Source organism: Candidatus Amarolinea aalborgensis (genome assembly GCF_900491745.1).
Classification (GTDB): domain Bacteria; phylum Chloroflexota; class Anaerolineae; order SSC4; family Amarolineaceae; genus Amarolinea; species Amarolinea aalborgensis.
Map to the genome: position 1 here is coordinate 576,407 of NZ_UETR01000001.1, position 57,671 is coordinate 634,077.

Consider the following 57,671-nt stretch of genomic DNA (forward strand, 5'->3'; position numbering starts at 1 on the left):
CAGCCATTCCAGCGGCAAGGGCGCATGCAGCCGATGCCAGAGAATGGCCTGCTGTCGTGAGGAAAGCGGAAGCCGCTGCTGCGGAAATGGCAGCGGCGCCTTTGGGCTGCCCGGCTGCCCCTTGCCAACCTCGGCAGCTACCAGCAGCGTAACATCTGGCCTGACGTCTAGCGCCGCGAGTCCAGCCACCAGTCCTTGCGTGTAGCGACCGATGCCGGCGCCCTGGCGCAAGGCTGGCGTGTAGTCAATGGCGATGCGCATGGCGGCGGCTCGTGTGTCTGCTCAGATGTCTCGGTAAGTCCATAACCGGTTGATGCCGAAGTTCCAAAAGAGCACGACGCCGATGGCAAAGGCCTTGGCGAAGTTGTAGTCCCAGGGATGCGGAATGTGAGGTTCAACCAGGTGCAGCACGACGCCGAGCACCAGTTGGTTGATGCCGAGGCCCACCAGGTTGACCAGGACGAACTTGGGCAATTGGGTGCGCTTTTTGAATTTACGGCTTTCTGGATAAGTCCACAGCCGATTCCAGGTGAAATTGCTGATGACCGCTGCGCTGAAACTAAATGGATTCGCTTGGAGCGGGCTTAAGCCGCCCACAAGCACCAGGAGATTGAGAACGCCAAAATCAACGACAGAGCCGATGATGCCCACGATGGCGAACTTGAAAAAGCGAGTCATTTCTTTGCGGTTGGCGCGTGCCATCAATGTCGTCACAGGAACCATGCACATCCTCAAATGGCGATAAATGCAGATCAGCAGAAACCCTTGCTGCCAAATGGGTTTCTGTCCATGTAGGCGCTAGTATAGGGTTTCTGGATAGCTTGTCAAACAGGCCGCGCGCCGTGCGCGGGTAGATGTTGGTGGAGACAGCAGGGCCAGCAGGAGGGCCATGTGCAGATAGAGGCGCTGCACGAACAGGTCATCGAACAGGTTGTGAATGGTCAGATGGACGATCACGCCGAGAACGCCCAGCGCCACGGCGCGTTCGAATGCGCTGGCCTGGCGATCGCGCGCCAGACGGATGGCCCGCCAGGCTGCCAGCAGCCACAGCAGGAGGTAGGTCAGCAGACCAGGCAGTCCAGCCTCGGCCCAGGTGTTGAGATAGATGTTGTGCGCGTGGCCGAGCGGATCTGCCCAGCGCGGCAGCGCAACCTGCGGATAGACAATGGGGTAGTTGCCCACGCCCACGCCGAACCAGGGCGTCCGTTCGATCATGCGCTGCGCGGCGACCCAATGCGCCACGCGCTCAACGACGGCGAAGTTGTCATCGTTGACCTCCACTGTGGTCACATCAAATCCGCCCAGGTACTCGCCGATCTGCGCCAGGCGTCCACCAAGCGCGCCGCCGATCAAACCGCCGCGGGCCATGAAGAGCAGGGCGACCAACACCGCGGCCGTCAGCGTGAGGCCAAACGCGCGCCGGCTGCGCAGCGCGGTGACCACCACGGCCCCGGCGCCAATGCCGATCCAGGCGCCGCGCGACCAACTGGCGATCGCGCCGGCCGCGATGACGGCTGTCATGCCGCCTGTGAGCGCCGCCCACATCAGGCGACGGCGGCGCCCGCACACGGGCGAGCCTCGCCTGGGAGCGCGCAATCGCGCCACGGCCCACCAGAACAAGGACAACGCCAGGGGCAAGACCATCCCCAGGTAGCCGGCATAGGGATTCGGCTGGCGGAAGGCGCCGAATGCGCGCAAAAAGCGCCCCAAAATTTGAAAGGCTGGAGGGCCGGTTTGCGTGACGAATTGATACAATCCCAGGGCCGCTTGCAGCGCGCCGGCCACGATCAACGCCGCAACCAGACCTACATAGATTCGAGATTGGAGATTGGAGATTGAGGATTGAAGATTGAAGATTGAAGATTGGAGATTAGGCTTCTGCGCACGACTTTCGTTGAGCAAGTCAACGGCGACCAGGTAGAGGATCAGCGTCTCGATCCATTTCAGTAATTCGGGTACAGCCTCCCGCAGTGAGATGGCCGGCAGGAGCGAGAAGGCGAGCGCGCCGCAGAAGAGAAGCAGCGGCAGCAGCAGCGGCGCGGCCGGCGCATCCACGGTTGACAAGGCGCTCGGATCGCGGCGGCGCCACGGCCGCGGCAGAATCAGTCGGCCGCCTGCCAGGCGCTGCGCCAACCACGCGGCCAGGGTCAGCGCCAGCAGGCCCTCGGTGGGACCAACCGCCGCGCCGGCGACGGTGGTTTCGCCCACGGTGCTGAAAGGAATGCTGACGGCCAATAGGAGCAGCCCCAGGCCGGGCCGGATCAAGATCATCAGGCAGAGGCCAAGACCCAGGAGCGCCGCGCTGAGCCACGGCAAAGGCGCTTGCGCCAGCAGCAGGGCCAGCAGGGCCAGCAGGGCCAGGAGACCAGCGGTCGAAGCGTGACGCACGGTGACATTGGACATCATGAGTATCCGAACTGCATCCCTTCCAGTACAGCACCCATTCTACACCGGCCATGCGCTTCTCGTCAAAAGGCATGCCAGATCGGGAGGCATTTCGATTTCAGAGCGCAGCTCACGAAGGCAGGCGTCGCACCAGTTGCTCGATCGGCCTCCAGATTGAAACAGTCCTGTCAGATCGCGCCTTAAGGTATTCTCATCTTATGGGCGCCCGTCTCCGTTGACGAAGCCGCTTTTTAACGGTATACTTGTGCCCTACCGGTCAATACCAAAACTGGCCTTGACTGCACATACGACAGAAACAGGATGGGAGTGAGAATCGAATGGCAAAGAAGTCAACCATTGGTAAGCAGAGCAGCGGCCCGGCGGCAGCCGCTGGCCGCGGCGCGGGCGGACTGTCGCGCAATGCCCTTGTGCTGATTGGGGCCGGCGTCGTCGTGGTCGCGGCCTTGGTCATTATTCTCCAGCAGACGGCGGTGCGTGGAAATACTGCATCCATCACCGGCGCGCCGTCTGCAACTCAAAAATCGGAGCGCGGCCCGGCCGACGCGAAAGTGACGGTTGCGGTCTATTCTGATTTCCAGTGCCCGCACTGCAAGACGTATGAGCAGAGCGTGGAGAAGCAGCTTCTGGCGGAGTATGTGGACACGGGCAAGGTGCACTACGATTATCGTCATTACATTGTCATCAGCCGCGAATCGGCGGATGCGGCCAATGCGTCTGAATGTGCGGCAGAACAAGGCTACTTCTGGCCTTACCATGATCTGCTGTTCGATCAGCAGGGCGTGCAAGGCCGCGATACGGTCAGCAAGTCCAACCTCAAGGCTTTTGGCAAGCGCATGGAAGGGATGAACCTGGGTCAGTTCGACGCGTGTGTGGATTCCGGCAAGTATATTGAGCAAGTCTACCGCGAAATGCAGGTGGGCACCGACAAGGGCGTGACCGGCACGCCGGCCGTGTTCGTCAACGACAAGAAGCTTGACAACGGACAGGACTATCAACTGGTCAAGGCGGCGATCGAAGCCGCATTGGCGCAGTAAGGCCAAAGGAGTTGTCTATGAGCCACGGCTCACCGCTGCGGATGAAAATGGCTCACTGACGACAAATCATTTTCAAGGGAGTATCATGTCAAACAAAACGATGACGGCGGCCGCGCCAGCCACGCGCGGCCTCAGCCTTCTGACTCCTATTCTGGCCCTACTCGGCGTCGGCATCTCTGGCTATTTGACCTACGTCAAGCTCAGCGCCACGCAGGCCGTCTGCCTGGGCCTGGGTGAGTGCGAGACGGTGCAGAACAGCCCCTATTCGGTCATCCTGGGCATTCCGATCGCGATCCTGGGCCTGCTGACCTACCTGGCGATCATCGCCCTTTGGTGGTGGAGTCAGGATGAGGAGCGACCGTACGCGGCCCTGGCGCCATTGATTCTTTTCGGTATCACGTTGTTCGGCTTTCTCTACTCAGCTTACCTGACCTACCTGGAATTATTCGTTCTTAAAGCGATCTGCCCCTGGTGCGTCGCCTCGGCCATCCTCATGACCGTGCTGATGATCATCAATGCACGGCAGGCGTTGACCAGCGCGAGCTGAAGGAGTAGGATTTATGGCCAAAGCCCCCGATATTGGGAGTAAGCGACTCATCAGTTTGGCGCCCAGCGCCTGGGCGCGCTGGCTGACAGACGATGCCACGATTGACGCAGTTGAGATTGTTTCTGGTGAGTTCCAGTGGATTAGCCGGATGAACGATGTCCTGCTCAAGGTACATTCACAGGCTCATGGTGCGTTTTTGGTTTTGTGTGAAATCCAGGTCCGTCCTGACCGTCGCATTGGATTGCGCACGCGAGCGTATGCGGCGCTGGCTGAAGAGAAACATGGGTTCCCAGTTTTCGCAGTTGTCGTTAACATCTTACCGCCATCGTCTGGCGTGGCCATTGTTGATTGCTTTCACGCTGAGTTCTTCGGTCAGGTGGCTCACCAGGATTTCAAAGTCGTAAACCTATGGGAAATTGACGCCAACCTGGTGTTTGAGCACAATTTGACAAGCCTCCTGCCCTTTGTTCCCATTATGCGTGGCGGTCAGGATGAGAAACTGGTGAGCAAGGCGGTAGTTAGTCTGCGCGCAGATGAAACCTTGTCTGAATTGGAGTCACTGCTGGCGTTTTTTAGCAGATTTGTCTTCAGCCCAGATCTGGTGCAAAAGATCATGAGGTGGGATATGCAAATTCTACGTGAGTCACCCTGGTTCAATGAGTTGATTCAAGAGGGGATCCAACAAGGCCGTCAAGAAGGACGACAAGAAGGCGCGGAACGTGAGCGCGAAGCGCTGGCGCTCCACATCCTCGAACATCGCTTCGGCCCGCTGCCGGATGTCATTGTGAATCGTGTCAGCACCGTACCCACAGACGATCTACGCCGCTTGGTGGATGTGGTGCTGGATGCGTCTGATCTAACAACGGTGATCAACTTCATGGCGGAACTGCCCGTCAAACCAACCAATGGGCAGGAAGAACCGTTGCCAACGCAAATGCCTCTGCCGGACTGAACAGAACTGTTATTCGTTGCGGGAAAGGATGGCCAGCTGATGATCAGCGTGGACACCATTGTACACGGCGGCATCGTGGTCACGATGAACGCCAAAGAGGAGATCGTGGCCGATGGCGCCGTGGCGGTGCGCGAGGGCCAGGTGGTCGCGGTGGGACCCGCGGCGACGATCTTGAGCCGCTACGAAGCGCCCGAGATGGTTGATTGCGCGGGGCAGGCCATCATCCCAGGGCTGATCAATGCGCACACGCACGTGCCCATGAGTCTTCTGCGCGGCCTGGCCGATGACCTGCGCCTGGATGTCTGGCTGCTCGGCTACATGATGCCGGTGGAGCGAGAATATGTCGGCGAGGATTTTTGCCACTGGGGCGCCTTGCTCTCGTGCGCCGAAATGATTCACTCCGGCGTCACCTGCTTCAACGACATGTATTACTACGAGGATGCGGTGGCCCGCGCGGTAGACACGGTCGGTCTGCGCGCTATCCTGGGGCAGACGATTTTACGCTTCCCATCGCCGGACGCGGCCAGCTACGATGAAAGCCTGGCCTACTGCCGCCAGTTCATCGAACGTTGGCGCCAGCACCCGCGCATCGTGCCGTCAGTGGCGCCGCACGCGCCGTATACATCCACGCCGGAAATGCTCGAAGCCTGCGTCAACTTGGCGCTGGAGTTCAATGTGCCGCTGCACATCCACCTGTGTGAAACGTCGCTGGAGGTGATGAACAGCCGCCGCGAGCATGGCGATCCGCCGATCGCCTATGTCAATCGCCTGGGCCTCTTCCAGGCCAAAGTCATCGCCGCGCACTGCGTTCACCTGGACGACGGCGAAATGCGCATCCTGGCGAATACCCGCACCGGCGTTTCCCACAACCCATCGAGCAACATGAAGCTTGCCAGTGGAGTGGCGCCGGTGGTGCGCCTGCGCAGCCTGGGCGTCCATGTCGGCTTGGGCACCGACGGGCAGGCCAGTAACAACGATCAAGACATGTTCGAAGAGATGCGCCTGGCGGCCTTCCTGCCCAAAGGCACAATGGGCGACCCGACGCTGCTGCCCGCGCAAGACGTTTTTGCCATGGCCACGATCGAAGGCGCGCGCGCGGTTCATCTCGATCACCTGATCGGTTCCATCGAGGTAGGTAAGCGCGCGGATTTGGCCGTGGTGGACATGAAGTCGCCGCACCTGACCCCGCGCTATCAACTCAGCCCGTCCAACATCTATTCGCACCTGGTTTACGCGGCCAAGGCCAGCGATGTGTGCCAGGTGATGGTAGATGGTCAATGGCTGATGCGTGACGGTGAGCTGCTCACGATTGATGTGCCGCTTGTGATCGAGAAGGCGACGGAGTTCGCGGCCCGCATCAACACCTTCATCGGTCATCGTGAGCAAAGCCTGCTCGACAAGCTGCTGGCGGTCAGCGACCTGGACACCCAGCAGTCGCTGCAGGAGTCGTTCGAAGTGCAGGTGAAAGTGGAAGTGGAAGACCTGCGCCCGATCGAGGACCTGCTGCATCAGGCGCCGTTCGAGATCATTCGGCGCAGCGTACGCCAGCAGTTTGACACCTATTTCTTGTTCGACCAGGGCAAGATGGGCGGCTATGTGCGTTACCGCGAGGATAACAAGATCATGGAGCCGGAAGATGGACGGCAAGGCGTAGGGCCTGGGCCATCCATTCAGCCGCGCTACTACCTGACCGTGATCGGCGAAACCAAAGAGCGCGAATACGCCGATTCGGTCATCCTGTCGCGCTCCCATTACCTGGCGACGGCCGTGCACTCGCTGCGTTTCTACCAGGAGTATTTCCAGCCTGACCGAGTGCGCGAGATCATCAAGTGGCGCACGCGCTACTGGGTGCGCTACAAGGGCGAGGAGTTTGCCCTGAACTGCGACCGCCTGAGCAAGCCGATGGTCAGCACGCCGTTCCTTGAGATCAAGAGCCGCACCTGGTCGCGCGCGGACGCGGAAAAGAAGGCCGACCTGATCGGCGAGATCTTGCGTCTGCTGAAGATCAACCTGCGCAGCCGACGCCTGGGCGAGTACACCTCCCTGGCCGGGTGACGGGTGAGCGTATTGTGATTCATATCCGCAAACTGGCGCCCTTTGTGCGACCCTACTGGCTGCCCGCGCTCTTGAGCTTGATTCTGCTGACCCTGGTCGTGTTCTTGGATCTGAGCATACCGCGCCTGGTTCAGCACATAATTGACCAGGGCATTGCGCAGCAGAATCGCACGGTGGTGATGCAAACATCCCTGCTCATGCTAGGCATCTCCGTTCTCAGCACAGTCCTGGCGATCGGCAATAACATCTACTCGGTGCGCGTGGGCGAGAGCGTGGCGCGTGATCTGCGCGAGGCCATGTTTCTCAAGATCCAGGCCTTTTCGTTCACCAACCTCGATCAGTTTTCAACCGGCAAGCTAATGGTGCGCCTGACCGCAGACACGGCCGCGGCGCAGCGCCTGGTACAGATCACGCTGCGCATCGGTACACGTGCGCCTCTCTTGATGATCGGCAGTCTCATCCTGATGCTCAACACCGACCAGCGTCTGACGTTGAACCTGCTGCCGCTCCTGCTGGTGACGTCCGTCGTGATCGTCTTCTTCAGCGTCAAGATGGAGCCTCTATTTCGCGTCGCGCAGCAGAAACTGGATTGGCTCAACACCGTGCTGCAGGAAAACATCGCGGGCGCGCGCCTGGTCAAAGCCTTCGTGCGCGCCGAGTATGAGGACCAACGCTTCGAAGCGCCCAACGAAGAGTTCACGAACCGCAGTATCCACGTCATGCAGTGGATGGCTACCATGTCGCCAGTGCTGAGCGTGTTGGTCAGTTTCGGGATCGTCGCTGTGATCTACATCGGAGGCATGCAAGCCATCCGTGGCGACCTCACCCTGGGGCAAATCGTCGCTTTCACCAACTATCTGCTCACCACCATGGGCCCGTTGACGATGATGGCGATGCTGTCTAACGTGTGGGCCAATGGCATCGCCTCCATGCAGCGTATGGACGAAGTGCTGGATACGGTTTCCGATGTGCAAGAAGCCGCCGACGCACGGCCGCTGCCCAATCCGGCCAGCGGTCGTGTGGTTTTCGAGCATGTGTCATTCCATTATGGCAGCAGCAGCGACGGCCTGGTGCTTGAAGATGTCAACCTGACCGCCGAGCCGGGGCAGATGGTGGCCATTTTGGGCGCCACCGGCGCGGGCAAGACCTCGCTCGTCAACCTCATCCCGCGCTTCTACGATGTCTCTGCCGGCCGCGTCCTGGTTGACGGCGTTGACGTGCGCGACCTCCAGCAGGATTCCCTGGTTGGACAGATTGGCGTGGCGCCCCAGGAGACCACCCTGTTCTCAGGCACGGTGCGCGACAACCTCTGCTATGGGCGACCTGGCGCCAGCGAGGCCGAAGTGATCGCCGCAGCCAAAGCGGCCCAGGCGCATGACTTCATCCTCAAACTGCCGTTGGGGTACGACACGCATGTGGAAGAGCGCGGGGTCAATCTGTCCGGCGGACAGAAGCAGCGCCTGGCGATCGCCCGCGCCTTGATCGTACGACCCAAGATCCTCATCCTGGATGACAGCACGAGCGCGGTTGACGTCGAGACCGAAACCCGGATTCAGACTGAGATCGAAGAGTTGGCGGCCGGCAGCACCAGTTTCGTCGTGGCGCAGCGGATCAGCACCGTGCTCAATGCCGACAAGATCATCGTCATTGACAAAGGCCAGATCGCAGCGCAGGGCACGCACAGCGAGCTGCTGCAATCCAGTCCCATCTATCGCGAAATCTACGCGTCACAACTGGGCAACGGGCTGCGCGAGCTGGGAAACGGCCATGAGCCGCGGCCGCGCGCGGCGCTGGCGCGTGAGCCGGAGAAAGCCTAGGCTATGGCGGTTCAACCTGCAACCCCTGCCAGCGACTTTCGCGCCCGTATGCAGCCCCGCGGGCCGATGAGCGCGGCCAGGATTGAAAAAGCGGCCAAGCCGCGCGAGGCGTTGGCGCGTCTGGCTCTCTACCTGCGGCCGTTCAAACTGACGATGATCCTCGTGCTTGTACTAGTTTTGCTCTACACCGGGTTGGGTTTGCTAGGTCCTTACCTGATGGGCGTGGCTATTGACCGCTTCATTGCCAACAAGGATGTCGCCGGGTTGGGGCGCATCGCGCTGTGGATGGTGGTGGTTTACCTGGCGAACAACGTCGCGCAAGCGGTCGCTAACTGGGTCATGGCCGATGTCTCCCAACGGACGCTCAAGAACCTGCGGCGCGATCTGTTCCGGCACATCCAGGAGCTTTCCCTCGCTTACTTTGACCGCCATCCCGCGGGTGAGATGATGAGCCGCCTGACGAACGACATTGACGTCATCAACCAGGCGGTCTCGCAAAATGTCACCGCGCTCGTTGCCAGCGTGCTGTCGCTTGTGGGCATCGTCATCGCCATGTTTGTGCTGAACCACTGGCTGGCCCTGGCGACCCTGCTCGTGGTGCCGATCATGCTGGCGTTCACGGAGTTCGTGGCCCGGTATACGCGCCGCGGTTTCCGGCGTCTGCAACGGGAACTGGGAAGCATGAACGGGATCATGGAGGAAGCGATCAGCGGGCAGAAGGTGATCAAGGCTTTCCGTCGCAATGACTCGGTGATTGACACCTTTCGCAGCCACAACCAGGCCGTCTTCAAGGCCGGGGTGTATGCCAACACCTACGCCTTGCTCTTGATGCCGCTGACCAATGTCCTGGGCAACTTTTTCGTCATCGTGCTGGCCGGACTGGGCGGCTGGCTGGCGCTGCAGGATCTGGTGACGGTAGGCACGATCGCGACGTTCATATATTACGGCCAAAACTACATCCAGCCGCTGCGCCAGCTCGCCAACATGTATAACTCGATCCAGGCTGCGCTGGCCGGCGCGGAGCGCGTCTTCGACATGATTGACACCCCGCCCGAAATCGCGGACCCTCCGACAGCCGTGGAGCTGGAGACGATCAAGGGCGATGTGCAGTTCGACCAGGTGCAGTTTGGCTATCTGCCTGATGTGCCCGTGATCAAGCACATGACGCTGGCGGCCGCGGCCGGCCAGACCGTGGCGCTCGTCGGGCCAACCGGCGCCGGTAAGACGACCCTGATCAATCTGCTGTCGCGATTTTATGAGATCCAGGGCGGCGCGATTACGATTGACGGCGCCGATATCCGCGATCTGCGCAAAGCCGATTTGCGGCGCCGGCTGGGAATTGTGCTGCAGGACACGTTCCTGTTTGCGGACACGGTGCAGCAAAACATCCGCTATGGCCGCCTGGAAGCCACGGATGCCGAGGTGGTGCACGCCGCGGAAATGGCCGACGCCGACCACTTCATCCGCCAATTGCCATTGGGCTACCAGACCGTCCTCTCCGAACGGGCAAGCAATCTCAGCCAGGGTCAGCGCCAGATGCTGGCGATTGCCCGCGCCATGCTGGCCGACCCCGCGATCCTGATTCTCGATGAAGCCACCAGCAGTGTGGACACGCGCACCGAGGTGCGCATCCAGCAGGCGCTCTTGCGACTAATGCAGGGCCGCACCAGCTTCGTGATTGCCCACCGGCTGAGCACCATTCGTGACGCCGACAACGTGGTGGTCATCAACAACGGCGAGATCGTGGAGCAGGGTACGCACGAGCAACTGCTGGCCCGGCGCGGCTTCTACTATCAATTGTACATGAGCCAATTCAAAGGCCAGGCGATCTAGCTTGAAAATAGGCCGCGGATGAACACGGATCGCCACGGATTGCCTGTTTTCATCCTCGGTTGTGCGTCCGGCGCATGGATAACTAACCTGAAAACAGGCCGCGGATGAACACGGATCGTCACGGATCGCCTGTTTTCATTCACGGCTGTGCGCGGGGCGCCTGGGTAACTTTGCAGTGGTCGCAGCGATTTTGATCGCCCGCTCGCCCCCCATGGTGAAATGCGCCACGGGCCGACAAATGACATTAACTCGCTGTGCGGTTGGGTTTACAATCCAGTCTGCCTGGCTAATGAGGAATGACCATCATGAGCATTGCTAAAACTGCCAATCCACCAACCGCACAGCCAACGCACGGACTGCCTGTGGGCGTTAGCGCGCCCCGCAAAGCATCCAAAGCCGAAATCTACTATCCCGAATCGGACGGCAAACCTATGGGCGAGACCGACTGGCACATTACCGTGATAATGTACCTGTAGGCGTCAAAGAGTATTTTCTTTTTGATCCACTGGGAGAGTACCTCGACCCGCGCTTGCAGGGATTCCGCCTGAGCGATCGCTTCTATACGCCGCTTCCGTTGGCAGCCGATGGTACGCTGCTGAGCGATGAGTTGGGATTGATTCTGCGCCCTGAGAATGAGATGCTGCGCCTGGTAGACCCTGCGACAGGGCAAAGCATTCCCACGATCAACGAAGCGTTGGCCCAGGCGCAGGTCGAGGCGCGACGTGCTGATCAAGCAGAGGCTGAGCTGGCTCGCCTCCGGGCGGAATTGGCTCTCCTGCGGAGCCAGACACCGAAGGAATGATTCTGCCGCTGGCTGCGTCCACCAGGCGTAGGCTACCCACCCCTGGCTCATCACGCGCGTCCAGCAACCACAATCGGCTGCCTTGGTGGGTGACGGCAGCATCTATCCAACCTCCAAGGGTCGCCGTCAGCACGAACCTCTGCTCGTTGCGATCAGCATCCAGCACCTGAACGCTGGCGCTGTGCCCTTCACTCTTCCGATCTACCAGGTACAGTCACTCGTGCGAGCGGGCGGCGTCAGGCTCGACTACAAGCGGCGCAGGCGCAATCACCAGCCTGGACCACGCACTGCCCGTTTCGGACAATGTGCGCAGCTTTTGGCCGGTCGCCAGATCGTAAATCACGATCTGCTGGCCGTATGGATCGCTGGTAACCAGCACATGGTCGTTGCTGCGCACAAGCGCGCTGGACAGCGGGTTTACAGAATCCCACCGATCGGGACTGACAGCCAGGTTGGCAAACGGAGGATCAACCAGCCATTGATTCTCCAGCGCCTGCGTCTCCAGGTTATAGAACCAGATTTCGCTCGCCAGACCGGCATCGCCTTCGCTGCCGTGGCTCAGGCCCAAAACCAGGGTGGGCGGGGTTTCGATTTGTGTCACCTGGAACGGCATCACGCGATGCCCGGCCTGCAGCGGCAGGTGCACTTCGCTCGCCACGCGACCGACCGCCAAATCTACTTCGCTGAGGATGCCGTCCTCGCTGACCGCGATCAAGAATTGACCATCGGCCGACATCACGGCGCCGGCTACGGTGGGTGACGCAGACGCCTGGCTCCGCCCCAACGGCAGCCTCAGACGGCGGTTGACGGTGTGCAGCCGCAAGTCGTTGAAGTGCATCAGGCCGTTACGACAGAGGTCATACAACCAACGGCCATCGGGGGCAGCGAAGACAAAGCGCGCGCCCGTGCAGCCCGCCTCGTTGGTCAGCGGGCCGACAACGCTGGAAATGACCTGCTCGCCGGTAGCCGGATCGAACTGGTCAATCGCGAAGGTCTGACTTACCAAACGTTGTGCGTAGAGGGCCGCGCCATCTGGCGCCATGATCAACGCGGGAGGACCGGCGTTGCGCGGCAAACGTACGCGATTGAGAAGTTCAGTCTGGCGCAGCATGGTCCACGAGCGGGTGTCGAACAAGCGTAGACGGCCCTGCGCACCGTCCGCGGTGGTGAAGTCGGCCACGTACAGCCTGGACCCATCGGGCGACAGCGTGAACTGCGCCGCGTTGCCGACCGGTAGTCGGCGGATCACATTGCCCACCAGCGAACTGGACACCACCAGGCTGTTTGTGCTTTTTTCGGTTTGCTGAATCCGATACAATCGGCTGGAGGCGGGCCTGGCTGGCGGAGGATTTGAAATGACTGGCGGCGCGGGCGTAATGCCTATCACGGCCGCAGCCACGGTGGGCGTTGGGGAGGTCTGCTGATCATCGGCGGGACGAATGACGCGCCACCAGCTCCAGAGCAGAATCAATCCCAGCGCGATCAGCAGCCAGGGCGGTCGAGACAACGCGCGCCGCGGTGGTGGGTCTGTCTCATGCTGTTCCCAGGTGTCTTCGCCAATTTGCCAGTCCAGGTGTTTGGGTGTTGGCACCGGTTTGACCCCCGCTGATATCCGAAGTCTCATGACTTCGGAAGTCCATTTTCCCAGACATCCGAAGTCTACGAGACTTCGGATGTCTTTCACGCAAGATACTTCCCGATCAGCATCTCCAGCCGTTTTTTGGTCTGCGCCGGAATCTGGCTGCGGTCGGTGAGGATCGCATCCTTGAGCGCGTCGGCCTGCGGGCTGGGGCCGGCCGTGGCCAACAAACGCACGGCGTTGCGCACGGCCGACTTCGCTACCTCGGCGTTGCGGAGCAGCACGCGGATGACTGCGTCCACCGTCACCGGGTCTTCGGTTTCGTGCCAGACATCATAATCGGTCACATGCGCCATGGTGGCGTAGCTTATGCCAGCCTCGCGCGCCAGCTGCGCTTCGGGCACGGCGGTCATGCCGATGATGCTGCAGCCCCACTGGCGGAAGATGCGGCTTTCGCCTTTGGTGCTGAAACGCGGGCCTTCGATGGTGATAAACACGCCGCCCTGGTGCACCGGGTTGCCGGTCTCCTGTACGGCCGCCAGGCACACGGCGCTCAAGAAGGGGCAGAAGGGGTCCGCGAGTGAGACGTGGACCACCAGGCCGCCCGTGCCGGCCGCCGGATCATCGAAAAACGAAAGCGGGCGCAGGTGCGTGCGGTCGAAGAGCTGATCGGGAATGACGATGTGACCGGGCGCGATATGCTCCTGCAACGAGCCGCAGGCTGAAATGGAGATCAGGTATTCGACGCCCAGCGTCTTGAAGCCCCAGATGTTGGCGCGCGTGTTGAGCTGCGTCGGGGAGATGCGGTGCCCGCGGCCGTGACGGGCCAGAAAGACCACGGGTGTGCCGTCCAGCACCCCGGTGATGTAGGCGTCCGACGGTGGGCCGAACGGCGTATCCAGGGTGATTTCGCGCACTTCTTGCAGCGCTTCCATCTGGTAGACGCCGCTGCCGCCAATCACGCCGATGCGAAGTGGGTCAGTCATGGATTTGGATTCCCTTTTGAGAGTTGGCTACCGGCCTCACTTCGTAAGGCCGAGATACTTGCGTGAAAAACGTCGCACGGCTTTGGCGACCGTTAGCGCGTCACGTGCTTCCTCGGTGTTTGGCGCATCACCGGGATAGCGGGCGGCAATCGCGTATTCTGACAGCGTGTTCAGGTTCTTAAGATCTACCGCGACCAGGATTCCAACGCTGGCGCACAACTCGCTCAATCGAATCAAGTCGTGTGTCCTGGGGACAACAACACCTCTGAACACCAGCATGGCTTTGAGGTACTTCTCGGCGCATTGTTGACTGCAATAACAGGCATGGTTGTTTAATGGTCGGCGCCGACGCAGCATGGTGCAAGCTGCGTCGTAATCTGCCTCAGCATATTCAGCCCAGGCGCGAAAGTCAGTTTCGGTGCTCATAAAGAACTTTGCCTTGCGACAGGATCTCTTGCACAAAAAAGTCGTGCTTGAGGAGCGATTGTTCGATCTCTGCAGGCGTACGAACCAAAATGTCCACTGGAAAGGGGCGCGGAATGAGCAAGCGAGACACACTCCAGCTACGCTCGCTACGCGACGCTGTTGTGTCAAGGATCACGAGCAGATCAACATCGCTGTCTGGTGTCGGCTTTCCGTAGGCATACGAGCCAAAGAGGATGATCTTTTCCGGCTGCAAACTTTCCGCGATCCGGCGTACTGCCAGAGGTAAGGCGCGTGCTACGGGCAGTGCGCAGCCGATCGGTGTCATCTGTAGATCGGTCACGTCCGCCAGTTCAACCGGCATCTCTTCTATTTCGGTTGTTGTTGTGTTCATGGGTCAAGAAACACGACATGGGAAATTCGCTCATGCGTTACGTCGGGCCACATTCATTCCTGTGAGCCACGATTATAACCGCGTCGCCAGTTCCGCCAAAATCTCTTGTGTGTGCTCGCCCAGGCGTGGGGTCGGACGTAGGGCCACGGCCGGCGTGTCGGACAGCAGGACGGGAAAGCCGATCTGGGGCAGCCCGCTGGCCGGTTCGATGCAGATCAACCCGCTGGCCTGCACGGCAGGCAACGCCTGCATCTCATCCAGGGTCAGCACCGGCGCGCAGCAGACATCATCGCCCAGGCGGGCCAGCCAGTGGGCCAGCGGCTGGCTGCGGATGAACGTGCAGAACGCGGCCATCCGTTCCTCCGCGCCCGGCTGCGGGTTGAACCCGAGCGGCTTGAGATCAGGGCGCGCCAGCCGCTCGCATACCTCGAACCAGAACTTGGGCTCCAGCGCGCTGATGGCCAGGTGGCGACCATCGGCGCATTCATAGACGTTGTAGCACAGACTGCGGCCGGTCAACATGCCGGTGCCGCTCGGCTCGTCCGCGCCGGGCGTTGCGGCCTGCACCGGCAGCAGAAAGGCCAGCCAGGCCAGCGTGCCGCCGAGCATGGAAACATCCAAGAACTGCCCGCGGCCGCTGCGCGTGCGCGCCAGCAGCGCGGCCAGGATGGCGGTGAGCGCGGGCATCGCGCCGCCGCCAATGTCGGCGATCTGCACCGGCAGCGGCGCCGGCGTCTGCTGCATCGCGCCGACGCTCAACATGCCGCTTTCCGCCACGTAGTCCAAATCGTGCCCAGGGCGGTGACTGGCCGGGCCGGTCTGGCCGTAACCGCTGATGGCGCAGTAGATCAGGCGCGGGTTGACAGCCGATAGCTTGTCATAATCAAGAGACAGGCGCGCCATGACGCCGGGGCGAAAAGACTCGATCAAGACATCGGCCGTTTGCACCAGCTTGAGGAAAATCTCGACATCGCCGGCCGCCTTGAGGTCCAGGCAGAGGCTGCGCTTGCCCCGGTTGAGCGCGGCGAAGTAGGGGCCGAGGCCGCTTCCGTTGGGGTCGCCCAGCCAGCGGCCCAGGTCGCCAACGCCAGGCGCTTCGATTTTGATCACATCAACGCCCAGGTCGGCCAGCCAGAGGGTGGCAAAGCCGCCGGGCAGATAACGGGTCAGGTCAAGAACGCGAATGCCTTCGAGTGCGAGCATAAAGGGCCTTTCATCGAGCGGATGCGTGCATTTTAGCATGATTGCGGTCAAAGCCAAAGGGGCGCGTGGGGAGAGGCGCGTTTCGATGTCGGGGCCAGCCACGCGTGTTGAGTGTGCGACCGTACCCGGCGCGTGGCGTGGACGGCTCTGCGCCAGGCTCAAAGCCTGTTCGTCAGCTGTGGTGGGCTTTGTACTCGTTGCGGCGACTTGCAGCCCCCCGATCTGCCCCCAGTTTGAAATGCACCCCTGCCAGACAGCTGTTCCAAATGTGGCCAGGTTTTTGATCACAGAGATCACAAAGAACGCAAAGAAGCTACCAATTTGCGCCTGATTTTCCGTTTCTTTGTGTTCACCCACCCCCGCATGTGTTCTTTGCGGTTGAATGTGTGCTACATTTGGAATTTCTGCCTGCCAGAAAAGAGACTTGATATTTCTCTCGCGGTGGTGTAAAATCGTGCCAGGCGTCTTTGCCGCTACCTTGCGCTTCGGGTAGGCGCGCAAGGCCGCTCTCAAGTTCCATATCCCACGTTTTCCGTAGGCTCACTTCAAGCGGCGCCAGGGTAGCGCTGGCGCCTAAACATAAATCCGTGCCAATATCGCATGATATGTTTGATGTTACCAACACTGAACGATGAAAGAGAGGAAGAATCATGAGTGGAAAACCGATTCACATTACCCAGTTTGATCTTGAGCGTTTGCGGAAACTGCTTCTTGACGCACAATCTACCAGTTACCGCAAAAGTGACTATCTGGAAAGACTTCAAATGGAAATTGATCGCGCAGAAGTAGTTCCGCCAAAGGATATACCAAGTGATGTTGTCACCATGAATTCCACGGTTTGTATCGAAGATCTTGACACAAATGAAGAAGAAATCTATACGCTGGTTTTTCCAGAAAATGCCGACCTGAGTCAAGGGAAAATCTCGATACTGGCGCCTGTTGGAACAGCCATGTTAGGTTATGAGGTGGGAGACTCGTTTGAATGGGAAGTTCCAGCCGGAAAAAGAAGGTTGAGAGTCAAGAGAATCCTGTATCAACCTGAAGCATCCGGTGATTATCACCTTTAGGCATCCTACACCATAGGAAAACGAGACAGCATCAACTCAACATTGAGGATTGTGTTATCTCCAAAACGCGCCCAACAAAGCGTGCACCAGACGCTGTGGATTCTGCCGCATTAACGAACCATCCGCGGCAATGCATCAACCCATGAACTCCATCAAGTCCAAACAACGCGTCGCCGACCACGGGGAGGTCTTTACCCCGGCGTGGATGGTCGAAGCCATGCTCGACCTGGTCAAAAGCGAAACGGAGCGCATTGACGCCCGCTTCCTGGAGCCGGCCTGCGGCAGCGGCAACTTCCTCGTGCAGATCCTGCGGCGCAAGCTGGCCGCCGTGGAACTCAAGTACGGCAAGTCGGACTTCGAGCGGCGGCATTATGCGCTGCTGGCGCTGATGTGCATCTACGGCATCGAGCTGCTGGCGGACAACATCGCCGAGTGCCGCGCTAATTTGCTGGAAATCCTGGCGGCCTACTTGAATCTGGAGGAGGCGGATGAACTCTATCGCGCCGCGTCCTACGTGCTGTCGCAGAACCTGGTGCACGGCGACGCGCTGGCCATGCGCACCCACGAAGGCCGGCCAATCACCTTTGCCGAATGGGGCTACCTGGGCAGGGGCAAATTCCAGCGCCGCGACTTCCGCTTCGACACCCTCACCCTGTCGTCGTCCTTCAGCGCCGAGGGCTCGCTCTTCGCCCACCTGGCGAAGCACGAGATCTTCACGCCGATCAGAACCTACCCGCCGCTGACCGTGAGCGACCTGGCGGCGTTGAGAGGAGCTAACCACGAATGAACGCGAATGAACACGAATTGATGATGAACGCGAATGAACACGAATTGATTTTGAAAGAAGAGGTTTATGGGATTGTTGGGGCCGCGATGGAGGTGTCGAATGTGTTGGGGGCCGGTTTTCTGGAAGCGGTTTATCAGGAAGCGCTGGGGATCGAGTTAAGAAGCCGCGCCCTGCCCTTTGTCGCCCAGCCCACCATCAGAATTGCCTACAAAGGCCATATCCTTGCCCAGGAATATGTCCCTGATTTTATTTGCTATGACCAGGTCATTGTGGAAATCAAGGCGATCAAGGCGTTGACCCCTATCGAACAAGCGCAGTTGCTCAACTACCTGAAAGCGACGGGGAAACCCGTCGGGCTTCTGCTCAACTTCGGCGCGCCCAAACTGGAATGGAAACGCATGGTTTTCAGCCAGTCCGATATTCGCGTCCATTCGCGTTCATTCGCGGTTAAGAAAGAAGGCGACAACCCATGACCCCCCAAGCCAGCTTCGCGCTGCGCGGCCGCAACCCGGATGTACTGACGTGCATCGCCAACCTCTCCAACGACGAGGTCTTCACGCCGCCGGAGTTGGCGAACCGCATGCTGGACATGCTGGCCGCGGCATGGGCAGCGGATCATGGCGGCGCGAACCTCTGGGCGGACAAGTCGGCGCGCTTCCTCGACCCTTGCACGAAGTCGGGCGTCTTCTTGCGCGAGATCACCAGCCGCCTGACCAGGGGCCTGGCGGACGAGATGCCAGACCTTGAGGCGCGGGTCAACCACATCCTGACGCAGCAGGTGTACGGCATCGCCATCACCCACCTCACCAGCCTGCTGGCGCGGCGCAGCCTCTACTGCTCGAAGCACGCCAACGGCAAGCACTCCATTGCCAGGGGATTCAGAAGTGACGCGGGCAATATCTGGTTCGAGCGGATGGAGCACACGTGGGTAGATGGCAGGTGCGCGTACTGCGGCGCAAGTCAGAAAACTTTGGACCGGGGCGAGGGGCTTGAAACGCACGCCTATGCGTTCATCCACACCGACGACATCAAGACTCGGGTGGCCGAGTTGTTTGGAGGCCAAATGCAGTTTGACGTGATCATTGGCAACCCACCGTATCAACTGAGCGATGATGGCTTTGGAACGAGTGCAGCGCCCATTTATCAGCACTTCGTTGAGCAAGCAAAGGCGTTAGAGCCACGTTACCTGTCGCTGGTCATTCCTGCCCGTTGGTTCGCTGGTGGCAAGGGTCTGGATGAATTCAGAGAATCGATGCTTGCAGACAATCGTCTGCGGTCAATTGACGACTTTCTCAGCGCGTCGGATGTCTTTCCTGGGGTGGGCCTCAAGGGTGGCGTCTGTTACTTCCTGTGGAACCGGGATCACCCAGGTCCCTGCCAGGTCACCACCCATTTCAAGGACTGGCCTGTGTCAACAGACAGCCGCCAGCTCCTCGAAGAGGGCGTGGACGTGTTCATCCGATTCAATCAAGGACTGTCTATCCTCAAAAAGGTCATGGCTCTGGAGAGTGGGGAAACCCAATCGCTCTCACTGCCTGAAAGCAAGCGTTTCGACCGAATAGTGAGTGCGAGAAAGCCATTCGGGCTAGAGACAACGTTCAAGGGCACAGTCGCCAGGGGTGCGGGTGACGTATTGGTCTACCAAAACGGCGGTACGGGATACATGCCCAGAAGTTCAATCTCGATTGGCGCTCACCTGATCGATAAATGGAAGGTATTCACCGGCCGGGCTGCTCCTGGTACTGGCAACAGAGACACCTACCCGCACAGGATCATTAGCACGCCATTCATTGGGGAGCCGGGCAGCATCTCTTCAGAAACCTATCTTTGCATCGGGCCGTTCGACTCCAGGAGCGAGGCGGAAAGTGCCCTGTCATACCTCTCCTGTCGGCTAACTCGACTGCTGATCCTTCTACACAAGCCATCCCAAGACACCACGCGCAAGGTCTACACCTTTGTGCCGCTCCAGGACTGGACGAGGCGGTGGACGGACGAGGACCTCTACGCCAAATACGGCATCTCCGCTGACGAGATTGCGTTCATTGAGAAGGTCGTCCGCCCGATGGATCTCAGCGGAGATGACTCTGATGAGTAAAACCATGGAGGATATTCTCGCGCCTAAGCCGGAGGCCTGCCCATGACGCCGCTGGAGAAGTTCTACACGGACGATCCCCGCTGGCACGAAAAGATTGGCGACATCCACGCCCTGCTGGAGCGCGTCAAGATCAGCGAGGAACAGTCCGGCGATGTGCTGCACCTGCGCAAGCTGAGCCGCATCCTCTCGATTCATGCCTCCACCGCCATCGAAGGCAACCGGCTCACCCTGGGCCAGGTCGCCGATGTCATCAACGGCAAATACATTGACATCGCGACTGAAACGAGGGCGGATGTCCCTGTAAATGTCCCTGTAAATGCTGTTTCGGACAAGATCTTGATCTTGTTGCGAGCTAACCCGAAGGCCACGGCGCAAAAGCTGGCACAGGTCGTTGGCGTAAACGACAAAACCATCAAACGCCATCTCAAAACGCTGCGCGAACAGGGTCGGCTGGAACGTGTCGGTTCCGACAAGACCGGCCATTGGGAAGTCATCGAGGGGCCGCCATGAGCAAACCCACCATCGAAGAGATCCTCGCCCCCAAGCCTGCCGCCCGGCCGCGCATCTACGCCTACGCGATTGATGACGCGGCGCACCAGGGTCTCCTCAAGGTGGGCCAGACCACGCGCGATGTGAAGCAGCGCGTGGCCGAGCAGCTCAAGACCGCGGCGATCAAGAACTGCCGGATCGAACTGGACGAAGCCGCTGCGCGCGACGACGGGACCCTCTTCAGCGACCACGAGGTGCGCGCGGCCCTGGCCCACAAGGGTTTCGAGCGGGTGGCGCTGGAGTGGATGCGCTGCGCGGTCGCCGACGTACAAACCGTGCTCGCCGAACTGCGCACCGGCCAGCGCTTCACCGGCGCGCATCACGAAACCTTTGCTATGCGCCGCGAGCAGGCCGAGGCCGTCCACAAGACGCACGCCTACTTCCACTCGATCTGGCAGGAGGACATGCACGCGGTCCCGCGCTTCCTGTGGAACGCCAAGATGCGCTTTGGCAAGACCTTTGCTGCCTACCAGCTCGCCAAACGGCTGGGCGCCAAACGTGTGCTCGTCGTCACCTTCAAGCCCGCCGTCGAAGATGCGTGGCAGACAGACCTGGAGTCGCACGTGGACTTCGACGGCTGGCAGTACCTCTCGCGCAACTCCGGCAGCGACCCGATGCAGATTGACCGCCGCAAGCCGTTGGTCTATTTCGGCTCTTTTCAGGACCTGCTCGGCCGCGATGCCGCGGGGAACATCAAGCCCCGGCACGAATGGCTCCGCAACGTGAGTTGGGACCTCGTGGTCTTCGACGAATACCATTTTGGCGCGTGGCGCGACACCGCCAAGGAACTGTTCGAGGGCGAAGAGGCGGTGGTCGCGCTCAAGGAAACCAGACTGGAGTACGCTGCCGGCCTGGAGGATGTGAACGAAGACCTCAGCGAGCTCTCGGAGAAAGAGATCGAGTTCCTGCCCATCACGACCAAGGCGTACCTCTACCTCTCTGGCACGCCGTTCCGCGCGCTGGCCACAGGCGAGTTCATCGAGGAGCAGATCTTCAACTGGACCTACACCGATGAGCAGCGGGCCAAGGAAGTGTTTGCCGCCAACCACCCCGGTCAATGGAACCCCTACGCCGCGCTGCCGCAGATGCGCCTGCTCACCTACCAGATGCCGGACGAACTGCTGGCGATCGCGAGCGCCGGCGAGTTCGACGAGTTCGATCTCAACGCGTTTTTCGAGGCAACGGGCACAGGCAAGGCGGCGCACTTCAGGCACAAGGACGACGTGCAGAAATGGCTGGATATCATCCGCGGCGGGTACACGCCCAAGTCGGTGGAGTACCTGAAGACGGGCACGCGGCCGCCGTTTCCCTATTCGGACGTGCGCCTGCTGCCCTACCTGCAGCACTCGTTCTGGTTCCTGCCCAATGTGGCGGCTTGCCACGCCATGTCGAACCTGCTGGCTGAGAAGCACAACACCTTCTGGCGTGACTACCAGGTGATCGTCGCTGCCGGCGCCTCGGCGGGCATCGGGCTGGAGGCGCTGCCGCCGGTGCGCCAGGCCATCGGCAGCGGCTTCGAGACCAAGACCATCACGCTCTCCTGCGGCAAGCTGACCACGGGCGTCACCGTGCCGCAGTGGTCCTCCATCCTCATGCTGCGCAACCTCAAGTCGCCGGAGACCTACTTTCAGGCCGCGTTCCGCGTGCAGTCGCCGTGGGCCATCAAGAATCCCAACGGCGACAACCCGAACGAGGAGGAGATCCTCAAGCCTCTCTGCCTCGTGTTCGACTTTGCGCCCACGCGCGCGCTGCGCCAGCTCTCCGAGTACGGGATCGGTCTGTCGCCCAACGAGCCAAACCCGGAGAATGCGGTCAAGGATCTCGTGTCCTTCTTACCCGTGCTGGCCTACGACGGCGCGAACATGACGCAGATCGACGCGGGCGGCATCCTCGACATCGCCATGGCGGGCACGTCGGCCACCCTGCTGGCGCGCAAGTGGGAGAGTGCGCTGCTCGTCAATGTGGACAACGACACCTTGCGCCGCATTCTGGACAACCCGGAGGCCATGGCGGCGGTTGAGCGCATCGAAGGCTGGCGCGCGCTGGGCGACAACATCATCGAGACGATCATCAACAAGAGCGAGCAGGTCAAGGATCTCAAGAAGAAGGCCAAGGACAAGGATCTGACGGCCAGGGAAAAGCAGGAGCTCAGCGACGAGGAAAAGGAGTACAAGTCCAAGCGCAAACTCGTGCAGGAGAAGCTGATCAAGTTTGCGACGCGGATTCCCGCGTTCATGTACCTGACCGACTTCCGGGAGAACACCCTGCAGGATGTCATCACCAAGCTGGAACCGGACCTCTTCCTCACTGTCACCGGCTTGACGGTGAAGGACTTTCACCTGCTCGTGCAGCTCAAGGTGTTCAACACCGAGCAGATGAACCAGGCCGTCTTCGCCTTCCGTCGCTACGAAGATGCGTCCCTCCGCTACACCGGCATCGAGAGCCATCCGGGACTGACCCATTACGGGCTGTACGACACGGTGGTGGCAAGAGAGTGACGCGCGGTCACACGAACCTGCCGGCTACTAACCCAGTAAGGCGGACGGCGGGCTGGGCAGCGTGCAGACGAGGGGATGACATGATTCCACAGAGAGACATTACTCCAACGGCGGCTTTGCGGCTTGGCCTGTGCTGCCAGTTCGTGAGCCAGCCGATCAAGTTCCGCGTGACGACGGCCACCGCCATCCTGCGCTTGCCCAGGCCCGCGCAGTTGGCGCGGCTGGCCGAGCTGTGCCGCGCCAATGCCGAGGCGCTGCTGGCCGCGCTGCAATTCTGCGCGGGCCATGGCATCGGCGCCTTCCGCATCCTCAGCCAGATTCTGCCCGTGAAGACGCATCCGGAGGCGGGGTACGAGATGAGCGAACTGCCAGACGGAGCGGACATCATGGCGCGCTTTCGGGCGTGCGGTCAGTTTGCTCGCGCCAACCATCTGCGGCTCTCGTTTCATCCCGATCAGTACGTCGTGCTCAATTCCCCCAACCCCATCACCCTGGCGAATTCGCTCGCCGAACTGGACTACCAGGCCGAGGTCGCGGAATGGGTCGGCGCCGATACGATCAACCTCCACGGCGGCGGCGCGTATGGCGACAAGGCCGCTGCGCTGAACGCGTTGCGCCGGAACATCGAACGCCTGCCCGCGTCGGCGCGGGCACGCCTCACGCTGGAGAATGACGACAAGGTGTACACGCCATCCGATCTGCTGCCTGTCTGCGCTGACACGGGCGTGCCGTTGGTTTACGACGTGCATCACCACCGCTGCCTGCCCGACGGCCTCAGCGTGGCTGAGATCACCGCGCGTGCGCAGAAGACATGGCCGGCCGAACCCCTCTTCCATATCTCCAGTCCCCTCGACGGGTGGGACGGACCGAAGCCGCAGCGGCATCACGATTACATTGACGCCGGGGATTTCCCCGTAGAATGGCTGGGGTGGCCGCTCACGGTGGATGTCGAGGCCAAAGCAAAGGAACTGGCCGTAGCCAGACTAATGGCTGATCTGAATAGGGAAGATGCACCCAGCGGCCGCTGACAAGCGCGTTCCCGTCACTGGAGCGCCGATGCCGCTCTCAGTCAGCCGTCAACAAGAAAAGAGAAAGGTCCAATGGCGCTCATTCATTGCCAGTTCTATTCGCAGGTTTTGGGGCTGATGTCCACCATGAGCGTGATTCTCCCGGATCCTCCGCCGCCTGAGGCCGCAGGAATTCAAACCAACGAAAGACCGCGCTATCCGACGCTCTACCTTCTGCATGGTATGTCTGACGATCATACGGCCTGGCAACGCCAAACGGCCATCGAGCGCTATGTGGCCGGGCTAAACCTGGCCGTCGTGATGCCCGCCGTGCAGCGGAGCTATTACGCCAACATGGCGACAGGACTGCGCTATTGGACCTTCATCAGCGAGGAAGTCCCGGCCGTAGCGCATCACTTCTTTCCCCTGTCCACGCGGCGCGACGAGACCTATGTGGCCGGACTGTCCATGGGCGGCTATGGAGCGTTCAAGCTGGCCCTGACTTTCCCGGATCGCTTTGCGGCCGCAGCCAGTCTGTCCGGCGCGCTCGATGTGGTTGCCAGAGCGCAAACCGATGCCGAAGCCGGAATTGACGAACTGGGCCATATTTTTGGCCCCGTAGACTCGTTGGTTGGCAGCTCAGATGACTTGTTTGCGTTGGCGCAGCGCCTGAGCAAGGCGCGCGAGCCGCGACCGCTGCTTTACCAATGGTGTGGGACGGAGGATTCTCTTTATGCCGATAATGTGCGCTTTCATGCGCACGCCAAAGCGCTAGGCCTGGACATTCGCTACGAAGAAGGCCCGGGCGGGCATACGTGGGCCTGTTGGGATGCGCAGATCCAGCGCGTGCTGGCCTGGCTGCCAGGGGTTGGTCAGCTCTAGACAGGGGTGTATTTTAGTTTGAGGGCAATCGCTGAGCCTTTGGCGCGAGCTCAGGGCGCGTTTCGCCTCAGATCGAAATGCAATTGTCCCGTAGGGACGCCTTGACTTGAGACTGACGACGTCCCCGCGCCCGTCGTCCCGTAGGGACGATTGAATGAGGGCGCCCGGCGTATCTGCGAGAGTGGAGTTCAACCGTCCCTACGGGACGGACGCGAATGGTGCGATCATGGATGGCCGGCTCAGGTCAGATGTCCCTCCGGGACACATTCCCCATGCTATTTTCCTGGCTGACGAAGCATGGCCCCTCAGAAGGCAATAAAAAACGGCGCCAGTGCTGAGTCTTGTTCAGACCCGATGTGGTGCGCTGGCGCCGGAGACAGGATAGGATTTAGACGCGTTCGATGATCGTAGCCGTCGCCATGCCGTGGCCGATGCACATAGTCTGCAAACCATAGCGACCGCCGGTGCGCTCCAGCCGGTGCAGCATCGTGGTCATCAGTTTCGCGCCCGTGGCGCCCAACGGATGGCCGAGCGCGATGGCGCCGCCGGTCGGGTTGACGCGCGCCGGGTCTGGTTGCAGTTCATGCATCCAGGCCAGCACCACGGACGCAAACGCCTCGTTGATTTCGATCGTGTCAATGTCATGCATCGTCAGGCCAGCCTGCGCCAGGATCTTGTGCGTCGCGGGGATCGGGCCATCCAGCATGATCACCGGATCGCTGCCCACCACCACGCGGGCGACAATGCGCGCCCGCGGCGTCAGGTTGTGGCGCTTCAGCCCCTCTTCGCTGGCCAGCAGGACGGCCGCGGCGCCGTCGCTGATTTGGCTGCTGCTGCCGGCTGTGATGCGTCCGTTGGCGCGAAAAGCCGGCCGCAGCAGGCCCATCTTCGCCAGCTCCACGTTGGCGCGGAAGCCTTCGTCGTAATCCAGGAGCACATCAGCGCCGTTTTGGTTTACCGTGATGGGAACAATCTCGGCTTTGAAGTAACCGGCCGCTGTGGCCGCGGCTGCCTTCTGGTGGCTTTCGTAGCTGTAACGGTCGAGGGCCTCGCGGCTGATACTCCATTTGTCACAGATCAACTCGGCCGAGATGCCTTGAGGAATGAGATCGTAGGGGATTCCCGCATAGAACTGCTCTGGGTAATCAGAACCCATGGTCACATGGCTCATGCACTCGACGCCTGCGCCGATGGCAATGTCCATGTCGCCCGCGGCAATGGCTTGCGCCGCGAAATGGATCGCCTGTTGGCTGGAGCCGCACATGCGGTTGAGCGTCACCGAGGGCACGGTCACCGGCCAGCCGGCGTTGAGCACGGCCAGGCGTCCGATATTGGCGCCCTGGTCGCCGATGGGCGTGACACAGCCCATGACCACATCTTCGACCGCGGCCGGGTCGAGATCAACCCGGCCCACCACTTCCCGCAGTGGAATCGAGGCTACGGCCACCGGGTGCATATTGCTCAGACTGCCGTTTTTGCGGCCGACCGGCGTGCGCACGGCGGAGACAATGAAAACGTCGCGCATGTGTGTCCCTCCCGCGAATAACGAACGACGAAGGCTTGACCCTTCGTCGTTCGCGACAGATTTTTTGGTGTTTTTACTTGAACAGTTCGCGGACGATGATCGTGCGCTGAATCTGTGACGTGCCTTCGTAGATCTGGTAAATCTTGGCGTCGCGCATCAGCTTCTCAACCGGATACTCGGCGCTGTAGCCATAGCCGCCAAACACCTGCACGGCATCGGTGGTCGTCTTCATCGCCATGTCCGCGCAGAAGGCCTTGGCCATAGCCGCTTCCTTGGCATTGGGCAGATGTTGATCGGCCAACCAGGCGGACTGCCAGGTCAACATGCGGCCAGCGTGGATATTCATCGCCATGTCCGCGATCATGAAGTTGACGCCCTGGAAGGCAGCAATGGGCTGACCAAAGGCCTTGCGCTCTTTGGCATACTTGATCGCCTCTTCCATCGCCCGGCGCGCGACGCCCACGGCGCCGGCCGCCACGGGCGGGCGCGAATTGTTGAAGACTTCCATGGCCACCTTGAAACCGGCGCCCTCAGGCCCGATCCGGTTGGCGGCCGGCACTTCGACATCTTCCATGATGACTTCGCTCGTCCAACTGGCGTGCTGCCCCATCTTCTCGATTGGCTTGCTCGTCTTGACGCCCCAGCCGCGCTCGACAACAAAGAAATTCAGCCCGCGGTGGCCGCCGTTCGGATCTACTTTGGCCAGGACAACGAACAGGTCGGCTACCGGACCGTTGGTGATCCAGGTCTTGGTGCCGTTGAGGACGTACTTGTCCCCGCGGCGCTCGGCCACGGTCTTGATCCCCGCCACGTCGGAGCCTGCGCCTGGCTCAGTCACGCAGTAGGCCGGCATCTTGCGGTTGTCCATGACCCAGCCGCCCAGGTACTGCTTCTTCTGTTCCTCACTGCCGCCAATGATGATCGGCAGGCAGGCGAGTTGGTTGAGCATGGTGGCGGTCTGAATGCCAGAGCAGCCCCAGGCCAATTCCTCGGCCACCAGGCATTCCTCCAGGACGCCCACGCCCGGCCCGCCGTAGGCTTCGGGAATGTTCAGGTTCATCAGGCCGATCTCCTGGGCCTTGTTGATGATCGGCCAGGGGTACTCGCCGCTTTTGTCATAGTGTTCGACAACCGGCAGGATCTCTTTGACAGCAAAATCGTGCGCCAGATCGCGCAGCATGCGCTGTTCATCGTTGAGGGTAAAGTCGAGCATAGTGAAGCCTCCACAATTGTGTGACAGATCGCCGTTGATCGTGTGATCGCACGGTGGACAAGAAACCAAGAGAAGTGCGGAGGTATTTGATGACGCCCCGCGTCATCAGTTTACCACACAACCCGCGCACTTGGCAACTTCTATCGCTTGTGCCTAATACCACTATTGCGCGTGCGCGCTTGTAACCTTTGGCGACGACGTGACTCTAATCTTCAGACGTAGTGTCTGATCTCGGCAGTCTGTCCGCGCCCGCCTCTGCTGTCTGTCTTTTGGGCGCCGTCTGCGCAGACACATCACGCTCTGTCAGCCGTTACCCTCGCCGCCTCGCTCACGAAAGGAGTTGGATGCATGAAACGTCGCTTATGGCCCTACTTGCGGTTACGCGTCTTCCTCGTGGTCCTGGTCTCGCTCGCTGTGGTTATGGGCGCCTACACCTTGTTGGGGCGTCCGCGTCCAGTTCAGGCCACCAGCAACTATCTAGCCGCCGCACGCCTTCAATACCCCACGATCATTGGCACCGCCCTGGATAGCTGCAACCTGTGCCATTTGTCCGGTTCGAATGATAAGAATCAATATGGCGATGCCTACGAGTCGCATGGCCACAATTTCAGCGCGATTGAGCTGCTTGATTCTGATCACGATGGCTACAACAACCTGACCGAGATCAACGCGCACACCTTCCCCGGAGATGCTGCCAGTCACCCAAACGGCGCGACGGCCACGCCTACCGCGACCGGCGCCCTCACCGCCACGCCGACGCCTGTGGTGGGGACACCCACACCTACGCCTACGGTTGGCCCGGTTCCACCCGGTGTGTATAAGATCATCGGCTGGAACGACCTGGGCATGCACTGCATGAACGAAAGCTTCGCCAACCTGGCTGTTTTGCCGCCGTTCAATACGTTGTGGGCGCAGGTGGTGCGCCAGGGGCCGCAGCCAACGATTGTGACCAGCGGCGTCACGGTGGAATACAGCATCCTCGACAACACCTACTCCGCGGGCAAGACCGATTTCTGGCAATATGCACAGGCGCTGTTTGGCGTCAACTTGCCGCCCAATGTTGGGTTGACCGGCTCCACCCTCGCTGGCGTCATGCACGCAGCCGGCGATCACTTTAAGGTTGAAGGCATCCCGCTGACGCCCTACCGTGACAGCGCGCCTACCACCTGGTATCCCTATCAATTGGCGCATCTGGTTGCCCGTGACAGCGCCACCGGGCAGGTATTGGCGCAGACGATCACCGTGGCGCCGGTCTCGACTGAGATGCGCTGCGATACCTGCCACGCCGACGGCATGCAGGGCGGCATTGCTACGGGCAATGTGGAGACAAACATCTTGACCCTGCACGATCACGAGGAAGGTACGTCGTTGATGACCCATCGGCCGGTGCTGTGCGCCAACTGCCACGGCTCCAATGCACTGGGCTTACCCGGCAACCCCAACCTGCCGAACCTGTCGCGTGCCATGCATCACAGACATGCGCCAGGCAACGCGCCCATTGGAGCCGACACGTCCCTGGACACGGGAGCGGTTCAGACGCTGGCGCGCTTCGCACGCGGCGAGCCGGCGGCCGTAGACGCAGCGGCGCTCAATCCCAACGACGGTACAAACAACTGCTATTTGTGCCATCCGGGCCAGCAGACACAGTGCCTGCGCGATGTGATGTACAGCGCCGGCATGCGCTGCATGGATTGTCACGGCGGCACGGCGCAGGTGGCAGACCCGACGCGCCGGCCCTGGATAGACGAACCGAAATGCGGCGCCTGCCACGGCTCCACGTATGCCGAAAACGCCAACACGCTTTACCGCAATTCGACGGGACACGGCGGCCTCTACTGCGAATCGTGCCACGGCAGCCCCCATGCCATCTTGCCTAGCACACAAGCCAACGACAACATTCAGAACATTGCCTTGCAAGGTCATGCTGGCGCCCTGAGCGATTGCCGGGTGTGCCACGCGCAAACTCCGCCAGGTCGCGGCCCGCATGGGATCATCCAACGGCCGGCCGTCTGCGCACCCGTTGACCTGATCCGCGACCCTGGTTTTGAGATTAGTCCCCCCAACCCGTACTGGCAAACCAGCAGTAACGTGGGCAGCGCCATTTTGACCGGGGGCAGCCAGCCGGCCCCGCATCGCGGCTCTTGGATGGCCCGCCTGGGCGGCGCGGACAATGTGCAGGAAAGCCTCTGGCACACCATGACGGTCCCCAGCGGGATCTCCGGTTTGCGTGTGAGCTACTGGTGGCGCGTGGACTCGACTGACCCGGCGCCTGCGGCCGATACGCTGGCGGTGCAGGTGCGCGCAGCCAATGGCGTGGTTCTGCAGACGCTGGAAACGCTGAATAATCAAAGCGCCAGCGCTGTCTGGGCCAAGAGCACGGTCACGCTGACGCAGCCCTACGCCGGGCAGACTATTCAACTGGCTTTCGTGGCGCAAACGAACGGCAGCAACCCAACCACCTTCTACGTGGATGATGCGGACATTATGAAGGTCTGTTTGAGCGGCCTGAGCGGCGACGTCACCGGTGATTGCCAGGTCACCGTGACGGATGTGCAGGATACCGCCGCGCATTGGACGGTGACGCAGGATGGCGCGTGCTTTGCTAACCCGTATGATCTGGAGCCAGACGGTCAGATTGATGTGATTGACATCGTGCGCGTTGCGGCGCAGTGGCAATAGAGTAAACGCCCGTGGCGTCATCGGCAAGATGGGGCCACGGGCGCGCGCACGATCTCAGGTCAGCTCGCGGCCGCCGGTCACGTTGTAGGCCTGGCCGGTGATGAAGCTGGCCTCGTCGGACGCCAGCCACGCGACCAGGTTCGCGACGTCGGCTGGCACACCCAGGCGGGCCAGGGGAATGCGGGCCACGTTGGTCTTGACTACCTCGTCGTAGGGGCGTCCCATGACCTGCGCCTCCAACTGAAAACCCCACTGCTTGAGCGCGGTGTCAATATCGCCGGGCAGCACCGCGTTGACCGTGATGCCGAAGGCCGCGACCTCCTGCGCCAACGATTCGCTTAGCGCCACCACGGCTGCCTTGCTGGCTGCGTAGGCGCTCATATAGATTTTGGGCCGCCGCGCGGCCAACGACGACATGTTGATGATGCGGCCGCCTCGGCCGCCACGGATCATCGCCGGCAGTGCGGCTTTGCAGCACAAAAATGTGCCGGTGGCGTTGATCTCCAACGTGCGGCGCCAGGCTTCTTCAGCCATCTGCGCCACCGGCGCCGGGCCAATGGTAGCCCCTGCGTTATTGACCAGGATGTCCACGCGGTCAAAGGCTTGCATCGCCGCGGTCATCATCTCAGCCACGGACGCCGCCTGCGTGACATCGACGCGCAACGGCAGGCAGCGTACGCCCGTCGTCTCGATTTCCTGCGCCACGGCCTGCATCTCCTCCCACTGCCCGGAACCGCCGTGCAGCAGCGTGGACGGCGGCGCGGCCAGGTCGGCGATGACGAGATGCGCCCCGGCCGCGGCCAGGCGCTGCGCCACCGCCACGCCGATGCCGCCCCGACGACCGGCGCCAGTGACAATGGCAACTCTGTCTTGCAGATTCATGGTGATTCCCTCGCGCTCAGACTAATCCGTGGCCCGGTAGACCAGCGAACCAAACTCCAGCAGACCGGGCGGCGCCATGTTGACCTCCGGGTCCACCATGACCTGGATCAGCGCGGGTCGGCCGGCGGCCGCGGCGCGGGCCAGGGCCGGCTGCAGTTCATCCAGGTTGGCGACCAGCTCGCCATGACAGCCGAACGCGGCGGCAACCTGGTCGTAGCGGATGTCAGGCGACAGCTCCGTCTCTACGAACGTTGGCAGTTGCGCCATCAGTTGGGAAGAGCGTTCCATGCCCCAGCCGCGATCCACGGCGACGACTACGATGATCGCGGCGCCATGACGGCGCGCAGTTTCCAGTTCCTGGATGTTGAAGCCGATCGCGCCGTCGCCCGAAATCAGGTAGACCGCGCGGTCAGGCGCGGCCAGCTTGGCGCCGATGGCGTACGGCAAGCCGGTGCCCAGGTGACCGAACTTGGCGGTGTAGAGATAGCTGCGCGGCCCGTAGATCGGGTGATAGCTGGCGCACCACAGGCTGGTGTTGCCGCCGTCCTGCACCATGATGCCGTCGCGTGGGAAGAACTCGCGTACGGTTTTGACCATCTGCCCGGAGTTGACGCCATGCCGACCGGCCTGCAGCGCGCGCGCCAGCTGCGCCTGCAGCGGCGCTGTGGCCTGGCGATAGCGCGCAAAGCCGTCGTGCAGCGGCCGCGGAGCAGCCTGGGCTTGCACCTGCGTCAACAGCGCGGCCAGCGCGGCCTGTGCATCGCCCACAATGCCGACATCCACTGGCCGGTTGAGACCGATGGCCGTGGGATCGGCGTCCACGTGAATGAGCGCCGCGCCTTCCACCGGGCCCCACAGCGGCGGTTTTCCCCACGCGTCCAGCTCGCCCAGGCGCGCGCCCACGACGAGCGTCACATCGGCCTCGCCGCGCGCGGCGGCCAGCGCGTCCTGGTTGAGGATATGGATGTACTGGGGATGATCTTCGGGCACGACGCCGCGCGCGGCCAGGGTGGTGGTCATCACTGCGCCGAGATGTTCACCCAGGGCGACGAACGCGGGCGCCGCGCCCGCCCAGGTGACGCCGCTGCCGGCGTGAAGCAGGGGACGTTTGGCGTTGGCAAGCAGCGCGGCGGCCTTGGCCAGCAGCATGGGATCGCCCGGACCCAGGCGCGGGACGCGATAGGTCTCCGGCGCAAACACCGGCGCGTCGGCCTCGTCGCCTACGCCGCGCAGCAGGTCTTCGGGGATCTCGATGTAGACCGGGCCAGGGCGGCCGCTCGTCGCGATCCGATAGGCCTTACGCAGCAGCTCCGGCAGGCGGCGCCAGTCGCGCAGGCCCGCCGCGAATTTGGTCACGGGACGGTAGAAATCCACCAGGTCGAGCACCTGGAATGCGCCGCCGCGGTCGGGGTCAATGATGGTGCGCCGCCGCTGGCCGGTGATCGCAATCACCGGACTGCCCTCGGCGTAGGCGGTGGCGATGCCAGAGACCATGTTGGCCGCGCCAGGGCCGATGCCGCCAATCACAACGCCTGGCTCGCCGCGGATACGCGCCCAGGCTTCGGCCATGTGCGCCGCGGCCGCCTCATGCCTGGCCGACACGAAGCGCATGTCATACGTTTGCAGCTTGGCGAGGAACGCATTGTGACTGCCATCGAGCAGTCCGAAGATCGTGCTGACGCCCTCAGCCTTGAGGCATTTCAGCAGCAATTCTCCGCCGGTCATTTGAGTCATGAAAAACAAACCTCCATTTGTCAGGTCAATCCTCACACAAAGCCACAAAGCCACCACGGTGTCGAGAGCTCCTTCGTGACTTGGTGTCTTTGTGTGAGCCATCAAGCTATTTTTTGGCTAAGCGCCGTGCGCCGCCGCGGTGGCGCGGCCGCGCTCTTCGTTGACAAAACGCAGGACAAAGAGGCCGGCGGCCAGGAAAACCGCGATGGACAGAATGGCAATGCGCTGACCCATCTGTTCCGCGCTGGTCACGGCAACGCCCTGCCGCTCATACCAGAGCGCGGCTTCGGCCGCCAGCCAGCCGTAGACGGCCGGCCCGATGAAGGACGAGGTGCGGCCGACAATCGAAAAGAAGCCGTAGAACTCGCCGCTCTGGGCCGGGGGCGTCAGCACGCCAACCATCGTGCGGCTGACCGACTGCACGCCAGCCATGGCGATGCCGGCAAATGCGCCGATGACCAGGAAGCCCGTCTGCGTCTGGTTGAAATAAAGCCAGATGACGATCAGAATCATCATGATGATGGACAGGGTCAGCGTGCGCTTACAGCCGTAGCGGTCAGCCAGGATGCCGAAGATGTACGCGCCGATGACGTTGGTGATTTGCACGATGATGACAAAGACGATGAGCATGGTTTGGTTCATGCCGAAGAGAACCGCGCCAATGATGGCGGCAAAGTCGAGCGCCATGATGATGCCGTCATCGTACAGCAGCACCGCCAGCATGAACTTGAGGAACTCGCGAAACTGGCGCGCGGTGCGGATGGTGCGCTGCAACTGGTGCAGGGCCATGCTGAAGTAAGTTTCGCCGGCGGGGAGCGGCTGCGCCGTGCCGCGCTCGCGCAGCCACAGGAAAATGGGCACGGCGAAGAGCGCGAAGAAAAGCCCAGTGATGACCAGGGAGACGCGCACGATGAAAGCGCCTTTGATGAACACGATCAGGGGTAGGATGATGAGCAGGATGACGACGCCGCCTGCGGAGCCGATCGCCCAGCCGGTGCCAGAGATGCGGCCAATTTCGGCCGGCGCTGCGATTTCGGTCAACAGCGCGTTGTAGAAGACCTGCGCGCTGCGGTAGCCGATTTCCGCCAGGATGAAGAAAACCATGCCCATGAGGATGTCGCCCTTCTGCACGAAGAAGAGCAGACTGGTGAACGCGCACGCGATGGAGGTGAAGATGAACAAGAAGCGCTTCTTGCTGGCGGAGAAATCGGCGATTGCGCCGAAAATGGGCGAGAGCACGGCGACGACGATCATGGCGACGGAGATGGAAAGACCCCACAGTCGCGACCCCTCGGCGCCGCCCACGACTTCGTTCTTGAAGTAGGCGGAGTAGACGGCCAACAGAACCACGGCGGCGTACGACGAGTTGGCGAAGTCGTACAGGTACCAGGCCCAGCGTTCGCGGCTGGTGGACAACGGTTTGCTCACAGCACTCATCAGCAAAGCTCCTTTCTACTCGACGGCTCTTGTTGCACAGACAATCCAGCGCATTGCGTTATGGCGCGGCCGTTGCCAGCTCCTCGAACGCAACCTTGATCGAACGCGCCTGGCGTTTATCCACGGCCGTGGCAAATGCCTGGCGGAAGGCGTGGAGGGGGAAGCGGTGCGTCAACAGGGGATCGGTGCGCAGGCGGCCGCTCTGCATCCAGCGCAGCGCCAGCTCAAAGGTGGAGATCTCTTCGCCCTGCCAGACGACGATGTCATGCCCCACCGCGCCCAGGAGATTCACTTCCTGGTGCCAGACCGGGGTCAGGTCCACCCGCATGCGGTGCAGATTGACGCCAACCAACACCACCGTGCCGCGGGCCTGGGTCCAACGCAGGGCATTCGTGAGCGTGGCGGGAATGCCGACGACATCGAAGACCGTGTCGAAACCGCCCATCAGCATGCGGTTGCCGCCGCGGCCGTGATACAGACGCGCGCCGGTGAGGGCTGCGGCCTCAGCGTAACCATCGGCATGCGCCAGGAAAACGTGATCCACGCCGCATGCGCGCGCCAGGTCAGCCTGCCAGGGAAACTCGGCCACGGCGCTGATCTTGGCTTGCGCTTGCACGGCGCGTAAGACCTGGATGAGCAGGAAGCCAATCGTGCCGACGCCGAGCACCAGCACATGCTGACCAGGTTGGGGCAGGCAGCGCCAGGCCGCGTGGATGGCCACGGCGGCCGGCTCGGTGAAGATGGCTTGCTCATCGCGCACTGCGTCTGGGACGCGGACCAGGGTGCTGGCTGGGGTGATGAAGGTGTCGCCGAAGCCGCCGCCGATAGGATGATGGCTGCGCGGCTCGGACGCTCGCATACACAGCACGCGGTGCCCCCGCGCGCACGCTGGACAGCGATCAGCCAGGCCGCGGGCCGCGCAATCATCCGCGCGTCCCCAGCGCACCACGCGGTCGCCCGGACGCCATGCGGTCTGGGCTGGACCGGCTTCGATGACATCGCCGACCATTTCGTGGCCCAGGTAAATGCGGCGGTGCGAGGGCAGCGCCACGGGCGCGACGTCGAGGCTGGCGTCGAGGAAAATCTGGTGCAGGTCGCTGCCGCAAATGCCGCACAAGCGATTGCGCACACGCACCCAGTCGGGCTGGGGCAAGGGAGGATCAGGTAGGGTGAGCAGGCGTAGGGGAGCGGTGGGGGCAAAGTAGGCGGCAGGCGTCAGGCGGCTCAGCACACGCGTGAGCGCGATCTTCGAGACATCCATGTCTACCACCATTGTTTGCATGGCTGCGCCTTCGCCTTAAACGCTGTTGCAAGGGAGTGATCGAAATCGCGCCTGAGGGGCGCACCGCCGGGGGGTCAACCTGCTTGGACGCGAGGCCGGTCAGCGCAGGCTGACGGCTCGACTGAGCTCGCCGAAGTCCTGGCGGCGGAACGCCCTTGCGCCCCGAATTCATTCGGCGGCGGCTGCAGTCGGCGCAGGATGCCTGAGCAGCCACACAAGATGAACGACACGCAAGCTCGATCTGATGGGCTACATCAGTTTACCATGAAATCGGGCAGACCGCTACTTTGTGCGGCCAGACGCATTGACAAAAGCGTTTGTAGGGCGTATCATGTTCTCTGCACGTGTCATTCTTCACACAGGTTGGGTCTTATGATTGATATTCTACTTGCCAATCCTCTACTCTTGCTTTTCCTGGTTGGCGCCATTGGTTATGCCCTGGGCAGCATCAAGATCGGCGGCAGCAGCCTGGGCGTGGCCGCGGTGCTGTTCGTTGGCCTGGCGTTCGGCGCGCTGCACCCAGACATGAAGCTGCCCGAGTTGGTGTACCAATTGGGGCTCGTGGTCTTTGTCTACACCGTGGGACTGAGCAGCGGCCGTCAATTCTTTGCCTCGTTTCGCCGCCGCGGCCTGCGCGACAATCTGTTCATCCTGGGTATGTTGATCCTCGCCACCATCCTGGTGATGGTGGTCGGCAGTGCGCTGCGGCTGACCCCGGCCGTGATCTCCGGCATGTTCACCGGTGGGTTCACCAACACGGCCGCGCTGGCTGCTTCACTCGAATATATCAAGAGCGCGGCGTCCCCGGCGGTGGTGCAGCAGATCCTGGCTGAGCCAGTCGTCGGCTTTTCAATTACCTATCCGATGGGTGTCATTGGCGTCATTCTCGTCATTGCCATCATGCAGCGTGTGTGGAAGATTGACTATGTGGCCGAGGCCAGCCGGGTGCGCGATGTGGCTGCCACCAGCCGTCGGCTGTCCAACCGTACGATCCAGGTGACGCAAGAGGCTGCAATTGGCGCCACGATCGCCGAACTGCAGCAGCGCCACCATTGGGATGTCGTGTTTGGACGGCTGCGGCGTGGGGGAAAATTGGCCATTGCCGCATCGGACGCTCCCTTGCAGCGCGACGACCTGGTCAGCATCGTAGGCACGACCGAGGAATTGGACAAGGTGGCCGCGGCTCTTGGCCCGGTCAGCGAGGAGCATCTGGAGCTTGACCGCGGCGAATATGACTTTCGGCGCATCTTCGTTTCCAAGCCGCACGTCGCCGGTCAGCGCCTGCGTGATCTCAACCTGCCGCAGCAGTTTGGCGCCGTGGTGACGCGCGTGCGCCGCGGCGACCTTGAACTGCTGGCCCAGGATGACCTGGTTCTGGAACTGGGCGATCGCGTGCGCGTCGTGGTGCGCCGCGAGAACATGGAAGCGATCAGTAAGTTCTTTGGCGATTCGTACAAAGCCCTGAGCGAGATTGAGATTTTGCCCTTCAACCTGGGCCTGGCGCTCGGAATTTTGCTCGGCATGCTTCCCATTCCACTGCCCGGCGGCGTGACCTTACGCTTGGGCATTGCCGGCGGTCCGCTGATTGCCGCGCTGATCCTGGGCGCGATTGACCACACCGGCCCGCTGGTCTGGAACCTCTCCTACAACGCCAACCTGACCCTTCGCCAACTCGGCCTGGTGCTCTTTCTAGCCGGCGTCGGCACCCGTTCCGGCTATGCCTTCGTCAGCACCATGCAGCAGGGCGGCGGCCTGACGATCTTCATCGCCGGCGCCTTGCTCACCATGCTGATTGCTTTCCTCACGCTGTGGATTGGCCGCACCGTTTTCAAGATTCCAATGGGGCTGCTGATCGGTATGGCAGCCGGGCTGCAAACGCAGCCGGCGGCCCTCGGTTTTGCCCAGCAGCAGTCGGGCGATGAGCTGCCGAACATCGGCTACGCTGCGGTCTACCCGATTGCGTTGATTAGCAAGATCTTACTGGTGCAATTGATCCTGGCCGTGCTGATGCGCGCCTGACCTGTGAATGGTCCGATGGCTCACACAAAGACACCAAGACGCCAAGAAGCTCCCGACACCTTTGTGCCTTTGTGTGAGTACCGATCTGAAAGTAAGCCGCGGATGAACACGGATCGCCATAAATGGTCTGCATTCATTCGCGGTTGCGCGCTCAGCGCATGGGCAACTGGCTGGCTTGGTTCCGTGCGCCAGCCACAACAGCTTGCGCAAACACCTCGGCCGCCAGCGCGCCCACCAGATTGACATCCGCCGCCATGTCGCCGGCGGCCAGCGCGAAAATCGTATCGCCATCGAACATCGTATGCGCCGGGCGAATGCTGCGCGCCAGGCCGTCGTGCGCCATCTGCGCGACCTTGTTCACCTGCTCCTTGCTCAGGCGGGCGTTCGTTGCCACGACGCCGATCACCGTGTTGTGGGCAAAAGGCGTCGAGCCAACAGCCGGCCCCACGGCGGAATTGGCGGCAAGCTGCATCAGCGCCAGGGTGTCGCCGCTGCGTCCGGCCGCCGGCGGCTGGACGCCCGCCACGATCTGGCCGGTCGCTGGATCTACGACGTCGCCAAACGGATTGACCGCCGCCAGCGCGCCGACGACCAGACCATTGTCCAGGGTTACGCTGACGCTTCCTAACCCGGTGCGTGTGGCGTGCGCCATGCCCGCGATCTTGCCCGCGGTGGCGCCAATGCCCACGCCGACGCGCCCTTGCACCACCGGCGCATCCGTCGCCTGCAGGCACGCTTCATACCCCATCTCCGCGTCGGGCCGCACGTCTGCGCGGCCGATTCCCAAATCAAACAGTACAGCGGCAGCCACGATGGGCACGCGCGCCACCGGCGTTTCGAAGCCGACCCCGCGGCCGGCCAGGTACCGCATCACTCCGCTGGCCGCATCCAGCCCAAAGGCCGAGCCGCCGGCCAGGACAATCGCATGCACCTGCTCCACCAGGTGCATAGGGCGCAGCAGATCCGTCTCGCGCGTGCCCGGCGCACCTCCGCGCTGATCCACGCCGCCCACCGCGCCTGCTTCACACAGAATGACCGTGCAGCCGGTCAATGCCTCCGCGTCATGGGCATGGCCCACGCGCAGCCCGGCCACTGCGGTCAGCGTCTCGTTGATTCTGTTCATCGGCGTTTCCTCCCTCGGTTCACTCTGCGCCCAAGCCGCCCTATCGGCAGCGTCATAAGCCTCATCAATCGGTTGTTCTCCATTCCCGCTTAACAAGAGATCGGAAAGAACGGGAAGTTCTTTCTTGACACATCCGTACCATACCGCAAAAAACTCCACATGAAAAATCCTCCCCCTGCAATCTGCCATCTCCAATCTCCAATCATCCTCTGGACAGGATGCGAAGCCGGATGTTATAATCACCCCATGCAACGCCTACTTGCCCACTATGACCGCCTGCCCGTCCAGCTCATTCTGAGTTTCGTGGGGCTGGCGCTGTTGATCAACCTGGCGGTTGGTCTGCCAGCCCTGTGGCTCATCCGCGGCCAACTGGAACGCCAGGCGTGGACCCAGGTGGAGCAAGGGCGTCAGGCCACCCAGGCGCTCTACGCGGCGCGCCAGACCGAAGTCCATAACCTGGCCCTCCTGACTGCGCAGCGCCCCACCTTGCGTGGCCTGCTGGCGTCGGCCGACCGCGCCGCGCTGACCGATTACCTGCGCACGCTGCAGACCGGCGCGGACCTCGATGTCCTATTGGTGTGTACGGCCGCGGGCCGCCCCCTGGCCCAGGTTGGCGACCCGCTGCCGCCAGACGCCTGCCAGGCGCCCCGCGACGGCTGGTTGGCCCTCACGGCCGATGGCAACCAGGCCCTGTGGCTGCTCGACACCCAACCTGTCGAGGGCCTTCCCGATGCCGCGCCGCCGCAGGTGATCGTCGGAGTACGCCTATCCGCAGCCTTCGCTGCGCAGCTGCGCGATCAGACCGGTCTGGAGCACACGCTGCTGTGGGCCGCGCGACCGCTGGTCAGCACGCTGCCTGGCGACGCTGCGGGCTGGGCCGCCATCGCCCGCGGCGCCGCGACCAGCGGCGCGGCCGCGTCACGCACGACCTTCGATTGGGCCAACCGCCATTTCTACGCGGAGCGCCTGCCGTTGAGCGCGGACGCGAACACCGGCCTGACAGCCGAGGTGGCGCTCGACGTGACGGGCCTGGTGACGACCCAACAACGGCTGGCGCGCACGCTTCTGGGCGGCATTCTGGCGGTGGCGCTCATTGGTTCGCTGCTGGGCGCGATCGTGGCCCGGCGCATCAGCCGGCCGTTGGTGCGCCTGGCCGACGCGGCGGCCGCTTTGAGCCAGGGCACGCTGGATCAATCCCTGGCCGCGGATATGCGCGTGCGCGAAGTCGCGCAGGTGGCGCAGGCGTTGGAAACGTCCGGCCGCGAGCTGCAGCACACCCTGGCGGATCTACGCCAGGAGAAGGCCTGGCGCGATAACCTGCTGGAAGCGATTGTCGAGGGCATCGTCACGTTGGATGGACGCGGACGCATCATTTTCTTCAGCCCCGGCGCAGAGCGCATCAGCGGCTGGTCGCGTTACGATGTGGAAGGCCGCGCGTGCGATGACGTGTTTCGCCTGGCGGAAAGCAGCACCCCATTCACGCGCGCGATCCCCGCGCCTGGGCAGCGCATCAAACTCAACGTGCGCCTGGCCAATGAGCGCACGGCCACCCTGAGTGTGACCGGCGCGCGGCTGGCGCCGCCGGAGTCAGGCGCCGCGCGCGTGGCGCTGGTATTCCGTGACATCAGCGATGAGGAGGCCATGCACCGCCTGCTCGGCCATTTCCTGGCGAACATTGCGCACGAATTCCGCACGCCGCTGGCCGCTCTCACCGCGTCCATCGAGCTGCTGCTCGATCAGGCGCCTGATCTGAGCGCAGCCGAGCTGCAGGAACTGCTCAACGCCCTGCACCTGGGCAGCCTGGCGCTGCAAGCCCTGGTGGACAACCTGTTGGAGGGCGCCAGCATCGAGGCCGGGCGCTTCCGGGTCTATCCACATCCCACCGATCTGTCCGCAATCGTCGCTGAGGCCGCGCAATGGATGCAGCCGCTGCTGGAAAAGCGCCAGCAGCGCCTCGAGGTGATCCCTGCAGTCAGTCCGCTGACCGTCCGCGCCGATGCCAAACGCACCGTGCAGGCTCTGGTCAATCTGCTCTCCAACGCCAGCAAATACAGTCCAGAGGCCAGCACGATCACGATTCGTGTGGAGGATGCTGGCGAGTACGCGCGCCTCAGCGTGTGCGACCAGGGGCCGGGCATCCCTGCCGACCAGGTGCAAGATGTCTTTCGCCGTTTCCAGCGCAGCGACAATGAGGCTGAGCCTGCGCAGTACGGCGTGGGCTTGGGGCTTTCCCTGGTCAAGGCCATCATCGAAGCACAAGGCGGCCAGGTTGGCGTGGAAAACCAGGCCGCCGGCGGCGCAGCTTTTTGGATCAGTATCCCCATCGCCGGTCAAACCTGATGAAAGCGCTGATCGTGGATGATGATCGCGTCCTGGCCGACCTGACGGCCTTTGCCCTGCGTCGCGCCGGCTTCGATGTCATCCAGGCTTTCGACGGGGAGGTCGCGCTGCGTCGTTGGGAGGCAGAGCAACCTGATTTGATCATCCTGGATGTCAACCTGCCCAGGGTGGACGGCTTCACCGTCTGCCGGCGCATCCGCGCCGTGGCCGCGACGCCCATCATCATGCTGACCGTGCGCGACAAGGAAGATGACATCGTCCGCGGCCTTAACCTGGGCGCGGATGATTACATGGCCAAGCCGTTCAGCCCCCGCCAACTGGTGGCGCGCAGCCTGACCGTGCTGCGCCGCGCGGGCAAAACGCTGGCGCCGGCTGTGCGTCAAGCGGGCAGCCTCTCCTTTGACAGCAGTCGGCGGGAAGTGCGCCGCGACGACGGCGCACCAGTCACGCTTACGCCCCTCGAAGGCCGTCTTCTCGATCTGCTGATGACCAACGCCGGACAGATTCTGCCCAGCGAGACGATCATTGACCAGGTCTGGGGTCCGGAAGGCGGCGACCGCGACATGCTGCGCCAACTGGTGCGCCGCCTGCGCGCGCGCATCGAGCCAGACCCCGCCCACCCCACCCTCATCGAAACCATCCCCGGCCTCGGCTACGGCCTCAAGACCAACACCTAAACTCATCCCCTCGCAGGGCTGCGACAGAACGGCAACCTCAGAGGCGCGCAACGCGCTCACAAGCCAACGCAGTGATGTCCACTGGCCCCTGCGAGGGTTGGCAGGGGAGAAATCGGCCAACCTTGCGCAGGCTCGCCGGGGAAGGAGCTTGCGCCGGCGAGGACGTCGCCGGTTTGCCCGCCGTAGGAGCGCGCAGCCAGGGGGTCCGGCCTCCTGGCCGGACAACGTCGTCACAGAAAAGCGAACGCTGCGGCTGACGACGTTGTCACGCCGGAGGCGTGACCTACGAGGGAAGCCAGCCTGCGCAAGGGGATGCCCCTCGCAGGGCTGCGGCGCGATGACGCACTCAGAGGTGCATGGCGCTCTCACAAGTCAACGCTGTGATGTTCCGTGACCCCTGCGAGGGTTGCCAGCCGCGGCCGCCCAACCTTGCGCAGGCCTGCCGGGTAAGGATCCCGTGTCGATGAGGGCGATCTTGGCTTGCTCGGCACTGGATGGAGCAGCCAGCCTGCGCAAGGGGATGTCGCCCCCTCGCAGGGCTGCGGCAAGATGACGACCTCAGATGCGGGCGACGCGGCCACAAGCAATGCGCTGATGTTCCGTGACCCCTGCGCGCATGGCATCAGGATGATGCGTGTCATAGCGCGCGGTTGGCGGATCAAGTAGAATGGTGATAGTTTCCTGGTTTGTTTCTTTTGTCGTGCTGTGACCCTGACAGCGGTGAAAGAGTCCCGGAGGTCGCTGCAAATGCTGGTCGTTCACCTGGCATTGAAGCGGCTTTTTTGTTTCCGCACAGATTGGACACACAGGATTCCCACCGTGTTGATTTCGCTTTCCCACTTCTGCTTGCGTTCATCGAGTAATCGAATCAATCGCTATTGAGAGGTCATGGAGGCCGATGATGACAGATACGAACAACACGGAGCAAGGGCGATTCGCGATCAAGATCATCGCGGTCGCGATCTCATGCCTGGCGGTGCTCCTGGTCACGGTAGGGCTTGCCCATGCGGGTGATGTACCTTCTGAGGCAACGCCGCACGATTTCTCATGTATGGATGTGACGCAGATTCCGCTTGCCGATTGTCAGGCGCTCGTGGCTTTGTACAACAGCACGAACGGGGCGCAGTGGGGCCTTGCTGCAGGTTGGCAACAGACGAACACTCCTTGTGCCTGGGGTGGAGTAACCTGTGTCAATGGGCGCGTCGGCTTGCTCAATCTAGCGGGAAGGGGCCTACAAGGTTTTATTGCGCCAGAATTGGGCAATCTGAGCGGATTGTATGTGCTCGACTTGAGCTACAACAACATCACTGGCAGCATGCCGCCCACCCTGGGCAACTTGACGAATCTCAATCGCCTGAGAATATTTAGTAGTCATTTGGGCGGGACAATTCCGCCTGAATTAGGCAACCTATCGAACTTGCAGTTGCTTCAGCTATCCGAGAACGAGCTGAGCGGTCCGCTACCGCCGACCCTGGGCAACCTGTCTCTCCTTGAGGACATGGCCATCGAGTTGTGCTTTCTGAGCGGAGAGATTCCCCCCGAACTGGGCAATCTGCATAACCTGCGCCAACTTTCGCTCTATCGTAACCAGCTGCAGGGCGCCATTCCGGCCACATTCGGAAATCTGACCAACCTGGAATACCTCTCCCTGGGCACCAATCACTTGAGCGGGCCGATCTCACCAGAACTGGGCAAGCTGACGCAGGTTCAATACCTGGATTTATCCAGTAATCACTTGAGCGGCTCGATCCCGTCCGAACTGGGCAACATGAGCAGTCTGCTCGGACTCGAACTAAGCGACAATCAGTTGTCGGGCGAGGTTCCGGCTGAACTGATGCAGCCGCCGTACTTGTCATGGGTCGGTGTGGACTACAACATGGTGACGCCCACCGATCCAACGGTGATTGCGTGGCTCAACACGGTGGATCCGGGGTGGGAGTACACCCAGACGGTGCCGCCGAGCCATGTGCAGGCCACCCTGGTCGCCAGCCGAAGCGTGACCCTGACCTGGACGCCGATTCTGCACCTATGGTGGGAGGAGGGCTTCTATGAGGTGAGCTATGCCACAAGGCCCGGCGGGCCTTATGTGGTGCATGGCACGACGCCTGACAGGGCGACCGACCATTATGGGGCCGCTGATCTGCCGCCCGCCAATCTCTATTGTTTCGTTGTGCGAACGTTCACGGCGCGGCCCATTTTCTATTTTGCCAACGAATGGTGGAGCGCCTACAGCCCCGAAGTCTGCGTGGGCGCGCCGACCGCGGTGCGCTTGCGCAGTTTTTCGGCCACGGCGACCTTGTGGGGCCGTTCGCTCTGCACCTCTGGTCGCTGGTCGCTCCTATGTCGGGCGCTTCCAGTCAGGTAACTACCTGGGACTTCCCGTGAATTGATGTAGCGCTCTCACGCCCCTGGTTTCTCGTACAAACCAGGGGTGTGTCTTCGAGCGAGTCCTTGCCATTGGCAACCGAGCAAGCGGTCAACCCGGGCGCAAACCAGCCGGGTATGGCACCTTCGCCATCGAGAACATAATCGGCTTGCCCGACGGTCTATCGTGCAGCCAGCCTGCGCAAGGGGATCCCCCTCGCAGGGCTGCGGCGAAAAAACGTACTCAGAGTCACACAACTTCGTCACAGGTCGGCGCTGCGATGTCCACGCACCCCTGCGAGGGTTGGCAGCCGCGGCCGCCCAACCTTGCGCAGGCCTGCCGCGTAAGGACCCCACATCGCAAAGAGCGAAATCGGCTTGCCCGCCGTACAACCGCGCAGCCAGTAGGTCCGGCCTCATGGCGGGACAACGTGGTCACACATAAGCGAACGCTGCGGCTGACGACGTCGTCACGCCGGAGGCGTGACCTACCTGGGAAGCCAGCCTGCGCAAGGGGATGATGTCACAGCCTTGTCACGCCCTTCTCACGCCGCCTGTCACGCCGTACGCGTAGACTGACCTGAATGGTGACGTATCCTGGGGAGATTGTTTGTGTCCATTGTCCTGGAAAACCTGACCAAACGCTACGACGGCCACCCGGTGGTCAACAACGTGTCGCTGGAGATTGCGGACGGCGAATTCTTTGTCATGCTTGGCTCCAGCGGCAGCGGCAAGACCACCGTGCTCAACATGATTGCTGGCCTGGCCAGCATTGACTACGGCCGCATTCTGCTGCATGGCCGTGACGTCACCACCGTGCCTCCGCAGGGGCGCCGAGTCGGTTTCGTTTTTCAGAACTACGCCCTCTTTCAGCACATGTCCGTGGCGGACAACATCGAATTTGGCCTCAGCATTCGCAAGGTGTCGGCCATCGAACGCCGCCGGCGGCGTGATGAACTGCTGGAACTGGTCGGCCTGGCCGGCTTGGGCAATCGCATGCCCCGCCAGCTCTCCGGCGGGCAGCAGCAGCGCGTGGCCCTGGCGCGCGCGCTGGCGCACCGACCCGAGGTGCTCCTGCTCGATGAGCCGCTGGGCGCGTTGGATGCCAAGATCCGCACCGAACTGCGCCGCACCTTGCGCACGATTCAACGTGAACTCGGCATCACCGCGATCCTGGTGACGCACGATCAGGAGGAGGCCTTCGAGCTGGCCGACCGTCTCGGTGTGATGAATTTCGGCCGTCTGCTTGAGGTGGGCGCGCCCGACGATTTGTACCGCCATCCGCAGACCGAATTTGTCGCGACCTTCCTGGGCACGGCCAATCTGCTCGTGGGCCGCCGCGTGGCGGACGGCGTCGAGGTCGGCCCGCATCACTTTCCCCTGCCCGCCGTACTCGGCGCCATCAGTGAGACCGAACGCGTGCAGGTGCTCTTTCGGCCTGAAGATGTCACCTTGACCAACAGCGCGCAAGAACTCGCGCTGGCCGATGGAGCGTCGTCCTTTCCTGCCTTGGGGCAGGGCGAAGTGGAGCTGGCTGTCTTCGCCGGTTCGTTCGAGCGCCTGCGCCTGCGCCTGCCGCCCATCCAGGGCGTGCGGCCGATTGCGCCGCCCGTGGCCTTCGGCGAAGATGCCGTCCTGGTGGAGGCGACGCGGCCGCAGCAGCAGGCCGAGCAGTTCCCGCTGCGCCCCGGTCAAAAGGTGTGGGTCGGCGTGCGCCGCGTGCATGCCCTCGCGCACCCAGGCCTCAGTTTCCTGATGCTCACCGATGGCTCGCCAGCCACGCAGGCCACGCTGGCCCTAGGCGGCCAGATGGCGCGCCTGGCCCACGCGCGCACAACGCTCCTGGGCTACGGCCTGAAGGGCGAGGCGCTGCAGCGCCATCTGCAAAGCGCCAAGGAGCAGTTGGGCAGCGGTCTCGCGGCGCTCGACATGCGCGCGACGTTGGATGCACCGGCCACGGCCGTCGCCCGTGAAACCGAGCGCCAGCCGTATGACCTGGTGCTGACAGGCTACCAGCCGCAGGACGGATTGGAACTGGCCGAGGCGCTGCTGCAAATCGGCGAGCACCACGTGCTGTTGATCTCCAAGCCCCAACCAACGCCCACGCGCGCGCTCATCTGCGTGAGCGCCGGCGCGCCAGGCAAGGATGACGTGCTCTTCGCCGGGCGCCTCGTACGTCACTTGGGCGCGCAAGCCACCGTGCTGACCGTCTTGCCGGAGACAGGCGATCAAGCCTTGTGGCAGGAACGGGCAGAACGCTTCCTGGCCGGCAGCATCAATACCCTCGAACTGCTCGGTGTGCCCGCACAAAGCCGCCTGCGCGCCGGTCCGGTCGCGGCGCAGGTGCAAGAAGAATGGAGCAGCGGCGCCTACGACCTGCTCGTTGTCGGTTCTCCGCTGCCCGATCGCGAAGGTCATATTGCCCTGGACGGCGTGGTCGGCCAACTGATCAAGATCGCCCAGGATTGCCCCGTTCTGATTGTGCGCTCGAACGCGAAGGAGTTGTAGAGGAGAGAGCGGAGATTGGAGACCGGAGACCGGAGATTTTCGCAGGCAGCGTTCCGCACTTTGTACTATGCACTTTGCACTTTGACCTATCTGGAGGTAACGATGTTTCGTCGCATCATTCACAGCAGCGTGATACTCGCTGCGCTCGTTGTCCTGGCGGCGTGTGGAGCGCCCGCAGCCGCGCCCGGCGCGCCGGCTCAGGGGGCCTCGACGCCCGCCGGCAGCCCGTCAGCGCTCACCCTGATCCTGGGCGCGTACACGACGCCGCGCGAGGCGTACGGCAAGCTGATTCCGCTGTTCAAGGCGCAGTGGCAGCAGGAGAAGGGCCAGGCGGTCACGTTCGAGGAGTCGTACCTCGGCTCCGGCGCGCAATCGCGCGCGATCGTGGAAGGCTTCGAGGCCGATGTGACCGCGCTCTCGCTGGAGGCCGATGTCACCCGCATCGCCCAGGCCGGCTTGATCACGCATGACTGGAAAGACAATCCGACCAAAGGCATTGTCAGCACCTCGGTGGTGGTTTTTGCCGTGCGCAAGGGCAATCCCAAGCAGATCAAGGATTGGGCCGATCTGGCCAGGCCGGGCGTGCAAATCCTGACGCCGAACCCGAAGACGAGCGGCGGCGCGATGTGGAACATTCTCGCCTTGTATGGCGCGGCCCTGCGCGGTAAGGTTGACGGCGTGCCGGCCAATGACGAGGCCGCGGCGTCGGCCTTCCTGACGACGGTGTTGAAAAACGTGACCGTCATGGACAAGGGCGCGCGCGAGAGCATCACCAATTTCGAAAAGGGCGTGGGCGATGTTGCGATCACCTATGAAAACGAGGTGCTCGTCGGTCAACAGAGCGGACAGACCTATGAGATGGTCATTCCGCGGTCTTCGATTCTGATCGAGAACCCGGTGGCCGTGGTGGATACGTACGCGGACAAGCACGGCACGCGCGCCGCGGCCACGGCCTTTGTCAACTTCTTGTTCACCAAGCCAGCGCAGGAGATCTTTGCCCAGTACGGCTTGCGTTCGGTGGACGCGGAGGTGGCGAAGGCCACGGCCGACCGCTACCCGCCGGTGGCTGATCTATTTACCATCCAGGATCTGGGCGGTTGGGAGCAGGCCACGCCGCGCTTCTTTGGCGAAAACGGCCTCTACACCAAGGCCATCGGCGCGCTGGGGAAATAGACCATCACAGCCAGAAGGTCAACCTGACCATGTTCAACCGCGGAAAATTCGCCCTGCGCAGCCTGACGCTGACCTACCTGGGCCTGCTGCTCGTCATCCCGGTGCTTGTCATCACCCAAGATGGCCTGCGCGCGGGGGTGAGCGGGCTGCTGCGCCAGGTGACGCTGCCCCTCGCCTGGCACGCGCTCATGCTGACCCTGTGGACGGCCGCGGTGATGGTGGTCATCAACACGATCATGGGCACGCTGACCGCGTACGTCCTGGTGCGCTACGATTTTCCCGGCAAGGCCGTGCTCAACGCGCTGGTGGATTTGCCCCTGGCGATCCCCACCCTGGTAACCGGCGTCATGCTCGTCGTGCTCTACGGCCCGCAGCAGGCGCTCGGCGCCTGGCTCGATCAAACCCTGGGGTGGCGCATCATCTTTGCGCCCCCTGGGATCATCCTGGCGCTGCTCTTCATCACTTTTCCCTTCGTCGTGCGCACCGTACAGCCGGTGCTACTCGACCTGGACCGGGCGACGGAAGATGCCGCGGCCACGCTGGGCGCGGGCGCGTGGACGATCTTCCGCCGCGTCACCCTGCCGCCGCTGCTGGCCCCGCTGACCAGCGGCGCGCTGCTCAGCTTTGCGCGCGCGATTGGCGAGTTTGGCGCGATCGTCATCGTGGCTGGCAACATCCCCTTCTACTCCCAGACTGCGGCCGTGTATGTCCTCGGCGAGGTTGAGTCGGAGAACCGCCTGGGCGCCAGCGCCATGTCCGTGGTCATGCTGATCATTGCCCTGGCCTTGATTGGCTTGGTCGAGCTGCTGCAGAGGCAGCGCCGGACGTCATCATCCTGAGCGATTGAAATCGCGCCTGAGGTGCGTACCGCCGGGCGTTCACCTTCGTGGACGCGATGCTGGTCGGCGCCAGGCCGACCTTGTGGCGGAACGCCCCTTCGCCCCGAATTCATTCGGCGGCTGAACAGCGGCGTGCAAGACGAGTTCTGACGTGGAGTGGGGTCTGATGGTTCAACAAAGTAGATGGCGGCGACGGCTGCTGATCGGCATTGTGATCGCGTACGTGGGCGTGCTCATCCTCGCGCCGATCGGCGCGCTGATCTCCGGCGCGCTGGCCGAAGGACTGGGCGCGATCGCAGCCGCGCTGCGCCAACCGGACGTGCTCTCGGCCTTTCAGCGCACGCTGCTCATCAGCCTGGTGACGGTCGTCGTGCATGCGACCTGCGGCACGGCGACGGCCTGGGTCCTCGTGCGCCAGCGCTTCCGCGGGCGGCGCATCCTCAACGCGCTGCTGGACATGCCCTTTGCCATCTCGCCGGTGGTCGTTGGCTACATGCTCCTGATTCTGTTTGGCCGCAACGGCCCGCTGGCGCCGATCCTCGCCGCCCTGCACATCAAGGTGGTCTTTGCCCTGCCTGGCATGATCCTGGCGACGCTCTTCGTCACCCTGCCGTTCATGGTGCGCGAGTTGATGCCGGTGCTGGAAGCGTTCGGTGTGCAGCAGGAGCTGGCGGCCGCGACCCTGGGCGCCAGCGGCTGGCAGACCTTCTGGCGGGTCACGCTGCCCGCGCTGCGCTGGGGTTTCATCTACGGCATCACCTTGACCTTCGCCCGCGCCCTGGGCGAATTTGGCGCGGTGCTCGTCGTGGGCGGCGGCGTGCAGGGGCGCACCGAAACCGCTACCCTCTTTATCTACCGCGCGCTCGAAGAGCGCCAATACGTCGGCGCGTACAGCGCCGCGCTCGTCCTCGGCGCCTTCTCCTTACTCCTCGTCATGGGCACCGAACTCCTGCGCCGCCGCGAAACCAACCGCTGAACCGGCCGAGACACTGGAGCGCCGAACGTGTTCGGCATGTTTGAAACCCCAGGGATATGAAGAACCTAACGCAAAGCCGCAGAGATGCCAAGCCGCAAAGAGGGCTGAACCAACCGAGCCTTTGGAGCGCCGAACGTGTTCGGCATGTTTCAAACCCCAGGCATGTTGACGAACTTAACGCAAAGCCACGAAGACGCTGAGCCGCAACAAGAACTGAATTGTTGTCCAGCGTTGACCCATGGCATGTCCTGCGGTAGGGGCGGCCCTGTGTGGCCGCCCATTGGGTTTTTGACCACAGAGATCACAAAGAACGCAAAGAACGCAGAAAAGCTGCCGATTTGCGCCTGATCGGCCGTTTCTTTGTGTTCACCGACCCCCGCATGTGTTCTGTGTGGTTGACTGTGTGCTACACAGGTGGAATGCCCGTGATACGCCTGGTTCCTTTGATGTCTATGGCCTGGATGCTATAATATCAGTGCAGACCAACTGCTGATACAAAGTAAACGGCCGATTCACGTCGTGTGTTCGCCAAAGAGTTCCTGGTCATCATTACGGTGTACCTCCCTGATGGGCACCGTTGGGAAACCGATTGGAAAGCACGAAAAAAGCGAAACTAAAGGAGGCCAACCATGAACTGTCCCCATTGCCAGGGCGAGTTGAGGGCTGGAAAGACCAGTTATACCATCAACCGCCATGGCTATCACCTGATCATTGATGATGTGCCTGCCCTGGTTTGCGAACAGTGCCAGGAGCCTCTTTTCACAGAGGCTGCGGTCCGGCTGGTTCAGCAAATGATCCGGACCCTGGATGAGCGTCGCCAGGAGTTGAGCACCATCCCAGTTGTTGTCTGAGCCGTGCTTTGTGCAGCGATGCCAGGTGATTGGCCTAATCACTCGACCGAACCAGGGATTGCGATGACTGACCTATCCCAACATGTGGCTTGGATCAGCGCCAGTGCGTTCAGCTGAGCCAATCACCCGCGGAGGTGATTGTGATGCCTGATCAATCTACCCACGGTTACGCCCTGCTCATCGGCGTCGGCGCGTCTGCCTATGCCCCCTGTTGCTGCCGGTGACCGTGCGGGACATGCACGGCCCTGGCCGCGTGCCTGCTGGATCCGGCCCTCTGCGCCTATCCCGAACGTAAATCGCCCTGAAATCCTTGACGAGCGAAATTCCTGACCAACAGAGCACGATTGCGAACGCAGATGCACGCGGGCTGCGCACGCAGATTTTTCGAGACATCTGCGTTCATCAGCGTTTATCTGCGTCCACCTCTTCTCGTCGGTTTGAGGCGATGCTTCGCTGAACGGTAACGCCGCGGCCTGCGCGCGCCCGTTGGGCGTCAGGTCATTGTCGGGCAAGAATGGCTCGTTTTTGGTATAATGGGCGTGATTGGGTCCGATTGAGGAGGTTCCTATGGAGATGGTGCGTTGGGTATGGTTGGGCATTGCCGTCTTCTTCTTCCTGGCCGAGCTGTTCACGGCCGGTTTTGTGCTCGCTGCGTTTGGGGTTGGCGCTGCGGCCGCGGCCTTGATGGCCTTCGTGGGCCTCGACCTGCCCTGGCAGCTCGTGACCTTCATCGGAGTTTCGACGGTCGCGGTGCTGCTCTCGCGCCGCTTCGCCGATCGGGTCACCGGCCAGCAGGCGCAGGGCGTGGGCATTGACCGCGTGCTGCACAAGCGCGCGGTCGTCCTGGAGGCAATTGAGCCGGTGTCCGCGACCGGCCGCGTGCGCGTGGAGCGCGAGGAGTGGCGGGCCGATTCGATCACCGGCCAGACAATCCCCGTCGGCGCGGTCGTCGAAGTCACAGGGGTCGTGGGGACGCGGCTACAGGTCAAGCCCGCGGAGTGAGAAATAAGGATTCAAGATTGAAGATTTGGGGGTAACTACTCAGCCATCCGTCGCCGCCGATTGAAATCGGCGGCTGAAATGGCGAAAACCTGCTGAAGCAAGTTCGAAACGCCGACCCCAACCCGCTTCAGCGGGTTTCCGGGGTATCAGGCGTCGGATTCATCCGATGCCGGGGCAGGCTGAGTAGTTACGATTGGGGTTTGAAACGGAGGTTCTATCATGGGTGGTGTCTTGTTTTTGATATTCCTGGCGTTCTTCATCTTTGTGGTGGCTGTGCTGGGAATTCGGATTGTGTCGCCCTATCAAAAGGGTGTGGTGGAACGGTTGGGACGCTATACGCGCACGGCGTCTCCCGGCCTGACGATCATCGTGCCGTTTATTGATGCCATCCGCAAGGTGGACATGCGCGAGCAGGTGGTGGACGTGCCGCCGCAGGAAGTGATCACGAAGGACAACGTGGTGGTCACGGTGGACGCCATCGTCTACTACGAGGCGACCGACCCGGTGAAGCTGGTCTACAACGTGGCCGACTTCTACCAGGCGGCGACCAAGCTGGCGCAGACCAACCTGCGTAACGTGGTTGGCGAGATGGAATTGGACCAGGCGCTGACCTCACGCGAGACGATCAACACCAAGCTGCGCGAGGTGCTCGACGATGCGACCGACAAATGGGGCGTGCGCATCGTGCGTGTGGAAATCAAGCGCATTGATCCCCCGGCCGACGTGACGCAGGCCATGCACCGCCAGATGAAGGCCGAGCGTGAAAAGCGCGCGGTGATCCTGGAAGCCGAAGGCATGCGCCAGTCGAAGATCCTGGAGGCCGAGGGTTCGCGCCAGTCGAGGATTCTGGAAGCCGAGGGTCAGGCCGAAGCGGTGCGCCGCGTGGCCGATGCGCAGCGCTACAAGCTGGAGGTGGAGGCCACGGGGCAGTCCAACGCCATCACCGCGGTCTACAAAGCGATCCTGGATGCCAAGCCGGACGAGAAGCTGATCGCGATCCAGTACCTGGAGTCGCTGAAGGTGGTGGCCAACGGCCAGGCGTCGAAGGTCTTCCTGCCCTACGAGGCCTCAGGCGTCCTGGGCGCGCTGGGCGGGATCAAGGAGCTGTTCAAGGAAGACAAGGCCTGAGCGCAGCCCGCCAGGCTTGCTTTTGCGTGAATCACGGTAGACGCCCACCGCACGGTGGGCGTCTACCGTCACAACAGCTCTAAAAAGCGGTCTACATCTATCCGAGCCTGTTTCAGAATGTGAGATAGAGTAGATCGCTTGACAGGGCGATGGGCAGGAACGGTAATCTTAAGCAATTCATCGGCGAGATGCTTCTGAAGACGAACATGGCTGCCGCGCTGACGCAGCACGATCCAACCGTCTCGCTGTAACGCCTTGATGATTTCGGTATAGGAGAGGCTGGGGACTTTCACAACTCGATTTCCTTGACTAATGCGCGCTCGTCAAACACCCAATCGTCTTCGACCGGTTCTAAGTAGAGTTCGACTGCTTCCTCGATATTCTTTAAGGCCTCTTCCACGGTGTCGCCTTCGCTGATGCACCCAGGAAGGGACGGGATATAGACGGTGAAACCGCCTTCATCGCTTGGTTCAAGCACCACCTTGAAGCGCATGATGTCATCTCCTCATATCCGCAAACTTACTGCGGGTTTGATCATACCGCCATGCTGACCGGTGCTTGATCTTACCACAGGCCCGCCAAAATCCCAAGCATCTGCCAGTTTTCGGGTGCATTTCAGAATGGGGGCGCAGCCCCGGAGGGGCTTGCACCTCGTAGCCGGATGGCCTTTGGCCTCCGGCGGGGTTGGTGGCCGCATGGCCTGCGCGCAACCAACGCCGCCCGACCGTGAACGGATCGGGCTACAAGGTGAAAGGCCCTATCGGGCCTGACAGCCTGGCAGGGGCTTGCAGCTCGTAGCGGGCGCATTTCAGTTTCGCGGCGTAGCCCACAAAGGTTGGGCTTGGCAGCGGTTGCAGCGGCCTTCGACAAGCTCAGGCCCCGTGCGGTGAGCCTGTCGAACCGTGCGGTCGAGCCGCTCACGACGAAGCCTCAATCGCCCGACCCGCCCCCATTCTGAAATGCACCCCAGTTTTCAGCCTGATTGTCAGCCTCTGCGATGTGTGCTAGAATGAACGTAACCGTTCACGAGGTTCTAGAGTTGAACGCAGATACACGCAGAAAAACGCAGATCGGATCAAAGAAGAAACGCAACGCAGCGCGTGCTGCAACCGTTGTCCCAGGCGCTACATTGGCTGCCCAGCAAAATCGCTAAATCTGCGTGCGCAGCCAGCGTTGATCTGCGTCCTGTCTATTCCTCTGAACGCTTACCTCCCGCGAACCCATTCATGCCATTCACGGCAGGACACTGGCAAACAGGACAGGATACCATGGACGGTGGTCAAATTGTGGCTGCTGCGCTGAAGGCGCAGGGCGTGACCTTTCTCTATACGCTGGTTGGCGGGCACATCTCGCCGATCCTGGTGGCCGCGCAGCAGCAGGGCATCCGCGTGGTGGATGTGCGCCATGAGGCCACCGCGGTCTTTGCCGCCGACGCCACCGCGCGCCTGACCGGCATCCCCGGCGTGGCCGCGGTCACGGCCGGGCCGGGCGTCACCAACACGCTGACCGCGGTCAAGAACGCGCAGATGGCGCAGTCGCCTGTGGTGTTGATCGGCGGCGCCGCGCCGACCGCGCTCAAGGGCCGCGGCGCGCTGCAAGACATTGACCAGGTGTCGCTCTTTCGCACCGTTGTCAAATGGTCGGCCGCGGTGCGCCGCGTGCGCGACGTGGGGCCGGCCTTGAATGAGGCCTTTCGGCAGGCGCAGAGCGGCGTGCCCGGCCCAGTGTTTGTCGAATTTCCGGTTGATTTGCTCTACGCCGAGCCGATGGTGCGCCAGCTGTACGGCGCACAACGCGGCGGCCGCAGCCTGGGCGCCCGCGCGGTGCAGGCCTATCTGCGCTGGCATGTCAACCGCCTCTTCGCCGGCAGCCAGCGGCCGTATGAGGCGCCGCCCGCGCAGTCGTTGGTTCTCGACCTGCCTGCACCGGCCCAAGTGGCGGCTGTGGCCGCCCGACTGGCGCAGGCGCAGCGCCCGGTGATCCTGGTGGGCAGCCAGGCCCTGCTGCAGCCTGACCAGGCCCCGGCCCTGGCGCAGGCGTTAACGGCCCTGGGCGCGCCGATCTATTTGTCCGGCATGGCGCGCGGCCTGCTGGGCCGCAACCATCCGCTGCATGTGCGTCACCAGCGCCGCGCAGCCCTCAAGGAGGCGGACCTGGTGCTGCTGGCCGGTGTGCCGTGCGACTTCCGCCTGGACTATGGCAACCAGATCAGCCGCCGCGCCCGCTACATCGCCGTCAACCGCAGCCGCGAGGACCTGACCAAGAACCGCCGCCCTGACATCGGCGTCCAGGCCGATCCGGGCGCGTTCCTGCGCCAGTTGTCAGCGCAGCAGGTAGATGGCGAACGCTGGGCGCCCTGGCTGGCGCAGCTGCAGGCGCGTGACCGTGAGCGCAACGCGGAGATTGCTGTGCAGGCGCAGTCGCCGTCCGCGGGCATCAATCCGCTGCACCTCTGCCGGGAGATCAACGCCGCGCTCGGCGCGGACAGCATCATCGTGGCTGACGGCGGCGACTTTGTCGCGACGGCCTCCTACATCGTGCAGCCGCCCGGCCCATTGACCTGGCTGGACCCTGGCCCGTTCGGCACACTGGGCGTGGGCGCCGGCTTTGCTCTGGCCGCCAAGCTGTGCCGGCCCGCGGCCGATGTCTGGCTGCTCTACGGCGACGGCGCGGCCGGCTTCAGCCTGATGGAGTTCGACACCCTGGTCCGTCACCACGTCCCCGTGCTGGCCGTCGTGGGCAACGACGGCGGCTGGACGCAGATTGCACGCGAGCAGGTGGAGATGCTGCACAGCGACGTCGCGACCGTGTTGGCGCAAACCGACTATCACCGCGTGGTGGAAGGCCTGGGCGCGGTCGGCTTCAAGCTTGACGATCCGGAGCTGGCGGCGGAGACGTTGGCGCAGGCCGCTGCGGCCGCGGTCACGCGCCCTGTCCTGGTCAACGCGATGTTGGGCAAGACCGATTTTCGCAAAGGCTCTATTTCGATGTAATGAGGGCGTGGCAAGGAGGATGCGATGGAACTACAGACCTTCTATGAGATGGTTGGCTACGTGGCCTCGATTGTGGTGGCGATTTCGCTGACGATGCGCTCCGTCTTGCGTTTGCGCATAGTCAACTTGATTGGCGCGGCGGTTTTTTCGATCTACGGCGTCCTGATTCACGCCTACCCGGTGGCCGTGCTCAACGCCCTCATTGTCCTGATTGATCTTTATTACTTGATCGAGATGGCGCGTGCGCGCGCCTACTTTGCCCTGCTGGAGGTCACCGCGGAATCCAAGTATCTGCCTGCGTTCTTGCGTTTTCATGCCCAGGACATCCAGCAGTTCTTCCCCAATTTCGACTACACGCCCCGCGCATCCGATCTGATTCTGTTTGTCCTGCGCGATATGGTGCCCGTGGGTCTTTTCATCGGACGGGCCGGCGCGCCAGGTGAGATCAATGTGCTGCTGGATTACGTTGCACCCGGCTATCGGGATCTCAAGCCAGGGCTTTTTCTGTACGAGCAGCAGACGCCGCGCTTACGCGCCCAGGGCATCGTCCGCCTTTGCGCAACTGCGGGCAACGCCGCCCACCGCAGCTATCTGGAGCGCATGGGTTTCGTCGCCCAAGGCGATGGCTACTACCGGTCGTTAGCCTGAGCCAGGCTGCACGACAGCATTCATCTGCCCCTGGAAAGCAAAATTCTTCATGTTTGAATTAACGTATCGTCCCACAACCGTGCGCGCCATCGTGATCGGCGTCGCGGTGCTTGGGCTGCTCTGTCTCGTCGCCTGGTCTCTCGGCAGCGCGGTGAAGGTTATCGGCGCGACGTTCCTGTTCCTGCCTGATCAACTTGGCATCATCCGCCAGGTCCATCGTGCGGAAGTCATCTCGTTTCATCTCAACCAGTCTCCCACGACCGTGACCCTGGCGGCCGGCCGTTACGCGGTCTATGTCGCAGACATTGACCTTCTGACCGCCACTGACCTCATCATTGAGGCTGGCGGCCCGCCCTGGCTGGCGGTCAAGTCCCAGGACACGGGGCAGTCCCAACCGGTGTCATTCATCTCGCGCGGCATGGCGTTTTATGACACGCCGTTGGCGCCCGGCCGGCCAATCATGAGCTTCGCCGCGCCCGCGGCGGGCCGTTATGAGTTGACGCAGGCGCCGCGTCCCGTCGAGGCCGCGCTCGTGCGCGATTACACCAGCGGCCACGAAACGCTCCTGCTGCTGATTTACGTTGTGCAGCTGGCCGTTATCCTCGGCGTACCGGCGCTGCTCTACGTTCGGCGTCATCGCGAAGAATGGGAGATGATTGCGGCGCTGCGCGCACAGCGCCGCGTCGAGGCCGATGCTTTCTGGGGGAGCGAACAGGGACGCAAGCCGAAAGGGTAACACCACTCTGACCTGAAAATAGGCCGCGGATGAACACGGATCGCCACGGATTGCCTGTTTTCATCCACCGTTGTGCCAGTGGGGCATGGGCAGCTGACCTGAAAATAGGCCGATGGCTCACACAAAGACACCAAGACACAAAGAAACTCTTGACTCCTTGGTGGCTTTTTGTGAGGGCAAACCTGAAAATAGCCCTGTGCCGCAATCCGCCGGATTGCGGCGCCACAGAGGCAATCCGCCGGATTGCGCACCATTTTCATTCACGGTTGTGCGCCCGGCGCACGGATAACTGACCAGGCAATGGCTGCCGCGGTTTCAACCGCCCAGAGACGCTGAGTGAACAGGTACGGACGACCAACTTTTCTTGCGCTGCGCGTAGACCTGCGTGAACTCGGCGCCCAGGAAGAAGACCTGCGCGGAGTAGTAAACCCAAAGGAGGAGTGTGACCAGGGAGCCGGCCGCGCCGAAGCTGGACGTGATCGCGGCGCGTGACAGGTAAAGGCTGATGACATAACGCCCAACGGCAAACAGCAGCGCGGTGAGGATCGCACCCGGCCACACGGTGCGCCACGGCGCCTTGACTCGCGGCAGCACCTTGAAGATGACGCCGAACAGTAGGGCAGTCA

49 protein-coding genes (2 of these 49 running past the window's edge) are annotated in these 57,671 nt (G+C 62.2%); 31 read left to right on the forward strand and 18 right to left on the reverse strand.

What is annotated here, in order from left to right:
* The 3 genes from ACPQ6D_RS02450 to ACPQ6D_RS02460 form a co-directional block, all read right to left on the reverse strand.
* Nucleotides 1–261, reverse strand: the start of a protein-coding gene (locus tag ACPQ6D_RS02450; protein ID WP_423222687.1) for a glycosyltransferase family 4 protein. Its footprint begins 885 nt before the window's first position; 261 of the gene's 1,146 nt are visible here — the first part of the coding sequence; the start codon lies at nt 259–261; the stop codon falls past the left edge of the window.
* A 21-nt stretch (nt 262–282) separates the two neighbouring features.
* Nucleotides 283–714 carry a GtrA family protein gene (locus ACPQ6D_RS02455; protein WP_423222688.1) on the reverse strand — a complete coding sequence of 144 codons (432 nt, stop codon included), beginning with the start codon at nt 712–714 and terminating at the stop codon, nt 283–285.
* An 84-nt stretch (nt 715–798) separates the two neighbouring features.
* Nucleotides 799–2,406: an O-antigen ligase family protein gene (locus ACPQ6D_RS02460; RefSeq protein ID WP_423222689.1), complete on the reverse strand. Its 1,608-nt coding sequence runs from the start codon at nt 2,404–2,406 to the stop codon at nt 799–801.
* 317 nt (nt 2,407–2,723) lie between these two features.
* On the opposite strand from ACPQ6D_RS02460, the gene ACPQ6D_RS02465 reads away from it, so the two are divergent.
* The 8 genes from ACPQ6D_RS02465 to ACPQ6D_RS02500 all read left to right on the forward strand — a co-directional run bounded on the left by ACPQ6D_RS02465 (nt 2,724) and on the right by ACPQ6D_RS02500 (nt 11,446).
* Nucleotides 2,724–3,440 carry a DsbA family protein gene (locus ACPQ6D_RS02465; RefSeq protein ID WP_423222690.1) on the forward strand — a complete coding sequence of 239 codons (717 nt, stop codon included), beginning with the start codon at nt 2,724–2,726 and terminating at the stop codon, nt 3,438–3,440.
* An 85-nt stretch (nt 3,441–3,525) separates the two neighbouring features.
* Nucleotides 3,526–3,987 carry a vitamin K epoxide reductase family protein gene (locus ACPQ6D_RS02470; protein ID WP_423222691.1) on the forward strand — a complete coding sequence of 154 codons (462 nt, stop codon included), beginning with the start codon at nt 3,526–3,528 and terminating at the stop codon, nt 3,985–3,987.
* Between the two features lie 13 nt (nt 3,988–4,000).
* Nucleotides 4,001–4,939, forward strand: coding sequence for a DUF4351 domain-containing protein (locus tag ACPQ6D_RS02475; RefSeq protein WP_423222692.1), 939 nt, complete (start codon nt 4,001–4,003; stop codon nt 4,937–4,939).
* A 39-nt stretch (nt 4,940–4,978) separates the two neighbouring features.
* Nucleotides 4,979–6,994, forward strand: a complete 2,016-nt coding sequence (locus ACPQ6D_RS02480; protein ID WP_423222693.1) for an amidohydrolase family protein — start codon at nt 4,979–4,981, stop codon at nt 6,992–6,994.
* A gap of 14 nt (nt 6,995–7,008) precedes the next feature.
* Nucleotides 7,009–8,811 carry an ABC transporter ATP-binding protein gene (locus tag ACPQ6D_RS02485; protein ID WP_423222694.1) on the forward strand — a complete coding sequence of 601 codons (1,803 nt, stop codon included), beginning with the start codon at nt 7,009–7,011 and terminating at the stop codon, nt 8,809–8,811.
* 3 nt (nt 8,812–8,814) lie between these two features.
* Nucleotides 8,815–10,644 carry an ABC transporter ATP-binding protein gene (locus ACPQ6D_RS02490; protein ID WP_423222695.1) on the forward strand — a complete coding sequence of 610 codons (1,830 nt, stop codon included), beginning with the start codon at nt 8,815–8,817 and terminating at the stop codon, nt 10,642–10,644.
* 305 nt (nt 10,645–10,949) lie between these two features.
* Nucleotides 10,950–11,120 (forward strand): hypothetical protein, encoded by a 171-nt coding sequence (locus ACPQ6D_RS02495; RefSeq protein ID WP_423222696.1) that lies wholly within the window; start codon nt 10,950–10,952, stop codon nt 11,118–11,120.
* A 53-nt stretch (nt 11,121–11,173) separates the two neighbouring features.
* Nucleotides 11,174–11,446, forward strand: coding sequence for a hypothetical protein (locus tag ACPQ6D_RS02500; protein WP_423222697.1), 273 nt, complete (start codon nt 11,174–11,176; stop codon nt 11,444–11,446).
* A 214-nt stretch (nt 11,447–11,660) separates the two neighbouring features.
* Here the strand turns inward: ACPQ6D_RS02500 and ACPQ6D_RS02505 are convergent, their stop codons facing one another.
* The 5 genes from ACPQ6D_RS02505 to ACPQ6D_RS02525 form a co-directional block, all read right to left on the reverse strand.
* Complete coding sequence (locus ACPQ6D_RS02505) at nt 11,661–13,070, reverse strand: YncE family protein (RefSeq protein ID WP_423222698.1); 1,410 nt, start codon at nt 13,068–13,070, stop codon at nt 11,661–11,663.
* A 56-nt stretch (nt 13,071–13,126) separates the two neighbouring features.
* Complete coding sequence (mtnP, locus tag ACPQ6D_RS02510) at nt 13,127–14,011, reverse strand: S-methyl-5'-thioadenosine phosphorylase (protein WP_423222699.1); 885 nt, start codon at nt 14,009–14,011, stop codon at nt 13,127–13,129.
* A 36-nt stretch (nt 14,012–14,047) separates the two neighbouring features.
* Nucleotides 14,048–14,437 carry a HEPN domain-containing protein gene (locus ACPQ6D_RS02515; protein WP_423222700.1) on the reverse strand — a complete coding sequence of 130 codons (390 nt, stop codon included), beginning with the start codon at nt 14,435–14,437 and terminating at the stop codon, nt 14,048–14,050.
* Complete coding sequence (locus ACPQ6D_RS02520; protein WP_423222701.1) at nt 14,421–14,828, reverse strand: nucleotidyltransferase domain-containing protein; 408 nt, start codon at nt 14,826–14,828, stop codon at nt 14,421–14,423. Before ACPQ6D_RS02520 ends, ACPQ6D_RS02515 begins: the two co-directional genes overlap by 17 nt.
* A 72-nt stretch (nt 14,829–14,900) precedes the next feature.
* Nucleotides 14,901–16,031 (reverse strand): CaiB/BaiF CoA transferase family protein, encoded by a 1,131-nt coding sequence (locus tag ACPQ6D_RS02525; RefSeq protein ID WP_423222702.1) that lies wholly within the window; start codon nt 16,029–16,031, stop codon nt 14,901–14,903.
* Between the two features lie 650 nt (nt 16,032–16,681).
* Here ACPQ6D_RS02525 and rnk point away from each other — a divergent pair.
* From rnk to ACPQ6D_RS02565, 8 genes are all read left to right on the forward strand, one after another.
* The gene (rnk, locus tag ACPQ6D_RS02530) at nt 16,682–17,098 is read left to right on the forward strand and encodes a nucleoside diphosphate kinase regulator (protein WP_423222703.1); all 417 of its coding nucleotides are present in this window, start codon (nt 16,682–16,684) and stop codon (nt 17,096–17,098) included.
* 142 nt (nt 17,099–17,240) lie between these two features.
* Nucleotides 17,241–17,885: a DNA methyltransferase gene (locus ACPQ6D_RS02535; protein ID WP_423222704.1), complete on the forward strand. Its 645-nt coding sequence runs from the start codon at nt 17,241–17,243 to the stop codon at nt 17,883–17,885.
* Nucleotides 17,882–18,358: a GxxExxY protein gene (locus tag ACPQ6D_RS02540; protein WP_423222705.1), complete on the forward strand. Its 477-nt coding sequence runs from the start codon at nt 17,882–17,884 to the stop codon at nt 18,356–18,358. The genes ACPQ6D_RS02535 and ACPQ6D_RS02540 overlap by 4 nt, the downstream gene beginning before the upstream one ends.
* Complete coding sequence (locus tag ACPQ6D_RS02545; RefSeq protein WP_423222706.1) at nt 18,355–19,980, forward strand: Eco57I restriction-modification methylase domain-containing protein; 1,626 nt, start codon at nt 18,355–18,357, stop codon at nt 19,978–19,980. The genes ACPQ6D_RS02540 and ACPQ6D_RS02545 overlap by 4 nt, the downstream gene beginning before the upstream one ends.
* A 42-nt stretch (nt 19,981–20,022) precedes the next feature.
* On the forward strand, nt 20,023–20,490 hold the full coding sequence (locus ACPQ6D_RS02550; protein ID WP_423222707.1) for a winged helix-turn-helix domain-containing protein: 468 nt from the start codon (nt 20,023–20,025) through the stop codon (nt 20,488–20,490).
* Entirely contained in the window at nt 20,487–23,027 is a 2,541-nt protein-coding gene (locus ACPQ6D_RS02555; RefSeq protein ID WP_423222708.1) for a GIY-YIG nuclease family protein, read from the forward strand. Before ACPQ6D_RS02550 ends, ACPQ6D_RS02555 begins: the two co-directional genes overlap by 4 nt.
* A gap of 80 nt (nt 23,028–23,107) precedes the next feature.
* Complete coding sequence (gene uvsE / locus ACPQ6D_RS02560) at nt 23,108–24,055, forward strand: UV DNA damage repair endonuclease UvsE (RefSeq protein ID WP_423222709.1); 948 nt, start codon at nt 23,108–23,110, stop codon at nt 24,053–24,055.
* A gap of 72 nt (nt 24,056–24,127) precedes the next feature.
* The gene (locus ACPQ6D_RS02565) at nt 24,128–24,916 is read left to right on the forward strand and encodes an alpha/beta hydrolase (RefSeq protein ID WP_423222710.1); all 789 of its coding nucleotides are present in this window, start codon (nt 24,128–24,130) and stop codon (nt 24,914–24,916) included.
* Nucleotides 24,917–25,304: 388 nt separating this feature from the next.
* Here the strand turns inward: ACPQ6D_RS02565 and ACPQ6D_RS02570 are convergent, their stop codons facing one another.
* Nucleotides 25,305–26,441 carry a thiolase family protein gene (locus ACPQ6D_RS02570; RefSeq protein WP_423222711.1) on the reverse strand — a complete coding sequence of 379 codons (1,137 nt, stop codon included), beginning with the start codon at nt 26,439–26,441 and terminating at the stop codon, nt 25,305–25,307.
* Between the two features lie 73 nt (nt 26,442–26,514).
* Entirely contained in the window at nt 26,515–27,654 is a 1,140-nt protein-coding gene (locus ACPQ6D_RS02575) for an acyl-CoA dehydrogenase family protein (RefSeq protein ID WP_423222712.1), read from the reverse strand.
* Between the two features lie 348 nt (nt 27,655–28,002).
* On the opposite strand from ACPQ6D_RS02575, the gene ACPQ6D_RS02580 reads away from it, so the two are divergent.
* On the forward strand, nt 28,003–30,333 hold the full coding sequence (locus ACPQ6D_RS02580; protein ID WP_423222713.1) for a hypothetical protein: 2,331 nt from the start codon (nt 28,003–28,005) through the stop codon (nt 30,331–30,333).
* 54 nt (nt 30,334–30,387) lie between these two features.
* Here the strand turns inward: ACPQ6D_RS02580 and ACPQ6D_RS02585 are convergent, their stop codons facing one another.
* From ACPQ6D_RS02585 to ACPQ6D_RS02600, 4 genes are all read right to left on the reverse strand, one after another.
* Entirely contained in the window at nt 30,388–31,215 is an 828-nt protein-coding gene (locus ACPQ6D_RS02585) for an SDR family NAD(P)-dependent oxidoreductase (RefSeq protein ID WP_423222714.1), read from the reverse strand.
* A 21-nt stretch (nt 31,216–31,236) separates the two neighbouring features.
* Nucleotides 31,237–32,949, reverse strand: a complete 1,713-nt coding sequence (locus ACPQ6D_RS02590) for a thiamine pyrophosphate-binding protein (protein ID WP_423222715.1) — start codon at nt 32,947–32,949, stop codon at nt 31,237–31,239.
* Between the two features lie 117 nt (nt 32,950–33,066).
* Nucleotides 33,067–34,386, reverse strand: a complete 1,320-nt coding sequence (locus ACPQ6D_RS02595) for an MFS transporter (protein ID WP_423222716.1) — start codon at nt 34,384–34,386, stop codon at nt 33,067–33,069.
* A 58-nt stretch (nt 34,387–34,444) separates the two neighbouring features.
* The gene (locus ACPQ6D_RS02600) at nt 34,445–35,668 is read right to left on the reverse strand and encodes a zinc-dependent alcohol dehydrogenase (protein ID WP_423222717.1); all 1,224 of its coding nucleotides are present in this window, start codon (nt 35,666–35,668) and stop codon (nt 34,445–34,447) included.
* Nucleotides 35,669–36,040: 372 nt separating this feature from the next.
* Between ACPQ6D_RS02600 and ACPQ6D_RS02605 the strand changes: the two genes are divergently transcribed.
* Complete coding sequence (locus ACPQ6D_RS02605) at nt 36,041–37,687, forward strand: aspartate:alanine exchanger family transporter (RefSeq protein ID WP_423222718.1); 1,647 nt, start codon at nt 36,041–36,043, stop codon at nt 37,685–37,687.
* Between the two features lie 151 nt (nt 37,688–37,838).
* On the opposite strand, the gene ACPQ6D_RS02610 is transcribed toward ACPQ6D_RS02605, so the two are convergent.
* Nucleotides 37,839–38,810 (reverse strand): P1 family peptidase, encoded by a 972-nt coding sequence (locus tag ACPQ6D_RS02610; protein ID WP_423222719.1) that lies wholly within the window; start codon nt 38,808–38,810, stop codon nt 37,839–37,841.
* 246 nt (nt 38,811–39,056) lie between these two features.
* Between ACPQ6D_RS02610 and ACPQ6D_RS02615 the strand changes: the two genes are divergently transcribed.
* From ACPQ6D_RS02615 to ACPQ6D_RS02660, 10 genes are all read left to right on the forward strand, one after another.
* Nucleotides 39,057–41,150, forward strand: coding sequence for a sensor histidine kinase (locus tag ACPQ6D_RS02615; protein ID WP_423222720.1), 2,094 nt, complete (start codon nt 39,057–39,059; stop codon nt 41,148–41,150).
* Entirely contained in the window at nt 41,150–41,827 is a 678-nt protein-coding gene (locus ACPQ6D_RS02620; protein WP_423222721.1) for a response regulator transcription factor, read from the forward strand. Before ACPQ6D_RS02615 ends, ACPQ6D_RS02620 begins: the two co-directional genes overlap by 1 nt.
* A gap of 898 nt (nt 41,828–42,725) precedes the next feature.
* Nucleotides 42,726–44,192, forward strand: coding sequence for a hypothetical protein (locus tag ACPQ6D_RS02625; protein ID WP_423222722.1), 1,467 nt, complete (start codon nt 42,726–42,728; stop codon nt 44,190–44,192).
* A gap of 611 nt (nt 44,193–44,803) precedes the next feature.
* Nucleotides 44,804–46,699, forward strand: a complete 1,896-nt coding sequence (locus ACPQ6D_RS02630; RefSeq protein WP_423222723.1) for an ATP-binding cassette domain-containing protein — start codon at nt 44,804–44,806, stop codon at nt 46,697–46,699.
* Between the two features lie 102 nt (nt 46,700–46,801).
* Nucleotides 46,802–47,872: a sulfate ABC transporter substrate-binding protein gene (locus ACPQ6D_RS02635; protein WP_423222724.1), complete on the forward strand. Its 1,071-nt coding sequence runs from the start codon at nt 46,802–46,804 to the stop codon at nt 47,870–47,872.
* 29 nt (nt 47,873–47,901) lie between these two features.
* The gene (gene cysT / locus ACPQ6D_RS02640) at nt 47,902–48,711 is read left to right on the forward strand and encodes a sulfate ABC transporter permease subunit CysT (protein WP_423222725.1); all 810 of its coding nucleotides are present in this window, start codon (nt 47,902–47,904) and stop codon (nt 48,709–48,711) included.
* Nucleotides 48,712–48,877: 166 nt separating this feature from the next.
* Complete coding sequence (gene modB / locus ACPQ6D_RS02645; RefSeq protein ID WP_423222726.1) at nt 48,878–49,687, forward strand: molybdate ABC transporter permease subunit; 810 nt, start codon at nt 48,878–48,880, stop codon at nt 49,685–49,687.
* Between the two features lie 629 nt (nt 49,688–50,316).
* Nucleotides 50,317–50,538: a YgiT-type zinc finger protein gene (locus ACPQ6D_RS02650; protein WP_423222727.1), complete on the forward strand. Its 222-nt coding sequence runs from the start codon at nt 50,317–50,319 to the stop codon at nt 50,536–50,538.
* 567 nt (nt 50,539–51,105) lie between these two features.
* The gene (locus tag ACPQ6D_RS02655) at nt 51,106–51,540 is read left to right on the forward strand and encodes an NfeD family protein (RefSeq protein WP_423222728.1); all 435 of its coding nucleotides are present in this window, start codon (nt 51,106–51,108) and stop codon (nt 51,538–51,540) included.
* Nucleotides 51,541–51,759: 219 nt separating this feature from the next.
* Entirely contained in the window at nt 51,760–52,668 is a 909-nt protein-coding gene (locus ACPQ6D_RS02660) for an SPFH domain-containing protein (RefSeq protein ID WP_423222729.1), read from the forward strand.
* Between the two features lie 68 nt (nt 52,669–52,736).
* Here ACPQ6D_RS02660 and ACPQ6D_RS02665 read toward each other — a convergent pair whose 3' ends face one another.
* Together ACPQ6D_RS02665 and ACPQ6D_RS02670 are read right to left on the reverse strand one after the other, a co-directional pair.
* Entirely contained in the window at nt 52,737–52,961 is a 225-nt protein-coding gene (locus ACPQ6D_RS02665) for a type II toxin-antitoxin system HicA family toxin (protein WP_423222730.1), read from the reverse strand.
* A complete protein-coding gene (locus ACPQ6D_RS02670; protein WP_423222731.1) occupies nt 52,958–53,161 on the reverse strand; it encodes a type II toxin-antitoxin system HicB family antitoxin in 204 nt (67 codons plus the stop codon). Before ACPQ6D_RS02670 ends, ACPQ6D_RS02665 begins: the two co-directional genes overlap by 4 nt.
* Before the next feature lie 775 nt (nt 53,162–53,936).
* Here ACPQ6D_RS02670 and ACPQ6D_RS02675 point away from each other — a divergent pair.
* Genes ACPQ6D_RS02675 through ACPQ6D_RS02685 form a run of 3 tightly spaced genes read left to right on the forward strand, consistent with a single transcriptional unit; the run spans nt 53,937 to nt 57,045 of the window.
* Nucleotides 53,937–55,661 (forward strand): thiamine pyrophosphate-binding protein, encoded by a 1,725-nt coding sequence (locus ACPQ6D_RS02675; RefSeq protein ID WP_423222732.1) that lies wholly within the window; start codon nt 53,937–53,939, stop codon nt 55,659–55,661.
* A 24-nt stretch (nt 55,662–55,685) separates the two neighbouring features.
* A complete protein-coding gene (locus ACPQ6D_RS02680) occupies nt 55,686–56,309 on the forward strand; it encodes a hypothetical protein (protein WP_423222733.1) in 624 nt (207 codons plus the stop codon).
* 49 nt (nt 56,310–56,358) lie between these two features.
* Nucleotides 56,359–57,045 carry a hypothetical protein gene (locus ACPQ6D_RS02685; protein WP_423222734.1) on the forward strand — a complete coding sequence of 229 codons (687 nt, stop codon included), beginning with the start codon at nt 56,359–56,361 and terminating at the stop codon, nt 57,043–57,045.
* Nucleotides 57,046–57,360: 315 nt separating this feature from the next.
* On the opposite strand, the gene ACPQ6D_RS02690 is transcribed toward ACPQ6D_RS02685, so the two are convergent.
* Nucleotides 57,361–57,671, reverse strand: the 3' portion of a protein-coding gene (locus ACPQ6D_RS02690; RefSeq protein WP_423222735.1) for a YihY/virulence factor BrkB family protein. 574 nt of this gene lie beyond the right edge of the window; the window shows 311 of its 885 coding nt (coding positions 575–885); the start codon falls outside the window, past its right edge; the stop codon is at nt 57,361–57,363.

Coding starts and splice junctions, on each gene's coding strand:
- ACPQ6D_RS02535 (WP_423222704.1), top strand. CDS start 17,241: ATGAACTCCATCAAGTCCAAACAACGCGTCGCCGACCACGGGGAGGTC.
- ACPQ6D_RS02495 (WP_423222696.1), top strand. CDS start 10,950: ATGAGCATTGCTAAAACTGCCAATCCACCAACCGCACAGCCAACGCAC.
- ACPQ6D_RS02490 (WP_423222695.1), top strand. CDS start 8,815: ATGGCGGTTCAACCTGCAACCCCTGCCAGCGACTTTCGCGCCCGTATG.
- ACPQ6D_RS02680 (WP_423222733.1), top strand. CDS start 55,686: ATGGAACTACAGACCTTCTATGAGATGGTTGGCTACGTGGCCTCGATT.
- ACPQ6D_RS02545 (WP_423222706.1), top strand. CDS start 18,355: ATGACCCCCCAAGCCAGCTTCGCGCTGCGCGGCCGCAACCCGGATGTA.
- ACPQ6D_RS02525 (WP_423222702.1), bottom strand. CDS start 16,031: ATGCTCGCACTCGAAGGCATTCGCGTTCTTGACCTGACCCGTTATCTG.
- mtnP (WP_423222699.1), bottom strand. CDS start 14,011: ATGACTGACCCACTTCGCATCGGCGTGATTGGCGGCAGCGGCGTCTAC.
- ACPQ6D_RS02565 (WP_423222710.1), top strand. CDS start 24,128: ATGGCGCTCATTCATTGCCAGTTCTATTCGCAGGTTTTGGGGCTGATG.
- ACPQ6D_RS02550 (WP_423222707.1), top strand. CDS start 20,023: ATGACGCCGCTGGAGAAGTTCTACACGGACGATCCCCGCTGGCACGAA.
- ACPQ6D_RS02610 (WP_423222719.1), bottom strand. CDS start 38,810: ATGAACAGAATCAACGAGACGCTGACCGCAGTGGCCGGGCTGCGCGTG.
- ACPQ6D_RS02540 (WP_423222705.1), top strand. CDS start 17,882: ATGAACGCGAATGAACACGAATTGATGATGAACGCGAATGAACACGAA.
- ACPQ6D_RS02515 (WP_423222700.1), bottom strand. CDS start 14,437: ATGAGCACCGAAACTGACTTTCGCGCCTGGGCTGAATATGCTGAGGCA.
- ACPQ6D_RS02670 (WP_423222731.1), bottom strand. CDS start 53,161: ATGCGCTTCAAGGTGGTGCTTGAACCAAGCGATGAAGGCGGTTTCACC.
- ACPQ6D_RS02620 (WP_423222721.1), top strand. CDS start 41,150: ATGAAAGCGCTGATCGTGGATGATGATCGCGTCCTGGCCGACCTGACG.
- ACPQ6D_RS02475 (WP_423222692.1), top strand. CDS start 4,001: ATGGCCAAAGCCCCCGATATTGGGAGTAAGCGACTCATCAGTTTGGCG.
- ACPQ6D_RS02520 (WP_423222701.1), bottom strand. CDS start 14,828: ATGAACACAACAACAACCGAAATAGAAGAGATGCCGGTTGAACTGGCG.
- ACPQ6D_RS02605 (WP_423222718.1), top strand. CDS start 36,041: ATGATTGATATTCTACTTGCCAATCCTCTACTCTTGCTTTTCCTGGTT.
- ACPQ6D_RS02655 (WP_423222728.1), top strand. CDS start 51,106: ATGGAGATGGTGCGTTGGGTATGGTTGGGCATTGCCGTCTTCTTCTTC.
- ACPQ6D_RS02465 (WP_423222690.1), top strand. CDS start 2,724: ATGGCAAAGAAGTCAACCATTGGTAAGCAGAGCAGCGGCCCGGCGGCA.
- ACPQ6D_RS02660 (WP_423222729.1), top strand. CDS start 51,760: ATGGGTGGTGTCTTGTTTTTGATATTCCTGGCGTTCTTCATCTTTGTG.
- ACPQ6D_RS02480 (WP_423222693.1), top strand. CDS start 4,979: ATGATCAGCGTGGACACCATTGTACACGGCGGCATCGTGGTCACGATG.
- rnk (WP_423222703.1), top strand. CDS start 16,682: ATGAGTGGAAAACCGATTCACATTACCCAGTTTGATCTTGAGCGTTTG.
- ACPQ6D_RS02675 (WP_423222732.1), top strand. CDS start 53,937: ATGGACGGTGGTCAAATTGTGGCTGCTGCGCTGAAGGCGCAGGGCGTG.
- ACPQ6D_RS02505 (WP_423222698.1), bottom strand. CDS start 13,070: ATGAGACTTCGGATATCAGCGGGGGTCAAACCGGTGCCAACACCCAAA.
- ACPQ6D_RS02580 (WP_423222713.1), top strand. CDS start 28,003: ATGAAACGTCGCTTATGGCCCTACTTGCGGTTACGCGTCTTCCTCGTG.
- ACPQ6D_RS02575 (WP_423222712.1), bottom strand. CDS start 27,654: ATGCTCGACTTTACCCTCAACGATGAACAGCGCATGCTGCGCGATCTG.
- ACPQ6D_RS02460 (WP_423222689.1), bottom strand. CDS start 2,406: ATGATGTCCAATGTCACCGTGCGTCACGCTTCGACCGCTGGTCTCCTG.
- ACPQ6D_RS02570 (WP_423222711.1), bottom strand. CDS start 26,441: ATGCGCGACGTTTTCATTGTCTCCGCCGTGCGCACGCCGGTCGGCCGC.
- ACPQ6D_RS02470 (WP_423222691.1), top strand. CDS start 3,526: ATGTCAAACAAAACGATGACGGCGGCCGCGCCAGCCACGCGCGGCCTC.
- ACPQ6D_RS02615 (WP_423222720.1), top strand. CDS start 39,057: ATGCAACGCCTACTTGCCCACTATGACCGCCTGCCCGTCCAGCTCATT.
- ACPQ6D_RS02555 (WP_423222708.1), top strand. CDS start 20,487: ATGAGCAAACCCACCATCGAAGAGATCCTCGCCCCCAAGCCTGCCGCC.
- modB (WP_423222726.1), top strand. CDS start 48,878: ATGGTTCAACAAAGTAGATGGCGGCGACGGCTGCTGATCGGCATTGTG.
- ACPQ6D_RS02635 (WP_423222724.1), top strand. CDS start 46,802: ATGTTTCGTCGCATCATTCACAGCAGCGTGATACTCGCTGCGCTCGTT.
- ACPQ6D_RS02585 (WP_423222714.1), bottom strand. CDS start 31,215: ATGAATCTGCAAGACAGAGTTGCCATTGTCACTGGCGCCGGTCGTCGG.
- ACPQ6D_RS02625 (WP_423222722.1), top strand. CDS start 42,726: ATGATGACAGATACGAACAACACGGAGCAAGGGCGATTCGCGATCAAG.
- ACPQ6D_RS02600 (WP_423222717.1), bottom strand. CDS start 35,668: ATGCAAACAATGGTGGTAGACATGGATGTCTCGAAGATCGCGCTCACG.
- ACPQ6D_RS02650 (WP_423222727.1), top strand. CDS start 50,317: ATGAACTGTCCCCATTGCCAGGGCGAGTTGAGGGCTGGAAAGACCAGT.
- cysT (WP_423222725.1), top strand. CDS start 47,902: ATGTTCAACCGCGGAAAATTCGCCCTGCGCAGCCTGACGCTGACCTAC.
- ACPQ6D_RS02685 (WP_423222734.1), top strand. CDS start 56,359: ATGTTTGAATTAACGTATCGTCCCACAACCGTGCGCGCCATCGTGATC.
- ACPQ6D_RS02590 (WP_423222715.1), bottom strand. CDS start 32,949: ATGACTCAAATGACCGGCGGAGAATTGCTGCTGAAATGCCTCAAGGCT.
- ACPQ6D_RS02595 (WP_423222716.1), bottom strand. CDS start 34,386: ATGAGTGCTGTGAGCAAACCGTTGTCCACCAGCCGCGAACGCTGGGCC.
- uvsE (WP_423222709.1), top strand. CDS start 23,108: ATGATTCCACAGAGAGACATTACTCCAACGGCGGCTTTGCGGCTTGGC.